This is a genomic window from Treponema saccharophilum DSM 2985 (assembly GCF_000255555.1).
Taxonomy (GTDB): Bacteria; Spirochaetota; Spirochaetia; order Treponematales; family Treponemataceae; genus Treponema_D; species Treponema_D saccharophilum.
Genome location: NZ_AGRW01000044.1, coordinates 1 through 57671 on the forward strand (window position 1 = coordinate 1; position 57671 = coordinate 57671).

Here is a 57671-nt window from a genome sequence, read left to right on the forward strand (position 1 = left end):
CAGAATTGCTTTATCCAAATAAATATACTGACATTGAAGTTTTCAAAAAGGATTTAATCGATTACATTGATTATTATAACAACAGACGGATTAAGTTAAAATTAAAAGGACTCAGCCCTGTTGATTACAGAACTAAGTCCTTTAAGTCCGTTAGTTAAAGTGTCCAATAAATGGGGTACACTTCATTCCTTTTATGGGGCCGCGCGGGGATTTTCTTTTTCGTTCCCGTTATTTCTGAAGGAAATTCTGCATCAGGTTCACGAAAAGGTATATTTTCTTGTAGATGTCGACGGCAAGCTCGTTCAGCGGCGTCTCGGCGAATCGGTCGATTTCCTTCCAGTTCGAGACAAGCTCGCCCCGCGGCTTTTTGTAGTCCTCGATAAGGGCTTTCGTGCTTTTCGCGAAGACAATCATCGCCTTCGTCGTGTTCACAAGATACGTCTTCGCCATCGAGTTGCTGTCCTTTATCGTCGTCTTGATGATTCCCTTCGCCTCCTTGTCGCGGTCAATCCTCGGCAAAAGCGTCTTGAGCTTCGCACCGAAGTCCCCGCCCTCCTCGTTGTGCTTCTGGTCGAACGCGGATATTTTGTCCGCCAAATCCATCATCGCGTGGAACGCGTCGCTCATCGTCTGCGAAAGCTGCGGGTTCGTCCATTTTCCGCGGATGAGGACGAGGTCGGCGTACGTGCGGACGTCCCTCTTCACGAATTCGATGAGGAAGAAGCGCATGTAGTTGAGCGGCTTTGCGTACTCGAATCCGGGAAGCCCCCGCTTGAGGAACGTCTCGCTCGCCTGTTCTGTGTAGTATTTGAGGGAAAAAATGGAGGTCGTGTTGAAAATCTGCGTCAGGAGGCTGTCTATTTTTGAATTCATCTGCTCGGATTCGAGCTTGCGTATCGTTAGCTGCGCCTGCGTCCTGATTTTGTCGATGTAGCTTTCGACAATCTGCTCGTGCTTCTCCTCGATTACGACAGAATAGGTCGGGTCTTTCGTCGTCAGCTGGATTATCATCTCGATTACCTGCTCCGACCTGATTTGGTTGAGCCTCGTGACGATTTTGTTCCACTGGTTCGGCTTCATCGGCTCGACGCCCTTCATCACCTTGAACATCTGCATCATGTCGCTCCAGTCGGAATCGAGCGGGAGCGCCCATGCCACCGTAAGGAAGTCCTTCAGGTCCTCGGAGACGTAGCTGGCGTCAATCGGGTTGAATTTCGGCGTCTTGCTGAAGTCGCCCTCCCTCATCGTGGAGTCGAATTTCTTCAGCATGAAGTAGAAATCGAACGTGCAGAACTGCTTGAATTTCATCAGCTTCGTGTAAAGCGTGTCGATTTTCTGGATTTTTTCCTTGTCGAAGTCTGCGGAAAGCTTGTCGATGTCGGTCTTTATCTGCTTTTTGAGCTGGTTGAAGTCCATGTTCCGCGACATCGTCGTTATGGATTCCTCCGTCAGCTCCTCAAGTATCCGCTTCTGCTCCTCTGTCAGGGCGTAGTCAACTACCATCATCTTGTACGAGTTCGGATTCTGCTGGTTGTTGAACGAGAGCTGGCAGCCGACCACCGCTTTGTATATCTCGTAGAATAATTTCGGGAACGCAGGCAGAAGCTGGTCAGCGCTATGCTTGTAGAATTTCCATTTCGTCTTTGAGAGTGACTTTGCTATTTGCTTGAGCAGTTTTTTCTTTTCCGCCTCGGGGTCCTTTTTGTTGAAAAGTGAGCCGAAGATTCGCTGGAGAAACGACTCTCCTGAAGATGAGTTTGACATTCTTTTACTATGCAAAAATATCATTCTTCTGTCAATGAATCCGCATATATTGTAGAATACGGCGTATGTCCGAATCATTTTCGCAGGATACCCCGGATTCCCGGAAGTCTGCCCGCCGTCCGTCCGTCGCGCTGATTGTGTGCGCGGGAATCGCGCTCGGCGTTTTCCTCAAGCTTTTCGTCGTCGATTTTCTTCACGTGTCCGGCCGCTCGATGGTTCCGTCGATACAGGACGGCGAGACCATCGTCGTGAGCAAACTGCGGTACGGAATCGTCATGCCGTACGGGGACAAGCTCCTTTTGCGCTGGTCGGAGCCGTGCCGCGGGGATGTCGTCATCTATCTGTACGAGAACAAGCAGGTCGTGAAAAGATGCGTCGCCGTGGGCGGGGATTCGCTTTCCGTGTCGCGCTCGGCCGACAATGACTTGTTCGGCGAATTCGGTTATACTCTCGAAGTCTGCGGCAGCAGAATCCCCCTGAACGAGACGCAGTTCAAGAACCTGTCTGGCGTATCGTCCGTTCCGGAGGGGTACGTGCTCGCCGTCGGTGACAATTACGGGGAATCCCTCGATTCCCGGAATTACGGGTTCGTTCCCGTTTACAATATCCTTGGAAAAGTTTTATGCAAGTAAACGGATACATCAAGAAATGGCCGATGGTCGCCATAATAGCGCTGACGACGCTTTTCTCGCTTGTCATTATCGTCAAATTCGGAGTCTATTCGTTCTCCGGCTCGTCATCCTCGCAGGGAAGCGTCATCGCCTCCTCCCCGCAGCAGAATCAGCAGGCGCCGCAGAAGGTTCCTTCCGGCGACAACATACACCGCGGCTCTATTTTCGACAGAAACGGGAAGGCGCTTGCTGTGGCGACGAACTACTACCATTTCGGCGTTACGCCGTCGGCAATCAGGAACCCGCAGATATTCGCCAAGATTGTGTCGCCGATTCTCGGCGAGACGGAAAAGTCGATTCTCAAAATACTGAGCGAGAACGCAAAGGCGAGCTTCGTCTACATAAAGAAAAAAATCGACCAGACGACATACGAGGATTTGCGCAGGATGTGCGAGAAGAACGGCTACACGACCGCCGTCGTCCGCTACGACAAAATTCCCGGGCGCGTCTATCCCGAGAACGATTTGGCGTCGCAGCTCATCGGCTTCATGGGCGCGGAGGGGCGCGGGCTTGCGGGAATCGAGTATTCGATGCAGGACACGCTCTCGCCGATGACGGGAATCCGCGGCGAGGAGATTCAGGGAAAGAACATCTACCTCACGATAGACGCGAACCTCCAGTCGCAGCTTGAGAAGATAGCGATGGACGCGATGGAGAGCACGCAGGCGGAGTCGATGATGCTCGTCGCCGCGGACGCGAAGAACGGCGAGATTCTTTCCTACATAAGCTATCCTTCCGTGAACCTCAACGAATATACGTCGGCGACGAAGGAGCAGATGATGGACCGCCCCGCCGCGGAAAGCTACGAGCCCGGTTCCGTGTTCAAGATATTCTCCGTCGCGTCGTTCCTCGATGAGGGCGTCATAAAGCCGGACGAGGTTTTCGTGTGCGACGGGACGTACGAGAAAAAGACGAATTCGGGGGAGAGAATCAGGATAACGTGCCTCGGCCAGCACGGTTCGGTGACGGCGCGCGAGGCGCTAAAGTATTCGTGCAACGACGCGCTCGCGCAGATGAGCGAGAAAATCGAGTCGGAGATTTTCCTGAAGAAGCTCCGGTCGTTCGGGTTCGGGGCGAAGACGGGCGTGGAGCTTCCGGGGGAGACGGCCGGCTCGCTGAAGAATACGAGCGACAGGTATTGGTCCGCGCGCTCGAAGCCGACGATTGCAATCGGGCAGGAAATAGGCGTCAGCGCGCTTCAGATGGTTCAGGCGGCGACGGTTCTCGCGAACGGGGGCGTTCCCGTGCAGCTTTCGTTCATCAGCAAAATCGTCAATTCCCGCGGCGAGGAGGAATTCGTCCACGAGCCAGTCCGGAAAAACCGCGTCATAAGGGAATCGACCGCTAAATACCTGCTCAACTGCATGGAGACGGTCGCGCAGAGCGGAACGGGAATCCGCTCGCAGATTGACGACGTGTCCATCGGCGTGAAGACGGGAACCGCACAGATGGCGGACATAAAGACGGGCGGCTACAGCGACACGGATTTCCTTTCCAACTGCATCGCCGTTTTTCCCGTCGAGAATCCCGAGATAATCCTCTATATCGTAATCGAGAAGGCGAAGGGCGAGACGTATGCCGGAAGAATCGTCGCGCCGGTCATAAAGAAGGCGGCGAACGTGATAATCGACCAGCTCGGGATGAGCAGGAAGGGCGCGTCGAGCCTCGCTCATTCGGGCGTCATATCGATTTCGCGGGATCCGCCCGTCGTGATAAAGGACAAGCTCCCGAATTTCAAGGGGATGTCGAAGAGGCAGATTCTTCCACTGTTCGAGCAGAAGAACCTGCACATAAAGATAACGGGGAACGGTGGATGGGTCGTCGACCAGAAGCCGCCCGCAGGAACAAAAGTCACCAATGATATGGAAATCGAGCTCGTGTTCGAGTAGGGAATGATGAACGAAATCTGGCAGAAGAACATAACGCTTTTTCTTTCGCGTTTTCCCGCGCTTGCCGGTTATCTCGGCGTAGGCGAGGGCAGCCTTACGGTCGGCGGCGGGCCGAACCCCGAATACCTCCTTTCCGCATCCGAGCTTGAGATTGTCCCGTCCCGCCGCGGGAACATGCCGACGGCGCGCGCGAAGGACGGCGACGGAAAGTCGCGGATGCTCCATTCCTTGTACGACCCCGTCCGGGAAGCCGAGCAGGCTGCCGATTCCGTGAAGAAGACGAACCCGGATTCCCGCGCGTGCGCTTTTTTTTCGTTCGGGCTGGGGTATCCTGTCGTCGCGTATGCCCGGAAATTCCCCGATGACGCGCTGATAGTCGTGGAGCCGAACCCGAAGGCGTTTTTCACGGCGCTTTCCGCGATAGACTGGTCGCCCGTCTTCAATATGCGCGACGTGACGTTCGCAATCGCGACGGGTGCGGATGTCGTCGTCTCGCTTCTTGAGCGTGCCGGCGGGCTTCTTTCCGTCGCGCTTTTTCAGAACCAGGCGCACACGATGCACGCGTCCGCCTATTATTGCGCGCTTTCATCGCAAATCGAGCGGAACCGCGACAAGGAGAGAATAAACGCCGCGACGTTCAGGCGGTTCTCCGCGCTGTGGAAGAAGAACATCGGGATGAATTCCTCCGTGATAAACGCGCGCGTCTCGTCGCTGTCGGATTTCGTCTCAAAAAATAAAGAATCGTTTTCGGGGCGGCCGTTCGTCGTCGTGGCCGCGGGACCGTCTCTTTCTGAAATACTGCCGCACCTTAAAGAAATGGGGCGGCGCGCATTCATCGTCGCGGTCGATACGGCGCTCCGCTCGTGCCTCGATTATGGGGTCGAGCCTGATTTCGTCGTGCTCTGCGACCCGCAGTTCTACGCGTACAGGCATATCGCGGGGCTTTCGTCCCCGTCCAGCGTCCTCGTCACCGAGGCTGCCGTCTATCCTCCAGCGCTCCGATTCCGCTGCCGGGAAATCGTGATGTGCGCCTCGAACTGCCCGCTTGAGATGATGGCGGAGAAGGGGCTCGTCGACGGCGAATTCGTCCGCGAGGACAGAAAGCGCGGAATCCTTAGCTCTGGCGGCTCCGTCTCGACTACCGCGTGGGAATTTGCCCGCGTCGCCGGCGCGTCCGAAATCTACATGGCGGGGCTTGACCTCGGCTATCCCGAAAACGAGACGCACGTGCGCGGCTCGACGTTCGAGGAGCTGGCGCATTCCGTCTCGTCGCGGCTTTTTCCTGCGGAGACGTTCGGCGCGGGCGCTCTTTTCGGCGCGAACATGATGTGGGCGGAAGATTACGGCGGACGGAAAATCCTCACGGACAACAGGATGAAGATGTTCGCGTGGTGGTTCGAGAGCCGCTGCACGTCGTATCCAAAGCTGCGCACCTATTCGATGTCGTCGCGCTCGCTCAAAATTCCGGGAATAACCGTGCGCACTCGCGAAGAATTTTTTGAAAATACTAAAGATTTCAGAGCCGTCTCCGAAAATTAAAATGTACCGGGTGGAGCAGAGCGTTCTCCGACATCCAGACGCTTTGTTCTGCGACGATGTGCGCAGGAATCGTAGCTGTGAATGCGGTTCCTGCAAGCAACGACGGTTCTCCATGATTGAAGGCGAAGAGTGTGTAAGGCTTTTCGCCTTTTTTTTTCGCCGCCCTGCTTTTTCGCGGATGCGCCGGGCTGTTTTATTGAGATTGATGGCGAAATCTGTTATTTTTATTGGAACTGCCCGGAAAAACGTTTTTCCGGTGGATTTATTGTTCAGGTTTGGGTATGAGTCAGAATATCGCTGAGAAAATGAATGACGAGGAGGAACCTTTTGAGAAGCCGACGTTCCTCGACAAGAACGGCCGGCTTGCAAAACGTATTTTCGCGGGAATCTTCGTCGTTTTTTTTGTCGCGCTCGGCAGTTTCCTTGCCTACCAGTATTCAATCGGGTCTTTCAAAAATCCGGATTCGTTCAGGGAATACATAAAATCTTTCGGATATTTCGGCCCCGTCGCGCTGACCGTGTTCCAGTGCTTCAAGGTTTTCTACGCAGTAATCCCCGGCGCGCTCGGATGCGTCGCAGGCGCCGCCATGTTCGGCTCTGTCGGCGGCTTCGTGTGCAACTACATCGGCATCTGCACCGGCTCGATTCTGGCGTTCCTCCTTTCTCGCAAGATGGGGTTCTCTCTCATGCGCCTTATTTTCTCGGAAAAGAAAATCCGCTCGTACAAGCGCTGGATGAACCGCTACACGAAGCATTACCACATTTTTTTGTGGATTGCCATCTGCCTTCCGATTTCTCCTGACGATTTCCTGTGCTATTTCACGGGACTGACTCAGATGAAAATAAAAAAGTTCGTCATTATAATTCTGACGGCGAAACCGTGGGCGATTCTCGCCTACAGCCTTATCTTTGGGAATCTTTTTGAATAGAAACAGCAGGTTTTTCCTGTGACGTTCTTTCACTAGAAAAGGAGAGTCAAATAAATGTTGCTTGGGGTTTACAATTACACAGTCATATTGACGTACATCGGGATGATTTTCTCGTTCGCGGGAATCCATTTCGTGTTCTCGAACTCTGACAGAAGTTTCATACTCGCGCTTCTGTGCCTGATGGTCGCGGGTGTGATGGACATGTTCGACGGGAAGGTCGCTTCCACGAAGAAGAACCGCACCGACGACGAGAAGCTTTTCGGAATCCAGATAGATTCGATGGCCGACATCATAAGCTACGGCGTTTTCCCGTCGCTTATCGTCTACAAGCTTGCAATCGGGGACGCGCAGTATCCGGTGGAGCATCCGTGGCAGGCGCGCGGCGTCATCTGCATCTGCGCAATCTACCTTCTGTGCGCGCTCATCCGCCTGTCGTATTTCAACGTCGACGAGATGAACAGGCAGAAGAAGACGAGCGAGTCCCGCCATGAGTACCGGGGGCTTCCCGTCACGAGCGTGGCGATTGTCCTTCCCGCTGTTTTCATCATCTCGTATTTCGCGGGAAGCGCGCGCCCGCCGATTCAGCCCGCGGCAATTCTCCTTATGGTGATGGCGTTGGCGTTCATCTCCCCGTTCAGGCTTCCGAAGCCGGCGCTCGCGGGAAAAATCGTGATGATTATCATCGGGCTTGCCGAGCTTGCGCTCCTCATGCTCGGAAAATCTTACTGCGTCCCGACGACGGACAAAGACCCCTCCGTCGTGTTCGAGAATACTGCCGTAATCGAGGACGACGCGTCTTCCGCCGAAAACTGAGGGGGACAGCCGATGGAAAAAGAGAAAAACGCTGGCGGGAACGACGGCTCCGTCGAATTCCTGTGCAGGAACCCGTTCGGGCGCTGCATCCTTGAGACGATGCTCGCTCTCCGTGTCCCGAAACTCCTCGGGGCGTTTCTGCGCTCTCCGCTGTCGCATTCGTACATAAAGCCGTTCATCGCGAAGAACGGAATCGACATGTCGGATTTTTCCGATTATGCCGAGGTGAATCCCGCGGGAACGAAACGGTTCCGCTCGTTCAACGATTTCTTCACGAGGAAAAAGCCCGAGTCCGCGCTCTCGTTCGATGCGGAACCGTCGCACCTCATCTCTCCGTGCGACTCTCTCCTTTCCGCGTGCAAAATCGGAAGCGATTCCGTGTTCCGCGTGAAGGGCTTCGACTACGCGCTTTCCGATTTTTTCGGGACGCACGACTTTGACGGGAAATTTCTCGGCGGCGACTGCCTTATATTCCGCCTGTGCGCCACGGATTACCACCGTTTCTGCTATATCGACGGCGGCGTCCACAACGCCGGGGCGGGCGCGAACCACTTCATTCCCGGAAAGCTGTATTCCGTCCAGCCCGTCGCGTGCGAGAATTTCAGGGTTTATGCGAGGAACCGCCGCTCGTGGACGGTTTTCTCGACCGACCATTTCGGGGACGTCGCGCAGATTGAGGTCGGCGCGTTCAGCGTCGGCGGAATCGTGAACCACAAGGGAAAAAATCTTCCGGAACGGTTCGGGCGCGGTGAGGAGAAGGGCTATTTCGACCTTCACGGCTCGACGATTGTGATGCTCTTCGAGAAGGGGAAAATCGAGCTTCTCCCCGAAATCGCGTCGGCCGTCAGCGGCGGCTCCGAATTCCGCGTGAAATACGGCCAGCAGATTGGGACGAAACCGACCGCCGGCTGATGCCGAAAAAGCAGGGATTTTCCCTGCTTTTTTTTGCCGTGGAAACAAACCGATGTCTCTGATACAATTCCCGCATCATTTTTTTCAGCTTCCGCCGCAATCCAGCGACGGGCAAGGAGTTTTTCAAATGGCAAACGAAAAGAAGGCGGCGGACGAGCACGCGTGCACGCTCGACAAAATCATCTCTCTGTGCAAGAGGCGCGGCTTCGTCTATCAGGCTTCCGAGATTTACGGCGGTCAGGCGGGCGCGTGGGATTACGGTCCGCTCGGCGTCGATTTCAAGCGCAACATCCAGAACGCGTGGTGGCATTACATGACGCAGCTCCACGACGATGTTGTCGGTCTCGATTCCGCAATCTTCCAGCACCACACGACATGGAAGGCTTCCGGCCATGTTGACCACTTCTCAGACCCGATGGTTGACTGCCTCGAATGCCAGGCGCGCCACCGCGCCGACAAGCTCATCGAGGATTTCGTCGCCGCGAATCCCGACAAGGCTCCGGGAAAACCCGTCGATACGATGAGCCACGAGGAGATGAAATCGTACATCGACGCGAACATCGACTGCCCGACATGCAAGAGCAAGAACAGGAAATACACGGCTGTCCGCGAGTTCAACCTGATGTTCAAGACGTATCAGGGACCGATTGCCGACGAGAGCCACCTCATCTATCTCCGCCCGGAAACATGCCAGGGCATCTTCACCGACTTCAAGAGCATCGTCCAGTCGAACCGCATGAAGGTTCCGTTCGGTGTCGCGCAGGTCGGAAAATCGTTCCGCAACGAGATAATTTTCAAGAACTTCATCTTCCGCACGTGCGAATTCGAGCAGATGGAGATGGAATATTTCTGCAAGCCTGGAACGGAGGACGAGACGTTCGAGAGATGGCGCAACGAGCGGTGGGGATTCTACCTCAAGTACGGTATCGCCGAGAAGAATCTCAAGTGGCACCACCACGACAAGCTCGCGCACTACGCGAAGGACGCGTACGACATCACGTACAACTTCCCCATCGGATTCGAGGAAATCGAGGGAATCCACTCGCGCACCGACTTCGACCTCTCGCAGCATCAGGAATACTCGAAGAAGGATATGTGCTACATCGACCAGGACGACGGAAACAAAAAATACATTCCGTATGTCGTCGAGACGTCTGCCGGCCTGAACCGCAACTTCCTTATGTTCCTCTGCGAGGCATACGAGGAGGAGAACGTCGGCACTGACGGAAAGGACGATTACCGCACCGTCCTCCACCTCGACCCGCGCCTCGCTCCGATAACGGTCGCCGTTCTCCCGCTCATGAAGAAGGACGGAATCGCCGAGAAGGCGAAGGAAATCCAGCACCTGCTCAAAGAGGATTTCGTCACCGATTTCGATGCGTCTGGCTCCGTCGGAAAGCGCTACAGAAGGCAGGATGAGGTCGGAACACCGTTCTGCGTGACGGTCGACTACGACACAATCCACGAGAAGAAGGACGACGGCTCCGACAATCCCGATTTCGGCTCCGTCACCGTCCGCTTCCGCGACTCGATGCAGCAGGAGCGCGTGAAAATCGACGACCTCGTTCCGTTCATCCAGAAGAAAATCCGCGAGTACAAACCCGTGGAAAAGAAATAACGCCCACTGAACGCGGCTCCCGCGCGCTTTCTCCGTACCGGAAAATCCATGCGGAGAAAGCGCCCCGCAGGAGTTCGCGTCATGTGGTTCAGACGGCACGTTTCCAACGGAAACGAGCATTTTCTGAATCACACGGAGGTTCCGCAGACTCCGTGAAAAACCATGCGGAGGAAAACACGCGGCAGGACGCCGCGTCAGAAAAAATGTGGTTTAAACCGCATGTTTTCGCAGAAAACATGCATTGTTTGAATCACATGGAGGTGATTCAAACAATGGATTACGTCGTTCTCGGCAAGTCGAATCTTCTCGTTTCCCGCACGGCTTTTGGTGCGATGTCCCTCAAGGAGCTTCCGTCGCAGGATGACGCGACGGCGCTCGTGAAGGAGGCTTTCGACGACGGCGTGAACTTTTTCGACACCTCGAAGGCAACTCCCGAAAGCGAGCGCAGGCTCGGGATTGCGATAGAGTCGCTGAAAATCCGCAAGGATGTGATAATCGCGACGAAAACCGCCGCCCATTCCGCCGAGGAAATCGCCGAGGATTTGGACGAGAGCCTCAGGAACCTGCGCGTCGATTACATCGATTTGTATCAGATTGAGAAGCCGGGGCTTCTTCCCAAGCGCGGCGGGGACGACGGCGTCGTCGAGAAGCTTGAGAACCTCAAGAAAGCGGGCGTAATCCGCCATTTCGGCGTCACGACGGAATCGATGGACGTGGCGCATTCCGTTCTTTTTTCCGATGTGGGCTGGGAGACGCTCCAGTATCCGTTCAACATGATTTGCACGGAGGATGTCGTCGAGCTTGTCGAGGAATACGCGAAGGCTGATATCGGCTTTATCGCGATGCGTCCCCTGTGCGGCGGAATCATTGACAACATCCCGCTCGCGCTCGGGTTTCTCCGCCGGTTCGAGAACGTCGTTCCCGTGTGGGGGGCGCGCAATTCCGAGGAGCTCGGGCAAATCCTCTACTTCACGAAAAATCCTCCCCTCGTCGACGAGAAATTCCGCAAGGATGTCGACGAGCGGCGCGAATTCTTCAACTGAAAAACGCGATTCCCGCGATTGTCGTGCAGAAGCGCGAATGCGAAAATTTTTTCTTTGCAAAATTCAAAAAATACCTATAATCGTTTTATGACCTGTTCGTTCTGTTCGGGTCGAAAACAAAACAGTATTTCTATGAAAAAAGTCGCATAGAATACAGGAGCCTGCAATGCTTACAAAAGCGATGATTGAGCAGATGGCGGTGAACGACTCGGCTCTCGCAAACGGGAAGAAACTTGCCGACAAGGGGTGTTTCGCCAATCTGAAGAAAACGGAGGACTCGACGGTTTATTGGGGAGAATGCGCCGGAAGCGGGAAAAATCCGTACCGCACGTCTGTCGACATGTCCGACGAGAAGAAGCTTCCCGTGTGCCGCTGTTCCTGCCCGAGCAGGCAGTTTCCATGCAAGCACGGATTGGCTTTGATGCTCCTCATCGAGCGCGGGGAGACGTTCGAAGTTGACGCGCTTCCGGAGGAGATTGCCGAGAAGAGGGCGAAGGCGGAGGAGCGGGAGACGAAGAAGGCGGAGAAGGCGGCAAAACCGAAGAAGCAGACGGCGTCCTCCATAAAAGCAGCCGAGAAAAAGACGGCGAAGCAGCTCGAGGGGCTTGAGATGGCGCGGAAGATGACTGACGAGCTTATGACGTCGGGACTTGCGACGCTTTCCGGAACGTCCATTCAGAAATTCCGCGACCTCGCGACGGAGCTTTACAACTACGGGCTTCCGGGGCCGCAGCTCATCATGAACCGCATCGCCGAGTCGATGTCGGAGATACAGTTTCGCGGCGAACGGGGGGAAAGCGCCGACGCGAAGATGCTGTACTCGCAGACGCTCAGGTACCTGATAAAACTCAACACCATAATAAAGAAGGGGTGCGCGTTCCTCTCGAAAAAAATAGAGGAGCGGACGTTCGACGACAACAACGACATCCTGTTCGAGGAGCTCGGCGGCATCTGGAAACTTGAGGAGCTTGAGAAGATACAGTCGTTCCGCGACAACGCGCGGTTGGTCGAGCTTTCGTTCGAGGTTGTCGAGGACAGGGTGAAGGACGAATTCCAGTACAAGTCGCACTGCATCGACATGGACACGAAGGAAATCTGCGCGAACATAAGCATGGTTCCCAGCAAGGTTTGGTCGAAAATCAAGATTCCGGACAGCTGCTTCGAGATGCTCCTCATCCCGCGCGTGTACAAATATCCGGGCACGAGCCGCGTGCGCTGGGACAGCTTCACGACGAGGAAGCTGACGGACGAGGACAGGCTTGCCCTGATTTCGTGCGCGGAGGAAAGCTTCGAGTCCGCCGTGAAGAAATTCAAGAACTACATAAAGAACACGCTCCACGAGAAGTCGATGATGATGCTCCTTCCCGTCGCGTCGATAGGAATGGCGGGCGTGAATTTGCTCATCGAGGACGCTGCAGGAACGAGAATCCGCGTTGCCGATGCGCCGCTCGAGAGCGGGACGACCACGAACGCGTACTGCACGACATCGTTCATCGAAAACGCGAAAATAATTCCGGTCGACATGAAAAACGTGGGGGCTGTTTTCGGGAAGATGTTCTACGACGAGCAGCTCGGGGAAATCCGCTTCCATATCCATTCGCTCATCACGAAGGAATACGTCCTCCGCCTGATGTGACGCGAAAAAACACGACTATCGCAAAAAAGAGGAATAAAAATGAATTTGACACCGCTGAACGACCTGAAGGAAAGGCTTGAGAACGCGATATTTGCGGGAACGTCCCTCATAAAGGACGATTTCAGGCTCAAGAAGGCTTACGAGAATTTTCTTCCGCTTTCCGAAGTGAATCCCGTTTTCGCGAAGATAAAGGTGGGGATGGATGCCGTGATGGCGTCGGAAAAGGACAGCCTGAACGCAGCCATCCTCGACGTGCTCAGCCTTATCGATGCCGTCGTCTACACGCAGGCTGAGACGGCGCATGACGAGGGAAAGCTGGAGGAATTCGGGCACGAGGGATTCGCGCAATACCGGGAAATATCGCATTCATCTCTGAAAAAATGGCTCTGCCGGAGTATGAGCGCCCCGCAGAATTTAGCCTGCTATGACGACTACATTCCCGATTTCCGATTCCTGCCGAAATTCCTCAAGCGGCTTGCCGACGGGACGGGAATGTCGGCCGAGCGGCTCAATGCCGAGGGAATTTCTTATGCCAAAGAATTCGCCTGCGCGGGGAAGACGGTTTTCAACGATTTGCCCGTCCTCAAAAAATGGGATTCCGAGACGCTCCTTCAGTTCTATGTGCTCGTCCACATGCTCGACCGGGAAAACGAAAAGCTCCTCAAGAAAATCAAGGCGATGGTTCTGAAGGAAGTGTACAAGTGGGAGCGCCCGTACTACGACGAGACAATCGGGCTTATCGAAAAAAACGGCGGCAGAAGCTGCTGAGAACAAAATCAAAAAACGAATATTAATAAAAGGAGAGAAAAATGAGCGAGAATGTCCTAAGGAAATCGGCTGAGGAGCTGTACCAGGATGAACTCAACGCGCTGATTGCAAACGAGACGAACCCGATTCCCGAAGGCTGGAAGATGTCGCCGAAATCGGTTCTGACATACATCACCGGCGGAAAATGCGGGAATATGGAGATAACCCCGAAATACATCGGAAACAGGCGCCTCGTGGAGGTTGCGATTGCGACACTCGTCACGGACAGGGCGCTTCTTCTCATCGGCGAGCCGGGAACCGCGAAGTCGTGGCTCAGCGAGCATCTTGCCGCCGCGATAAACGGCGACTCGTCGAAGGTCGTTCAGGGAACTGCGGGAACGACGGAGGAGCAAATCCGCTATTCGTGGAACTACGCCATGCTCATCTCGAAAGGCCCGAGCATGGACGCGCTCGTGAAAAGCCCCGTCTACAACGCGATGGAGAGCGGAACGATAGCGCGGTTCGAGGAAATTTCGAGGTGCGCGAGCGAGGTTCAGGATTCGCTTATATCGATACTTTCCGAGAAGAGGATAAGCGTCGCGGAACTTGGCGTGGAGGTTCCCGCGAAGAAGGGATTCTCCGTGATTGCGACCGCGAACACGCGCGACAAGGGCGTCAACTCGATGTCGGCGGCGCTCAAGAGACGGTTCAACATCATCGTACTGCCCGTTCCGAACAACGCGAAGATGGAGATGGACATCATAAAAAGGCGCGTCGGGCAGCTTTCGTCGTCGCTCACGCTCGGCTCGAACATTCCGGACGACAAAATCGTGGAGAAGGTCGTAACCGTTTTCCGCGAGCTGCGGAACGGGAAGACTGAGGACGGAAAGCAGAAGCTCAAGACGACGAGCGGCGTCCTTTCCACGGCGGAGGCGATTTCCCTGCTGACGAATTCGATGGCGCTTGCGGGAAGTTTCGGGACGGGAGCGGTGACGGCGGAGGATTTGGCGGCATCCCTCCAGGGCGCAATCGTCAAGGACGAGGAGAACGACAAAATCGCGTGGACGGAATACCTCGAGAACGTGATGAAGAAGCGCGGAAGCGAATGGGGCGACCTGTACAAAGCGTGCAAGGAGCTGAACAAATAATGCAGGGACCTCTGTATTTCGGTGTGAGGCATCTCTCGCCGGCGGCAGGCGTTGAGGTACGGTCTTTTCTCGATGAAGTGAAGCCGGAGCTTGTCCTCGTCGAAGGACCGTCCGACTTGAGCTACATGATAGACTCGATATGCGACCCGAACGTGAAATTCCCGATTGCAATAATGGCGTACACGGATTGCGCTCCCGTACGCTCGATTCTCTATCCGTTCGCGGAATACTCGCCCGAAATACAGGCAATCCTTTGGGCGAGGCGGAACGGCGCTGGCGTCGCGTTCATGGACCTTCCGTCGTCGTCTTTCCTTGCCCTGCCAGAACCGGACGGGATTGATGAGGATGACGACGAAGATTCCGGGCGGCAGTCCGCGGGGACGACGGAAAGCGTCTACAGGAGGCTTGAGGTCGTCACCGGCGAGAGCCACGAAGGGTGGTGGGAGCGCACCTTCGAGCAGCTCGGGAACACCGGAACGTATCGGGATGCCGTCAACACGTTCGGCAAGGAGATGCGGAAGGCGGAAGGCGGGCGCGGAAAATTCGACGCGGCGGAGACCGTAATCCGCGAGGCGTTCATGAAGCGGAAAATCGCCGACGCGATAAAAAACGGCACGAAGCCCGAGAAAATTGTCTGCGTGTGCGGCGCGTTCCATGTCGGCGGGCTCGAGACGAACGAGCCGATGAGCGACGTGGAGATTGAGAACCTTCCGTCCGTCAACAGCTTCGCCACGCTGATGCCGTACTCGTTTTTCAGGCTTTCGAGCGCGTCAGGATACGGGGCGGGAAACGATTCCCCGTCGTATTACCAGATGATGTTCGAGTCGCTCTCGAAGAAAAAGGGCGGCTCGGGCGAAGACGCGATGAACGATTTTGCGACGAGGTACATCGTCGAGTGCGCCAAGGAGCACCGTGCGGCGGGGAACATCGTCTCGTCGGCTTCCCTCATAGAGGCGTCGAGGCTCGCTCGTGTTCTCGCATCGTTCAGGGGAAGCCGGTACCCGAACAAGGACGACCTCCACGACGCGATGACGGCGACAATCGGCCACGGCGAATTCTCTGAAATCGTCCATGCGACGACGAAGGTGGAAATCCGCCCCGTCATCGGATTCCTTCCGCAGGGCATGAGCAAGACGGCTGTTCAGGACGACTTCAACAGGCAGGTCGAGCGGTTCCGGCTCGGAAAATACAAGAGCGAGGTCTCCTCTATTTTGGAGCTTGACCTGCGCGAGAAACTGTCCGTTCAGTCCGAGGAGGCTGCGTTCCGCGACCTCTACGCGTCGTTCTTTTTGAACCGGCTTCTCGCAATCGGCGTTCATTTTGCGGAGATGCTCGACTCGGGGCAGAGCGGCATGAACTGGAAGGAAACGTGGTCCGTGCAGTGGACGCCTGAAGTCGAGATTCAGATTGTCGAATCTTCCCTGTTCGGCGACTCGGTTGCGAGCGCCTGCTCGCGGAAGCTGAAGGAAAGCGCCGACGAGGCATCGTCGATTGACGAGGCAACGAAGGTGTTCAGGCGTGCGTTCATGTGCGGGCTTCCCGATTTGTGCAGGTACGCGCTCCGGAAAGTCCAGGCGCTTTCCGCGGGGGACAACGCGTTCGGGCAGATTGCCTCGACTGCCGAGCAGCTTTCTCTTGTCGTGCGCTACGGCGACTTGCGGAAATTCGACACGGAACAGCTCCGGCCGATGCTCGAGAAACTCTACCTCCGCTCCGTCCTCATCATGAGGGAAGCGTGCGGATGCGACGACGAGAACGCTCGGGACGTCTGCGACTCGATGAACGCCATCCACACGCTCCAGCTGAACCACGATTACCTTGACGAGCCGCTTCTTCTCGGCGCGCTTGAGGAGATTGCCTCGAAGGACGATTTGAACTGCCGCTGCTCCGGATTCGCGATGTCGATTCTTCTCGAACGGGGAAAATGCGATGCCGGTTTCCTTTCCGCGGAGATTTCGAGGCGGCTTTCGAAGGGAACCCCGCCGGATTTGGCGGCGCTGTGGTTCGAGGGGCTTTCCGCGAAGAATCATTTCACGCTCATCGCGCGCCTTCCGATTTGGGAGCAGCTCAACGATTACATAGACGCGCTCGACGACGAGGAATTCGCGCGGGCGCTCGTCGTCCTCAGGCGCACGTTCTCGGATTTCGGTCAGAACGAGAAATGCGGCATCGCGGAGAACCTCGGGCAGATTTGGGGCGTGGACGGCGGACAAGCCGCGGAAGTTCTCACGCAGACAATCACGGAATCGGACAAGGAGAAGCTCGGCGAGCTGTCCGGCTTCGATTTTGATGATATTTAGGAAGTGAAAATGACACAGGACGAAAAAATAGCGCGCTGGCGGCTGATTCTCGGGAAGGAGTCGGATGAGGCGCTCGGCGGATTTTGCGGCGGCTCTGCAGTCCCGCTCGACAAAAAGCAGTCGCTCATAGACGACACGCTGAGCGCCATATACGGAAAAAACGACGACACCTTGTCGAAGGGGCGTGGAAGGGGGAACGGCCCGTCATCCCCCGTCATATCGAAATGGCTTGGAAACTTGCGGACGCTTTTCGACAACGATACCGTCGTCGTCGTGCAGAACGACGCAATCGAGCGGAAAGGTCTGAAGCAGCTTCTGATGGAGCCGGAGCTGCTCGAGAACCTGGCACCCGACATGAGCATGGCGTCCGTTTTCCTCGAGCTGAAGAACCAGATTCCTGAGAAGTCGAAGGAAAGCGCGCGGCTGTACATAAAGAAAATCGTCGATAAGATAAACGAGCTTCTCTCAACGCAAATTCAGTCGGCGGTCGTTTCCGCGCTCAACAAGAAAAGCCATTCGCCGCTTCCGAGCGCGTCTGCGATAGACTTCAAGTACACGATTGCGAGGAACCTGAAGAATTTCAGCACGGATTTGGGGACGATAATCCCGGAGCATGTCTGGTTCTACGACAGATCGGCGAAAACGAGCAAATGGAACATAATCCTCGACGTCGACCAGAGCGGCTCCATGGGCGACTCCATAATCTTCTCGTCGATAATGGCGTGCATTCTCGCCACGATGAGCAGCGTGAAGACGAACATCGTCGCGTTCGACACCGAGATAATGGACCTGACCGATTTGACTTCCGACCCCGTCGATTTGCTGTTCGGCTTCCAGATGGGCGGCGGGACTGACATTCGCAAATCCCTCGAATACTGCCAGACTCTCGTGACCGACCCGCTCCACACGCTTTTCTTCCTCATCTCCGACCTCGACGAGTACGGAAGCCGCGCGGGGCTTGTCGAAAAGATACGGGAGCTGAAGGAGTCCGGCGTCACGGTCATCGTCCTCCTCGCAATCGAGGACGGAGGGCGCGCCTATTACGACAAGGCGACGGCGGCCGCTGTTGCGGGGCTGTCCGTTCCGTGCTTCGCGTGCCCGCCCGAGCGACTTCCCGAACTTCTCGCCGCCGCGCTGCGGAAAGACGACCTTACGGGATTCGCAAAGACGGGGCAGGAGAAATAAGAATCCTGACCCCAAAAAAACGCCCGGAACTTCATCATATGTTCCGGGCGTTTCGTAATCCTATTTTTTGAGCGCCTTGAGAAGGTCGAGCGTCTCGCTTTTGTTCAGGACGCGTACGATTTTGAGCTTGTCGTTGTCCGTCTGAATCGTCAGCGGGAATCCTGACGCGTTTTTCTCGCCGATAAGCTGGACGATCGGCGTCCGCGGGTCTCCGTTTGCGTCCATGACCTGCGCGACTTTTCCGTTCGCGAGGAACACGTATGCGCCGATGGGGAAGAGTGACACGCTCTGGACGAGCGCCTTTATCACGATGTCGTCGTACTGCTTGTCGTTGTTCCGCAGAAGCTCGATTATCGCCTCGTGCGTGCTTTTCGCGTCTTTGTAATGCCTCGGTGCCGAAATCGCCTCGTACGAGCAGACGACGGAAAGGATTTTCCCGTACAGCGAGATTTTGTCGCCGACGAGCTTTCTCGGATAGCCCATCCCGTTTTCGCGCTCGTGGTGCTCGAAAACGCCGATTGATATCGAAATCGGGAAATCGTTGTCCTGGAGGATGCTGTATCCGATTGTCGTGTGCGTCGAAAGAAGCGCCCGTTCCATCGGGAGAAGCTTCCTGTCGGTGAGGTAGAGCTGCGGCGGGAGCCTAATCTGCCCGATTTCGTGGAGCAGGGCGGCGACGCCAAGCTCTATCAGCTTCGTTTTCTGCATTTTGAGCGTCTGCCCGATGCTGAGCGCGAAAATCGCCGAGCGGAGCGAATGGTTCACGATGAAATTCTTGTCGAACTTCGCGTCCTCCTTCGGCTGGATGCCGAGGATGTACTTCTTGTTTTCCTTGATGAAAGTGTTGAGCGCGTCGACAGCCTCGGAAATCAGCCCGATTTTCAGCTCGCGGTGCGTGACGAATCTCGTGTACACGAACGTGATGTAGTCCATTCCCGCTTCGTAAGCCTTCTCCGCGAATTTTGTCCGCGCCTCTATGTCCGATTCCTGCTGCTCCTTGATTTTCTTGTCGCATTCCTCAACCGTGGTGATGAATTTCCTGTTCGCTTCTACCGCAACTTTGTTCTTCTCGTTCTGCTCGCCGTTCGGCTCTCCGCTCATGACCTCGTCGATGCTTACCGACTCGAACGATTCCGTCTTGACAATCTGCCGCACCTTTTCGAGCGATTCCTCGTCGCGCGTCGATTCCTTGCCGTCGGAGAAGACTTCCTTGAACCCCCATTCGACGAGGGCACTTTTCATCTTGCTGGTGAACGGCATTCCGCTGTCGAGGAGGATGAACTGCTTGTCTATGAAAACCGGCTCGGTGAATGAATGGCCGTCTTTTATATCAGTTATTTTGAATGAACCCATGAAAGTCTCCGCTTACGTTATCGGCATTTGAAGTAAAATGGTTAAGGCGGTACAATCCTACGGAAAAATCAATACCGTCATCTGGAGAGCGTATGTATTTCGATTACACCTACATCATTTTCGTCCTTCCCGCCGTCTTGCTGAGCCTTTGGGCATCGGGCGCGGTGAAATCCCGCTTCGCAAAATACGACCGGGTGAGGAGCCGCAAGGGGCTGACCGGGGCGCAGGCCGCGGAACTTCTCCTCCGCGCCAACGGAATAACGGATGTGCGCATCCGCCGCATATCGGGGGCGCTGACCGACAATTACAACCCGTCGACAAAAATACTGAGCCTGAGCGACTCGACGTTCGCAAGCACCTCCATCGCGGCAATCGGCGTCGCCGCGCACGAGACCGGGCACGCAATACAGCATCACGTCGGCTACGGCCCGCTTGTCCTCCGCGGAACGATGGTTCCCGTCGCGAATATCGGCTCGCGCTTCGGGCCAATTCTCGTCATGGCGGGGCTTGCGATGGGATTCGCCTCCGTTGCCTCGTATTCTCTCGCCCAGCTCATCATGAACGCGGGCATAATCCTTTTCTCCGCCTCAGTCGCGTTCTACATCGTGACGCTCCCCGTCGAATTCGACGCATCCCGCCGCGCGCTCAAAATACTCGGCTCGTCAGGCACGTTCGATTCCGATGAGCTTTCCGGAGCGAGGGCAGTCCTGTGGGCGGCTGCCATGACATACGTCGCGTCCGCGCTCACCGCCGTCGGCTCGCTCGTCCGACTTCTTCTCATCGCGAACAGAAGACGGCGCTGAGATTTTTCCTACCGTTTTTTTTCTTCGTCGACGCCGAGCCCGAACAGCGCGAAATCCCCGCGCACGGGGTCGTCCGGGAACGCTTCCCTGAGCGTTTCCGTGAGCTCCTCCGCCGTTGCGAGTGTCGCCGCGCGCACTTTTCCGCTCCGCGCGGGTTTTATGAGGGAAAGGCGCGTCGATTCCTGCATCACGTGCGTGTCGAGCGGCATGAGCAGGTTTTTCCTGTCGAACCATTTCCATGTTCCGATGTCGACGGGGGAATCCGTCCTGACGAACCACCTGAGCATCATGTTGAGCTTTTTTGCCGCCGATTCCTTTGTGTGCGGGACGAGCGTGCATTCCTCGGGGAATTCACGCGCTATGATTTCGTGGAGATGCCCGTTTTTTCCGGACGATTCCCACTTTTTCCTGAAGAATTCGCCCGGCGTCTCTTCCTCCGAGAGAATTTTTTCTAGCGTCCCGAAGAACAGCACCATCGCGCCGTTCGTGTACGTCCGGTAAAACGATTTTCCGCTTTCCCCGAAGAATTCTTTGTATCCTCCGCCCGTTATCCATCCCGACGGCGAGCTTCCCGTTTCCGCGAGTATTTTCTCCACGTGCGAGAGAATCTGCTCGCGCCGCCCGAACGCGAGGTTTGCCGCGATGAACGCGGCTGTTTCCTTTTCCCGCGCGTCGCCGTATCTGTGCATGAACGACGACGGGTCTCCGACGATGAATTCCTTCGTCTCGTATTTGTCCGCAAGCGCGCGGAGCTTTTCAATCATCTCTTCTGTCATGGCTCAATAGTATCACAACGCGTATCCGTATCCTCGAAAAAAAACGCGCCCCGGTTTTTCTGTTCGGGACGCGCCTTGCGTTTTTCCGCTTTTGTGACGGAACGGCAGAAAAATCCGTGCCGTTCCGTTTCTCATCACTTTTTCTTGTCGAGGATGAATTCGACGCGCCTGTTCTTCCAGTTGTTCTCCGAATCCGTCCTGTTGACAATCGGCTCCGTTCCGCCCTTTCCTGCGGTGTTGAGCCTGTCGCCCTTGACTCCGTAAGACTTGAGCTGCGACTTGACGAATTCCGCGCGCTGCTTCGAGAGCTTGAGAAGTCCCGGACCGTACTGCGTCGTGTCCTGCTCCTCCTCGATTCTCGTCCCTGACTGGCTGTTCGCGTGGCCTTCGATTGTGACCTCGTAGCTCTTGAACTTGTTGAGAATTTCGGCAATGCGCTTGAGGACGCGCTCGTTCGTCGCTGCCTGCGCCGGGGTGATTCCAGACTTGACGACCTTTCCGCTCGCATCGACAACGCGCACGCCGAAGTCCGCGGCATCCGAACGGAAGATAATCGAAGGAACTGCCATCTTGAGGCGGTTTCCGACTTTCACGACGAGGATGTCGATTTCGATTTTGCCCTCGACGGTGCTCGTCATGCCGAGCGTGTCCGTGACTGTGAACGCGTACGGATAATCCATCGCCGACTGCACGAGCTCGCCTGAGTTGGAGCGTCCGTCCCAGATAATCTGTTCCGCGAGGCTTGATTTTCCGCCTGTCGTCCAGAAGAGCGGTCCTTTTTTCTCCGGGTCTTTCGGGTCGGGGGCGTAAATCTTGAGCGACCAGTCCTTAATCGGCACGATTTCGTTCTCGCGCTTGAGGCTGATGAACAAGTCGTCGTCCTCGCCGTCGTTGTCCGGTGAGAAATACTTCGGCTTCGTCTTGACCGAAAGCTTCGGCGGCGTCACGCAGCTGATGAAGACGCCCGTCGCCGTGTCGATGACGTTTCCTTTCTCGTAGACGATGCTGAGCTTTCCGATATACGCGTTGTCCGCAACGGTATTTCCGTCGTCGCCCTTTCCGTCCCAGACGATTGACTGCGGAATTTTTCCGTCCGTCTTGTCCGACCACGTTTTCGCGACCGTTCCTTCCGTCGTCTCGACCGTGAATTTCCAGCTTTCGATTCCCTCGTTGAGCGAATTCCGTATCGTGAATTTCTGCGTGTCGAGAGAGCCGTTTCCGTTCGGGCTGAACGCGTCCGATTCCGCCGTGACGTACGATTTCGTCTCGCGGTTGTCGATTACGATGTTCGGGATTGTCTCCGTCGCCTTGTTGCCCGCGGCATCCTCGGAAGAGAACGCGATTGAGTACGTTCCGTCCGCGAGGAGGTTTCCTGACGCGTCGCGTCCGTCAAAGCTGAACGACTCGACGCTGCCCTTCCACGTATACGTCCGCACAGACTCGTTCTTGTCGTTGTAGACGCGCGCCGTCCACGATTCCTCCGCGCTCGACTTCGCGCTGACGGGAACGGCGGTCTTCTTGCTGTCCGTCGCCGGCGAGAACACGGAGTAGGGCACGTTGAGCTCGATTGCAGGCGGAACGGTGTCGATGACGAATTTCTGCGACTTCGCGTGAGCCTCGTTTCCGCTTGCAGAAACGGTGTCGAGGAGCGCGATGTATGTTCCGTCCTTGCACTGCATTCCGTTCTCGTCGCCCGTGTTCGCCTTTCCGTCCCAGTTGACGACGGGAAGCTGGATGCGGCTGTCGCCCTTGCGCGAGTCCGCCCAGACTTCCTTTCCGGTGTCCGCGTCGCAGATAGAGAGCGAGTACGAGACGATGTCTGTCGATGCCTTCGGCAGAATCCTGATTTCAGCAGGCCTGTTCGGGTTGAAAGCCGTCTTGTTGAGCGCGATTGAAAGCTCCGTCGGAACCGTGTCGAGCTTGAACGCGATTTTCTGCTGCGCGCTGTTTCCTGCCTTGTCCGTCGCGCTGATTGTGTACGAGTAGTCGCCGTTCTCGGCGAGCTGGTTCTGCGCGTCGTATCCGTCCCAGACAAATTTTTCCGGCGGGAACGCGCCGAAGTCGAACTCGCGGATTGTTTCCCCGCGCGCGTTCGCGATTGTTCCCTTCCAGTTCTCGACAGGCGCGCCCGTCTCGCTCTTCTCGACTTTCTGCGCGATTTCCATATTGTCGAGGTTTCCGTCGCCGTCGGGCGAGAAGACCTTGCTGGAAGCCTGAAGCTCGATTTTCGGCGGCGTGTTGTCGAGCGTGAAAAGCGGCGAGTTGACGGGTGCCGTCTCGTAGCCGTTGAGGTACTTCGCGTTGACCGTCGCCTGATATGCGTTTCCTTCCGTGACCTCGTTTCCGGAATCGTCCTTTCCGTCCCACGTTATCGTGCTCGGCGGGTTGTCAGTCCCGTCGAATCTGCGGTAGACGGTTCCCTTGTCGTCGAAAATCTCGACGGACCATTTCACGAGCTTGTTCCCAGATTTCGGGTCGGGAACGGGAATCTTCACGTCGAACGAAATCGTCTTGATGTCGCCGTTTCCTTTCGGCGAGAAGTATTTTCCGCCGGAGAGGACGATGTTCGTCGCGGGTTTCTCCGCCGAATAGATGATGTTCGCTATCGTCGCCGGAGCCGATTTGTTTCCTGCCTTGTCCGTTGCGCTGACTTCGTACTTGTACACGCCGTCCGCGACAGGAAGCCCGTCGTTGTCCGTTCCGTTCCAGTCGAATGTGAGCGGCTCGCTGTCCGTCCAGCTTTTCTTGAAGACGACCTCGCCCTTCGCGTTTGTGAACGTTCCCGTCCAGCTGTCTTCCTTTGAGCCTGACTGGTTCACGGAGAACACCGTCTTCGCGCCTTCCCCGAAAATCTTGTCGCCCTGGGACGGCTGCGCGAGGGCAATCTCCGGCGGCGTGTTGTCGACGACGACTCTGTTTTTTGACGATGTCTTCTTGTTGTCGTTGTTGTCCGTCGCGGTGAGGTAGTACTGGTATGTGCCGTCGGGTGCGAATTCGCCGTTGTCCATCACGCCGTTCCAGACAATCTCCTTCGGGATGTCGACGGATTTCTTCGGCGTTATGAGCGACTTGAAGAATTCCTTGAGCGTGAGCTTCCCGTCGCGCTTCTCCTTGTATCCTATCGTCCTTATCGTCTCGCCTTTCTCGTTCTCGATGATGAACGTCCAGGAGACGACGTACCGCTTGTCCTTTATCTGAATCGGAACCCTGAGGGAATCCTGCACGCCGTCCGTGTTTTTCGGGGAGATGTAGTTCGTCCTGACGTTCTTTCCGGACTCAAGCACCTCCGCGACCGTTTTCGATTCGGCAAACGCCGCGCCAGAAAGAATGAGCGCGGCCGCCGATGATAGCAAAACCTTTTTCATTACTCGTCACCCCACATGATAATTTCCGGAGCTTCCTCGTCGTTGAGACCGAGGTCCACGACGACGCCCGCGCTGACCGCGTCGACATCCTCGTACAGGCGTTTCCACGCCGCGCCCGCCGTCATCTCGCTCTGCTCCCAGCCGTTCTTCGAAAGGTACGCGCCTTTCGCCTTTATCATGAAGTGGAAGCTCAGCCCGACCGACGGAAGGATGTTCTTGCAGTCGTTGCTGAATTCGCGGAGGTCGTATTCCCATGACGAGCTGAGGCGCACGAAATTGAGCGCGTCAATCTGAAGCCCGACGTCGCCCACGAAATCCTGGAATCCGGGTGCGGACAAGTCGAGCGACAGCCCGAGCTTGAATTTCTCGTGGTCGAGGAGCTTCGCCGCCACCCCGAACCTGGGCGTCGCGATTCCCGGCCACATCCCGTTCTTTGATTTCTCCGCGTCCGACAGCTTCTCGCCGCTGAAATCCCCGATGTCCGCTATGCCGAGGACTTCCGTCTCGGTGTACATTTTTCCGAGGTTCGCAAGCGCGAAGCCGAAGCGCACGTCGCGCAGGAACGAGACGTCGCCGAGCCGGTAGAGCGCGCCGAGTGATGCGCTCGCGGTCCAGTCGGTCCCGTACCCGTAGAAGAGTCCGATGTTCGCGCTCGCCCCGATTGCAAGCTCGTCCGTTATGTCGCGCGCGTAGCCTGCGGTGAAGTTGATGCTGTTTCCGAGCTGCATGCGCTCGTACGGCACGAAAATTCCCTGCACGAGGAATGTCGGGACGCACCATCTCGTCGCCATCGACAGCCCGATGCTGAACGCGCCCCCAAGCGAATGCTCATCGTCCTCGCTGTCGAACAGGAGCGTTCCCGCAAGGTCGAGCGTATTGCGCTGGTTGAATCCCGTAATTGCCGGGTTGTTTACGACGGAATCCGGCGTCGTGATGAAAAGCGGGCCGCCAGCCGTCGAATTCGCGCCGGTCAGTAGCTCCGGGCTGGTTATCTTGAGGATGTTCTGTCCGCCGGCGGGCGGATTGTATGCGAACGCCCCCGCACCGAAAAGAAGCGCAGCCGCCGCTGCTGCCAATTTTTTCATTGAAAAACCTCCCAGTTTTTGTCTTGATGCCATATGATAGTAGAATTTTCGGATTTTGAGTTCATTTCTTTACATTCCCGTGCCGATATATCCAACATGGAAGTCTTCACTTATGTCGGAAGAAGGGCGTCGGCTCTGAGTTTCAGAACCGACGGCGATATAAAATACTCAAAAAGTTCAGCTTTACGTTCCGCATCAAGGGAATCGGTCAGGCCGTTCTCGGAGGTGAAGAAAGACTTGTCGCAGGCGTGCCAGGTTCCGCTGGGCTTCTCGTCGGGATGGAGCCCGCGTTCGGCCTACGTGCCGCCGCGGTCGCGCGAGCCTGTCCGGAATAGTCCGTCAGCCGCCCGTCTTTCCGTCCAGTCGATTGCGTTCGCGTTCTGCTCCCTCGCGATTTTTTCGGTTGTTCCGTTCCTCGTTTTTAATTTTCTCGACAGAAAAGTCGATTCGCTTGATTTCTCGCGCTTTTTCAGTTTTTCGGAGTCGGGGAGCGGCGACGCCATCGTTTCCTTTGCCGACACGAGCCTTGATTCCGTCATTCCCGTCGCGATGGAGCGTTTTGCGCTCGTCAAGCCGCAGACCGAGGCTGTTTTCGACAGCAACGGCAACATACTCCTTTCCGACGGGACTGTCCTCTCTTCGGCAAGCGTCGTTTTCAGCGAGCCGGTGACTTTCTCGACGTACACCGTGAAAAGCGGCGACACAATCGGCTCGATAACGTACGGGAGCGGATTGCGGAACATTTCGACGCTCATCGCGGTGAACGGGATAAAGAACGTGCGGACGATACGCGCTGGGCAGAAGCTCCGCATACCGTCGCAGGACGGGCTCGTGCATATCGTCGCCGCGGGGGATTCGCTCAACGCGCTTTCCGTGAAGTACCACGTCAGCGTGGAGGAGCTGCTCGACACGAACGACCTTTCGGGCGACGTCCTGACGAAGGGGATGGAGCTGTTCATCCCCGGCGCGAAGATGGACTACACGGCGCTCAAAAGCGCGATGGGCGAGCTGTTCAGCTATCCGCTCCAGTCTGGATGCTGGCGGCTCACCTCGCTGTTCGGAAAGCGGAAGGACCCGATAACGGGAGCGCCTTCGAGCCATACCGGAATCGACATGGCGGCGCCGAAGGGGACGACGATAAAAGCCGCGATGAGCGGGAAGGTCGTCAAGGCGATGTATTCTCCCGTTTACGGAAACTACATAATAATCGACCACGGAAACGGCTATCAGACGCTCTACGGCCACATGACGAAATACGTCGTTTCCAGGGGGCAGTACGTGGAGCAGGGGCAGCGCGTCGGGTACGTCGGCTCGACCGGATACTCGACGGGGCCGCACCTGCATTTCACCGTTTACAAGGACGGGCGCCTTGTGGACCCGCTCTCCCTGCTGAAGTGATATGACGTTCGTTTGCAACTGCAAGAACTGCGGAAGGACAATCGAGCGCGATTTCAACTATTGTCCCTGGTGCGGCGCGAAAAAAACGCTCGGGATTCCGCATTCCACCTCGGAGGAGGTTTTCAACGAGCTTGAGCAGAAGCAGATTTCCGCGCTTGAGGAACGGATTGCCGAAATATACCGCAGGCTCGACGATTTGGAGAGCGATTTTGGTTCGATGTCGCGTTCTTCTGAATAAAGCAAAACTGTTTTTCGTTTTTCTCTCCCTCCTGCTGCCGTTTTCCGCGCCGGCGGAATTGTTCTCGAATCCGCGTCTCGGCGGAAACGGGCGCGTCTCGTTCGAGGTCGTGACTGCGGGGCTTACGGGCGCGCGCACCTTGGTCTGTGCCGATGTCGCCGGCGGAGAATTCGATTTGCTGACGTGCTATCCCGAGCGGATGGAGCTTCTTTCCGGCGGCTCCGTCCTGCAAATACGGAACCAGTTCGGCACGGCGCGCTATTCGTCCGTCTCCGGCGACCTGATTTGGGTTTCGCGGACCAATTCGTTTGCGGGAAGAAAATCCGGGCCGGAGGCCGTGAGCTTCGACGGGCGGTGGGTGTGCTTCGTGCGCAGGAAAAACGCCGTCCGCGGGGAGCTTGTTCTTCGGAGCGCGTCCACCTCCGAGGAGAAAGTGCTTGCCGCGGACGTTCCCTTCTCGTTTTCGGCGGTTCCCGTAAAATGGTCGCCCGACAGCCGCATATTCGTCTACGAAGCGTGTGGGCGGCTTTTTTTCTGCGATCCCGACGCCGAGATGAAGAACCTCCAGCCCGACGAATCTTTTCGGGAGATTGGCGGCGGCGGCATAAATTCGATTGAATGGTCGTCTTCTCCTTTCGGGAGAAGCTCCCTCGTCTACATAGACGGCGACATCGTGTACCGGATAAGCGCGAACGAGATTCACACGCGCGGGCTTTACCGGAAACTCGTCGGGATAGGCTCGGTGTCGGCTCGCCTTCCGTTTTCGTTCGACCCGGGAAGCGACCTGTTCTGGGCGGACGGTGAGAGCGTCGCCGTCCTGAAATCGGGGAACGTTTTGAGCGTGTTCGGGCGCGGAGTCGATTTTTCCGCGGCTCTTTCCCCTCCGTCACTTCCCGTTTCAGACTGCGCGGTCTTCTGGTTCGGCGGGAAGCCCCTCGTCTGGTTCTGCGACGCGCGCTCTTCCTCCGTGATGCTCCTTTCCGAAGGCTCACTCGCCACGCTTTCCCGCTCGTCGTCCCGCGTCCGCCCGTCGCTTTCCCCGGACGGGAGCCTCATCGCCCTCGCGACGGACGACGCGCTTGAGGTGCGGGACGGCTCGTTCTCGGTCGTGGCGAAGTTCTCCGGCGAGAAAATCGTCTCGTGCGTTTGGGGCGGAAATTCGTCGATTTTTGTGGGAAGCGAGAAATGCGTCTCGTTGTGGGATTTCTCGCGCGGAAAAAATGTGCGGAAGACGCTTTTTCTTTCGTCCGTCGCCTCGTCCGCGTGGGTGAGCGGGCGGAACGTCGCGCGCGCGTGCGACGGCACCCTTTTCGAATACGTTCCCGCCTCGTCGTTGTGGCGCGAGATTGATTCCACGTCCGGATTTGCCCGCCTCGTCGACGGCTCGATTTCTTCCAGGCAGGTTCAGGACGGAAAATACCGCGTCTACGTCGGGAAAAGCGCATCCGGGCGCGACGGCGTTTTTGTCAGGACGCTTTCGGGCGACATCGAGACGCGCGACATCGTTTCGGGTGCGGGGGGCGGCTCGTACAAAGGCAGGGTGGAGCTCGTCTTTGACGCGCTCGACAGCGACGAGGGGCTCGATTTCGTCCTTTCTGTCCTCGATTTCTACAATATAAAAGCGACTTTTTTCATCAACGGCGAATTCATACGGCGGTTTCCCGAGAAGGTGCGGATGATTGCCGGGCGGAACCACGTCTGCGCGTCGATGTTTTTCTCCGGCGCGAACCTGCTGGAACTTGCGCGTGACGGATACGTCGTTGACGGGGATTTCATCGCGCGGGGGCTTGCCCGGAACGAGGACGAATTCCTCGCCGCCACGGGGAAGGAGCTTTCGCTTTTGTGGCACGCCCCGTTCTACAAGGCGACGCAGGCGATGAAGGAGGCGGGAGCGCGCGCCGGATACGAATACTTCGAGGCGGGGCGGTTCAGCCTCGATGCCGCCGATTATGCTGACGGGAACGGCGGGCGGTGGCACATGAAATCGTCGGAAATCGTCCTCTTCTATGTCGAAAACTCATTCCCCGGCTGCAGGATTCCTGTCACCATCGGGAAATCGTCGTCGGGAAGGGCGGATTACCTCTACCAGAAGCTCGACCTTCTCGTCGACGCGCTCATTTCCGAGGGGTTTTCTTTCTGAATCCCGCCTTTTCTCTGCTTATCTGTTTTTTTCGAGGGAGCCTTTTGCGAGCGTCCCGAAAAAACGCCCCGCGATTCCGGCGCTCTCAAGCGACCTGTCCGCGACGAGCGGAACCGTCTCGAGCGTGATTTCCCCGAGCTTGTATTTTACCGAGCCGTACTGCGCGCCGAGCTTGACGCCCCCGTACAGGTACGGCGGCACGTCGACGACGACCTTCACCGCGTCGGCGCTGTCCTTCGCTGTGCTTCCGAAAAGATGCGGGACGGTAATCTTGTTTTTCCAGGCGGGAACGAGGTTGACGAATTTCCCGTCGTTCCCCTTCGACGCCAAAGACGGAACGGGAAAAACGAGAGACGTGTCCTTCCCCGGCTCGTAGTCCGCGAACGTCGAGAACGCCCATTCCATCAGCTCCGTCCCGTCGTGGATGCGCCCCTCGTTTCCCTGCTTCGTTCCCTTTCCTTGTCCCTGAAGCGTTATCGAGAGGAACCGCTGGCCGTTCCGCGATGCCGTGAGCGCGAGGTTGTAGCCGCTTTCGTATATGAACCCCGTTTTCAGCCCGTCGACGCCGTCGAGTTTCCCCAGCAGCGGGTTCGTGTTCGAGTGGTGGATTGCGAGCGTGTCGCCGTAGTTTTTCTGCCAGCTCGGAAGGTTTTTCTGAAGCGGATAATCGAGCGACTTGAGCGAGTGGAATTCCTCTATCGACTGCGGGAAGTGCGTGACGTAAATCCGCGCGAATTCGGCAAGCTCGCGCGCTGTCGTTATGTTGTTCTCGTCGTAACCGCTCGGCTCGACGAAATACGTTTTCTTGAGCCCGAGCGCCCTGCATTCCGCATTCATCCGCGCGACGAAATCCTCCTGCGTGCCGCTTATGTAATATGCGACCGCCCGTGCCGCATCGTTTCCGCTCGCGACGGCAAGGCCCGCCATAAGCTCCCTCAGCGTGACGGTCTGCCCCTGCCCGAGGTGCATGAGCGACGCGTCCCTCGGAAGGTTCACCGCCCACGAAAGCTCGGGAAGCGGCACGATGTCGTCCATGGTGATTTTTCCCGCCTCGACTTCCTTGAAGACGATGTACATGACGAAAAGCTTCGTGAGGGAAGCCGGGGGAATCAGTCTGTCCGCGTTCTTCTCGTAAAGGACGCATCCGTTCGCCGTGTCCACGAGAACAGCCGCGCCTGCCCTGACGTCGAGCTTCGCGGGCGTCGTCCTGTACGGAAGCGGGCGCAGTTTTTCGGAGCGCTCGTCGGCGAACGCCTCGTCGAGAATCGATTCGAGCGCGGCCTTTTCCGCGTCGCTCGCCTCGCGCGCCTTCCATGTTTCCCTGAATCCCGAAGCCCAGATGTTTAACGCGCAGACCGACACGAGCGCGACGAATAGGGCAGACAGCGCGATGACAATCCTCCGCATCGCTTTTGACAATGACATGAATTTCCTCCTGATGGCGGACAGTTTCCGAATCGGCGCCGCGTCCCGTATTCCGCCCCGTTTTTCTTCGCCCGCCTTTCCAGCCGACGGTGATTTTCCGCCGATTATCCCGGCAAAATCGCCCGCCGTGTTCTTTATGCTTCGTATTATGTCGCCGGGAAAATCGTAGGGAACGGCTTCGTTGTATTCGCTTTCGGCTTTGCGCTTCGGCTTCTTCCTCATTTCGGTTTTCTGTTTCTTGTTTCCGGCTTTTGTTCCTGGCGGAATGAGCTTTTCGAACAGCGCCGCGAGAAATTGTCCCCCGCGTTTTTCATCCCCGTGTTCCGTGCCGTCGACGCGCCGTATGATGTTCCCGTGCCTGTCGAGGACGACCGACGGGTTCGCGTTCTTTATCCGCTTGAGCTTCTTGGGGCGTTTCTTCTTTTCCTCTCCGCGCTCCGTGTTCTTTTTGATGAGCTTCATGACCAGATTGTACCATTTTTCCGGGGCGTTGAAAAACACGGCGCGCTGGGGCGCAAAAAAATCCCGGATTCATCTGGTGAACCCGGGGATTGTCTCCTATTTCGTGATGCGGAAATCGTCAACGTAGCTGAACGTTATCCGCTTCCGCCCGATGCGCATGTCCGCGTATGTGTCGTTCTTGTAGAGAAGCACCTCGCTCGCCGTGCTGAACAGCGGGTCGAGCACCGTCGCCGTTATCGTCATGCTGTCCGAATTCGCGTCGTGCTGGATGTCGTAATCGAGAATCGAATAGCGGTTGTCCCTGCTCGGCGTGTAGTAGACCATCGTCTGCTCGTGCTCGTTTATCGTGATGACGACTTTTCCTGTTTTTGCGACTCCCGTGAAGTCAAGTTTCTGTACTTGTTCCGCGCCTGCGCTGAAGCCGGCGAAAATGGAGATGGCAAGAGCAGGCAGAATTCTCTTGATGCAGTTTCTTTTCATGGTGTACCCCCTTCGTCGGCCAGGACGGCAACAGTGCCGGACAGGCCGATTGCGTTTGCTCTTTTTCTGGACAGATTCCAGGCTTTTCACTTTCCGAACATTTTCTTTGGCTTTTTTTTATTTATGCGAGAGGAAAAAATCGGGAGCGGCCCCGTTCAGGAAGCCGGACATGTCCATTATACCCCATAATTCGCGTTCTGATGAAAAAATCGTCGCGCAGCGCGCCGTTTGCTTTTCGCCGTCCGCTTCATTCCCCGAGCGGCGTCGCGGCGACCTTCCCGTTCGTCCTGTCGAAAACGGAGGAGGCAAGACGCGGGAATTCGGAAAGCGGGACCGACGCGCCCACGCGGACGTTCTCCCCGAATTCCTCGCTCATCGCGCTGACGGTGAATTCCTCGAGCGCTTTTTTTACGACGTTGTACTGCTGGTAGTCGCATGAAATTTCGAACGCCTGCTTCTCGACAAGCTCTTCCGTTTCTGTCGCGTTCAGGACGCCGCGCGCGCCGTCGCCGTACGCATGGACGAGCCCGCCCGTTCCCAGAAGCGTCCCGCCGAACCATCTCGTCACCGTTATGAGAATGTTCGTGCAGCCGCTTCCTTTCAGTATGTCGAGCATCGGCCTGCCCGCAGTTCCGCCCGGTTCCCCATCGTCGCTCATCCCCATGATTTCCGCCTTCTTGCCGCAGATGAACGCGTGGCAGACGTGCGTCGCGTCGGCGTATTTCTGCTTCTGGCTTTTTAGGATTTCCCTGACTTCCTGCTGCGACGAGACGGGAAAACTTTCCGACAGGAAGCGGGAACCTTTTATAATCTGCTCGAATGACGATTGCCCGAGGGGAACTCTCATTTTTTTTCTCCTTATGCCTCGATTGCGATGAGCTGCCCCGTCTTCGTCTCGGTAAGCGAGTCGTACATCACCGCGACGGAGAGGAGAATCCGTATCGCCGCGGTGTATGCGTTGAGGAAATAGACGAAATCGAGAATCATGACGAGGATTCCGAGCGATTTGACATGGCTCAAAAAAGAGATGATGACGGAAAGAATTATCGCAACCGCAAGCCTCGTCCCCGCCGCCTTCACCGCGAACACGATGAGCCGGATGAAATTCGCGCGGGAGACGGACAGGCGGAGGCTTTTCCACATCGCCCAAATCCCCGTTTTTTGTGGGTTGTCAATCCGGAAGAAAAACGCGAACGCGAACGGCAGCGCGGCGAAAACGAATGCGAGGAGCGCGAACGCCAGCACCCTTACCGAAACTGCCCGGAACAGCGCGTCCATCGCGCTTTCGCCGCTCCGTTCCGCAAGAAAATCCCGAGCGGCGTTTGACACAATCGCGTCCGACGCGAAGAAGACCGCCGCAAGGACGATGAGGAACGGGACGACGACGGGAAGCGAGAGCCGCGGCTTCCGGAACCCGTGGAAGAGGAATCCGAGCGTGACGAATTCGTCGCGCACCATCCGGAGCAGGACTGTCGCGAACCCGAAATGCAGCGAGAGCGTGACGACTGCCGCCACGATTTCCAGCGCGTAGAATGCGCCCGTCCTGATTTCGAATCCGAGAACCGCGAAGAGAAGCGCGCTCGCCGCGACCGACTGGAGTATTATCATAAGGAAAAGCGTGTATACCATTTTTCCCATATTGCGTTTTGCGACCGATTCGAGCGTTGCCATCATCTGCGCCGTAGTTTTCATGTGTACCTCCGTTGAAGAAAATCCGCGCGTTTCCTATTCGCTTTTCTCGTCCCCGAGCGGGATGGCGATTGTCTCTGGTATTCCGTTTGCCGGCGCGCCGTCGACGACGATTCCCTCGCACTCTCGCGATGAGAGGCGGATTCCGAGCGTCTTGAGCCCCTTCTCCTCGAAGTCGCCCGCGCGGAACGTCTCCTCAAGAACCGAGGCGCGCGCTTTTTTCTGGTATTTGAGCGTGAACGAGAAATCCGCGCGCGTGTCCACGTGGAGGATTTCCGCGCCGTCCGGGGCGATGAAGTAGTCGCGGTTCATAATCCACGTCGTTATGCGCGTCCTTTTTATCGATGCGAAGCCTGTTTTCGCGTCCTTGAATATGACGGTGATGAGAACCTTCGCGATTTCTTCCTTGTCCGCGAACGAGACGAACCACGCGCTTTTGTCGATGAACACTTTTGCGGGAACGTCCATCGCCGTGTACATGCCGTTCCGCCTCATGCAGATGATTTTGTCGAATTCGCTCACCTTCATGATTTCGCTTCCGCCCGAGACGCCCGTTCCGAGGTAGCCTTTGTCGTCGTACCTGAGCGGGATGCTTCTCTTCGCGATTTCCCGCGCGTCAACGGCGCTGAACCGCTTCACCGTCGTCTTCCGTTTCGTGTCGATTTTCGCCGCCTTGATTTTTTCCTCGAGCGACTCCAGGTAGGAGACGGCGTAACCGGTGAGGTTCTTGAGGAGCTTGGCGATTTCGCGCAGGCGCTTGTTTATCGCGGTGACCTCCGCCTTGTTCTTGCTCATGTCGTAGAGGGAGATGCGCCGTATCGGAATCGAAAGCAGCTTCTCGATGTCGTCTCCGGAAATTTCCCTGACAAGCTCGTCCTTGTGCGGCACGAAACCGTCCAGCACTGCTTTCTCCACAGCCGCCTGCGTTTTCTGCGTCTCGATGAGCTTGTAAATCCGCTCCTCCACGAAAATGCGCTCGAGCGTGCGCTGGTGGAGCTTGTCCGTCAGCGCGTTCCGCTCGAATTCAAGCTCGTCCTTGAGGATTCCCTTGAGCTGCTCCGCGTGGAACTGGATGACCTCCGTAGCCGTCACCTGGACGGGCATGTTGTCCTTTATGACGAGCATGTTCGCCGAGACCGACTGCTCGCAGTCCGTATACGCGTAGAGCGAGTCCACCACGTCCTTCGCGTACACGCCGCGCGGAAGCTTTATCTCGATGTTCACTTCCTTCGCGGTAAGGTCGTGTATCGATGAAATCTTTATCTTGCCGTTTTTCGCCGCGTTCTCGATCGACGAGATGAGCGATTCCGTCGTGCTCGGGTAGGGAAGCTCCGTGATGACGATTTTCTTCTCGTCCGAGATGTCGAATTTCGCGCGCGTGACGATTTTTCCCGTGCCGTCGTTGTAGTTCGACACGTCGAGGAGCCCGCCCGTCGGAAAGTCCGGGTTGAGTTTGAACGGCTCGCCGTTCAGGCATTTCTTCTCGGCGTCGATGACCTCGCGGATGTTGTACGGGAGGATGCGCGTGTTCATTCCGACCGCGATTCCCTCCGCCGCGGTGAGGAGGACGAGCGGGAGCTTCGCCCTGAAGACGACCGGCTCCTTCGACCTTCCGTCGTAGCTCGGAACGTACTGCGTCACGTTCGGGTTGTAGAGGAAATCCTTCGCAATCTGGTTGACGCGGCATTCTATGTACCTCGGCGCTGATGCCGAGTCGCCCGTGTAGATGTTCCCGAAATTTCCCTGCTTCTCGATGAAATATTCCCTGTTCGCGAGCACCACGAGCGCGCCCCCGATTGATGCGTCCCCGTGCGGATGGTATTTCATGCACCTGCCGACGACCGTCGCCACTTTCTGGAACCTTCCGTCGTCCATCTCGAAAAGCGTGTGCATTATCCTCCGCTGCACCGGCTTGAGCCCGTCCTCGATGTCCGGGATTGCCCTGTCCCGTATGACGTAGCTCGCGTATTCGATGAAATTCTTGTCAAACAAATTCTTTACAAAAGCCATTTTCTTTCCCTAAATTACGTTTTCGCGTCCGATTGTACCAATGAAAGATGAAAGTTGAAAGATGAGGGAGAAACAGCGCTTTTTTTTGTTGCGCTTTCCCATCTAATTGATAGAATTCGCTTATGAAGAAATCCAGCCAAACGAGAACGGGCAGGCTTGCCCATTTCATTATCGCCGTGACGGTCGTAGTCGTAGCGGTGCTGAGCGCATTTCAGGTTTTTGTCGTCAAGGAGCGCGCGAAGAAATCCGTCGCGTCCTCGTACGAGGAGGATTGCCGCAAGATAACGGACGCATACGCGAACGTCGTCTCCATCCGTCTCAGCGAGTACATAAAGCAGATGCGCATGTATACCGAGGCGGACATAACGAGGACCGCCGACCCTGCGCTCATCCAGCCGTGGCTTATAGCGCACGAGAAGTCGCGCACGCCCGATTTCGACAGGATCGGGTACATCGACGGCAACGGTGATTTCTACAACGACCAGAACAACGTCACGAATGTCGCCGACCGCGATTACTTCGCCGCGATAATGAAGGACGGCGACGAGACGAACATCGACGACCCGGTTACGTCCAAGTCGACTGGGAAGACGATAATCCACGTGTCGAAGGCGGTCAAGGACGGCTCCCGCACCGTCGGGATGTTCAGCGCCGTTGTCGGCGTGGACAAGCTGAGCGAATTCATCAGCGGAATACGAATCGGGAAGACTGGATACGCCGTGCTTTTCAACAGCCGCGGGGAAATCATATCGACGTCCGCGCCGGCGTCGGGCGAGGAGCAAATCAGGGAGCTTTCGCTTTCGCTTCGTCCTGTCACGGACGCGCTTTCCAAAAAGCAGTCCGGGGCGATGTGGGTCGGAACGAAAAAATCCGGGCGCAAATTCGTCACGTACAAGCCCGTCGAGAATGCCAGCTGGGGGTTCGCGTTCATCATTTCGGAGCGCCAGGTGTACGCAACCGCGCATGAAATAACGCTCACGCTTGTCGTCGCGGGGCTGCTGCTCGGAATCTCGCTCGTCGTCGCAATCGGGCTGGGAATATACCGCTCGCTCAATCCGCTCCGCATGGTCAAGTCTTCGATAGAGCAGATTGCGTCCGGAAAGGCCGACCTCACGAGGCGCATAACGGGTTCCGCCGCGAATATGAACAACGAAATCGGCGGCGTCGTGAAGGGGTTCAACGCGTTCGCGGAAAAGCTCCACGCGATTGTCTCCGACGTGAAGGACTCGAAGAACCTTCTTGAGAATGCGGGGGATGACCTCGACGCGAGCATGCAGGACACGAGCGCGTCGATTACGGAAATCATCGCGAACATCGAGAGCGTGCACCGGCAGGTGAGCAATCAGGGCGACTGCGTGTCGCAGACTGCCGGAGCCGTGAACGAGATTGCGTCGAACATCGAGTCGCTTGAGCGCATGATTGCGAACCAGTCGAACGGCGTCAGCGACGCTTCGTCCGCCGTGGAGGAGATGATTGGCAACATCGCGTCCGTGAACAAATCGGTCGACATGATGGCGTCATCGTTCGATTCGCTTTCCGAGCGTGCGAGAAGCGGTTCCGAGAAGCAGGAGCGCGTGAACGACTGCATCAGGAAAATCGAGCAGCAGTCGGAGATGCTTCAGGAGGCGAACAGCTCGATTGCCGCAATCGCGAGCCAGACGAACCTCCTCGCGATGAATGCCGCCATCGAGGCTGCTCACGCGGGCGAGGCGGGGAAGGGATTCGCCGTCGTCGCCGATGAAATCAGGAAGCTTTCCGAAACGTCCTCCGTCCAGTCGAAGACGATAGGCGACCAGCTTTCCGGCATAAAGGAGTCGATCGGCTCTGTCGTCGCCGCGTCACGGGAATCGAGCGATGCGTTCTCCGCCGTCGCCAACGGGATAAACGAGACCGACCAGCTCGTCCGCCAGATAAAAAGCGCGATGGAGGAGCAGCGCGAGGGCTCCAAGCAGATTACGTCGTCGCTCCAGTCGATGAACGACAGCACCGTCGAGGTGCGGAACGCGTCGCGGGAAATGGCAATCGGGAACAGGCAGATTCTCGACGAGGTGCGGATTCTGCAGAACACGACGATCGCGATAAAGTCGAGCATGGAGGAGATGTCCGTCGGCGCGCGGAAAATCAACGAGACGGGTTCGGCGCTATCGGAAATCGCGCGGAAGATGAAAAATTCGATAAGCCGCATCGGAAGCCAGATAGACCAGTTCAGCGTGTAGAACGGGAATAGGCGTCCGGGCAAAAAAAATCGGCGCGGATGGATAACGCGCCGATTTCCTTTTTATCGCGACAAAAAAATCATTTCATCACTTCGTCACCTCGGCCCATCGCGGTAAGGCCCGTCTTGACAAGCTCGAGGATTCCGAACGGCTCCAGGAAGCGGATTAGGCTCGAAAGCTTGTCCTCGCTTCCCGTCGTCTCGATTATCACGGAATTCGGGGAGACGTCGACGATGTGCGCGCGGAAGACGTTGCACGCCTGGATGATTTCCGCGCGCGCCGTTCCCGCCGCGCTGACTTTTATGAGCGCCATCTCGCGCTCGCACGTCTCCTCCTTCGCGCAATGCGTTATGGAAATGACTTCGACGAGTTTTGACAGCTGCTTTTTTATCTGCTCAAGGATGTACTCGTCGCCCTTCACGACGATTGTCATGCGGCTCTGTCCCGGATTGTACGTCTCGCAGACCGTAAGCGAGTCGATGTTGAATCCGCGGCGGCTGAACAATCCCGAAACGCGGCTGAGAACGCCCGCATGGTTTTCGACAAGCACCGACAAAACATATCTCTGTTCCATATTTTTCTTTTCTCCTCTTTTGATTCCGAAGGCAGTCCAACGGAGTTCCGATTATACCACGGAAACGCGGATTCCCGCTACTTGTTCTCCCGGTACACGCCGAGCAGCCTGACGTCTGCCGCCACAGTCTTGAGCTTTTCCATAACGTCGGAGACGTATTTCTCCGGCTCCTCGATTTCCTCGCTTATCGCAGCGTCGCCGTAGAACCAGTACTGCCACGGTTTTCCCGCAATAGGGCGGCTCTCAAGTCTGTTCAGGCTCAGCCCGTGTTTCTTGAAGATGCCGAGCGCGTCGTACAGGGCGCCCGCCTCGTTTTTCGTGCTGAACATGAACGTCGCCATGTTCGCTTTCCCGCTGATGATGTCGTCGCTCCTCGTGCCGCTTCCGACGTGGTTCGCCTCGATTACGACGAACCTCGTGTAGTTGTTCGGGTCGTTCTCGATTCCCTGGCTGATTATCTCAAGGTCGTAGATGTCGGCGTTCCGCGCGTTTGCGACCGCCGCGTTCTCGACGGAGCCTTTTTCCGCGACGAGCTTCGCGCCGCTTGCCGTCGAAACGGTGTCAATCTGGTTCCATTTGTGCGCCTTGAGGAAGTCGGAGCTTTGGGCGAGCGCCTGCGGGTGCGAGTAGACGGTGCGGATTGTTTCGAGCGTCGCGCCTTTCGGGGCGAGGAGGGAATGCTCGATTCTGAGCGTTATCGCGCCGACAATCGAGACGTCCTCGAACCGCGCTAGGTTGTCGTAGTTGTTGTAGACGGAACCTGCCGTCGAGTTCTCAATCGGAACCATGCCGAACCGCGCCTTTCCGTCAACGACGCTCTGGAAAATCTCGTCGAACGAATGGACGTGCTCCGCGTCCGCGCTTGAGCAAAAGAATTTCTCCACTGCTGATTCCGCGTACGCGCCTTTCTCGCCGCAGAAAACGCATTTCGGGCGCGAGGCCGGGCGTTCGACTTTGATGCGCCCCGATTCGATGCGGATTCCGCTCGTGAGCGGGCTTTGCGCGTTTTCCGTCATGATGTGCGCGACCTGCTTGCCGATTACGGGCGCGAGCGATTCTATGTCGCGCATTATTTTGTCGAACTGTTCCGGGTACAGCGCCTGCGCCGCGTCCGATTTCGCCTCCTCGGGATGACAATGGACCTCGACGATGATTCCGTCCGCTCCCGCAGCGACTGCCGCCAGCGCCATCGGGGGAATCTTGTCCCGGACGCCGAGCGCGTGGCTCGGGTCGACGATTATCGGAAGGTGCGTCATCTCTCGCAGGACGGGAATCGCGGACAAGTCGAGCGTGTTCCTCGTCGCCTTCTCGTACGTTCTGATTCCGCGCTCGCAGAGAATCACGTCGTTCGTCCCGCTCGAAAGAAGGTACTCGGCGCTCATGAGCCATTCCTCGATTGTGGCGGAAAGCCCCCGCTTGAGTATGACAGGCTTTCCGAGCGCGCCGAGCCTTTTCAGCAGCTCGAAATTCTGCATGTTGCGCGCGCCCACCTGATACACGTCGACGTAATCCTTCATCACCGGGATGAATTCGCTCGCGACGATTTCCGTGACGACGGGAAGCCCGAATTTCTCCCCAGCCTCCTTGAGGTATTTCAGCCCTTCCTCGCCGAGTCCCTGGAAAGAGTAGGGCGATGTCCTCGGCTTGTACGCCCCGCCCCTGAGCATCACCGCGCCCGATTTTGAGACGGCCTGCGCCGCGTCCATCATCTGCTGACGGCTTTCGACCGCGCAGGGGCCTGCGATTGAGACGAGCCGCCTTCCGCCGACGCGCACAATCTGCCCGCGCCCGTTGGGAACCTCCACAATCGTGTTGTCCGGCTTGAATTCTCGGCTCGCCATCTTGTACGGCTTGGAAATCGGTATGACTTTCGCGACGCCCTGCATGACCTCGACCTCGCGGATATCCATCGCGAGCTTCCCGACCGCCGCTATGATAGTCGATTCCTCCCCGCGGATTTCGTTCAGCTTGAAGCTGCGCGCCGCGAGCATACGCTTTATTCCCGCTTTCTCTTCGCTGGATATGTCCTTTTTGAGAACGATGACCATGGATATTCTCCTTCCGTTTTTCGTGGATTATATCGGAAATCGGCGGGGGGGACGATATGCCCGAAGTTCATCCGCCGCTTTTTGTTCTGAATTTCGCGGGACAAAAAAATCCTGATTTTTGGAGATGCATGACCTTGCGTGCCATTCCGAACGGATTTATTAGAAATTCTGTTTCGGAATCCACACGCACGGAAATCCGATTTCTTGCGAAGGCTTTTTTCTTCCCGCTACCGTACGCGGAAAGTGCGTTCCTGCTCGTCGAGGGGGAGGGTCGTTTTTTCGATTGTGTCGATGATGATGAACGTTCCGGAATCGATTTGCCCAATCATTTTGTCGATTGACGTTTTCTCGCCCTGAATTTCCATGAGGACCGAGCCGTCGTCCTCGTTGTGGACCCATCCCGTCAGCGCGTTCAGCCGTGCCGCGCATTGCGCCGTGTACCTGAACCCGACGCCCTGGACGCGTCCCGTGAACCGTATTCTCTGCCTGATTTTTCCTGACATGCGCCGATTATAGCAAAAACCGCGGAATCATGTCCTTAAAAAGAACGCCCGGAAAAATCCGGGCATTCTTTCGTTTTATTAACTTGAGAAGTGTCATATGCGAGAGATGCGGAAACAAACTTTCTTGCGAAAGCCGTTCGGCACGGGACGCCGCATCATTTCGTCGGGTTGAAGCTTACCGTTCGCATGATGTCGCCGAAAACGCCCGCCGCCGTGACGCCGGCTCCTGCCCCGTATCCGCGTACCGTAAGCGGAATCGGCGTGTAGCGCGCCGTCTCGAACACGAACGCGTTCTCGCCGCCCTTGACGCCGTAGAGCGGGTCGTCCGTCCCGACCTCAAGCATTCCGACGGAGACTTTTCCGTCGCGAATCGATGCGCCCATGCGGAGGACTTTTCCTTCCTTGCGCAGTTCCGCCATCTTCGCGTCGAAATACGCGTCGACTTCGGGGAGGCGCGCCATGAATTCGTCGACCGTTCCGCCGATGTCGAAATCCGCGGGGAAAATCGAATTCATCTTTATGTCGTCAAGCTCGATGCTCATGCCCGATTCCCTCGCGATGATGAGCGCCTTGCGTGCGACGTCCGTTCCCTTGAGGTCGTCGCGGGGGTCAGGCTCCGTGTAGCGCAGCTCCTTCGCCTCCTTGACCGCCTCGCTGAATTTCTTCCCCTCGTCGAGCTTTCCGAATATGTACGAGAGCGAGCCTGACATGATTCCGTTGAATCCCGTGAGCGTGTCGCCGCTCTTGAAAAGGTTCTGCAGCGTGTCGATTATCGGAAGCCCCGCGCCGACGTTCGTCTCGTAGAGGAACCGGCGGTGGCTTTCGTTCGCGACGGTCCTGAGTTTCTTGTAGAATTCCATCGACATCGAATTCGCGCGCTTGTTCGGCGTCGCGATGCTCATTCCCGCCCGCAGAATGTCGAGGTAGCGCTCGGGAAGGTCGTAGCTTGCCGTGCAGTCGACGAAGACCGGGTTCAGCGGCTTTGTCGACTTGACGAATTCGATTATCTCGTCGAGGTTCGTCGTTTTTCCCGATTTCCTGACCGCCTCGCGCCAGTCGCCCGACAAATCGATTCCGTTCGCGTCGATAATCATTCCCTCAAGCGTCGATATCGCGCAGACCTTGATGTCCACGTTCTGCGCGAGAAGTTTTTCATGCTGGTCGCGAATCTGCTCGATGAGCGCGCCGCCGATTGTTCCCGCGCCGAACGCGAACACTTCGATGGGCTGCGCGGTGTTGAAGAAGAAGAGGTGCGCCGACCGTACCGCCGTGTCCCCGAATTCCCCGCCGACGACGACGGAGATGGAGCGCTCGCTCGATCCCTGCGCGATTGCCCTGATGTTGATTCCGCGGCTTGAAAGCGAGTCGAGGAATTTGCCCGCGACGCCGCAGTTCATCTTCATGTTGTCGCCGATGATTGAGACGATCGCCGTGTCCTCCTCGACCGCAATCTTGTTGAGAAGGCCGTCGCGGATTTCGAGGGCGAATTCCTGGTTGAGCGCGTCGCGCGCCTTTGCCGACTGCGACTGCTTCACGCAGAACGAAATCGTGTACTCGCTCGAAGACTGCGTGATGAGGAGCATGGAGATTCCCGCGCGGGAAACCGCTGCGAAAATCCTGCTCGCGATTCCTGTCTTTCCTTTCATGCCGCTTCCGGACACGCTGATGAGCGATGTCTTTTTGAGGCAGCTTATCCCGCGGACGGGTCCGGCGTTTTTCTCAGACTCGAACGGGCCGCGGCCGATTCTCGTTCCGCGTGCGGCGGGGTTCTGCGAGTTGAGGCTCCACGCCTCGATTCCCTTCGCTGCGAGCGGGGCGAGCGTTTTCGGGTGGAGGACTTTCGAGCCGAAGAACGAAAGCTCCATCGCCTCCTCGTACGTCATGTCGTCAACGAGAATAGCGTCCTGGACGACTCTCGGGTCGGCGGTGTAGATTCCGTCGACGTCCGTCCAGAATTCGCATTTCTTTGAGCCGAGCGCCGCCGCGACAATCGATGCCGAGAAATCCGAGCCGTTCCGCCCGAGAAGCCCCATCGCAGTCTCCCCGCCGGAATTCTTCGACCACGCGCTGACGAATCCCGGGAAAAGGAGGACGCGCGCCTGGTTCGGCTCCGCCCCGTCTCGGTACGGAGAAAGCGCGGCTGCAGTTCTTGCGTAGTCGGGGTCGCCTTCTTTCTGGTCGCCCGTCGTGAATATGAATTTGCGCGAGTCGAGCACAACGACCGACTGTTTCTTTGCGATGAGGACGGCGTTCACAATCGGAACGCAGCACAGCTCTCCCATGCCCATAATCCTGCAGTGGATTGACTTCGGGCATTCCCCGAACGTCGTCACACCGTCAAGAAGCCTTCCCAGCTCTTTGAAATTCGGCTCGATTTCGTTCATTACGCGCTCGGAGTCGAATCCGCCGAGCGTCGAGCGGAGCTCCTCGCAGATTTCTCTGTGCGTCCTTCTGATTCCGTCGATTGCCGCCGCCGATGAATTCCCCGCGACAGCGTTGTCGATAGCCGCCTGGAGCGCGTTCGACACGCCGGCCACAGCCGATACTATGACGCTGATTCTGTCGGACGAGGCACGTCCGACCATGATTTCCGTTGAATCGAGTATCCTTCTGGCATTCCCCATCGAAGTGCCGCCGAATTTGAGAGTAAGCATGGTTTTCTCCTGGATTTTTTTGAGCTTTTCTTCCTCATTTTTTGATTAAATAGAAAAACTTGTATCGAATTGTAATGGAATCGAGAAGGTTGTAGCAAGGGCGCGCGCGCTTGCATACCGTTTTGGGTTCTAAGTTCGGCTTTGCTGTAGCAAGCGTGCGCCGGTGCGCGTTGGGCGCACCTTCCGTGCCCGGGGGGCAGTTGCATACCGTTTCGGGTTCTAAGTTCGGCTTGGTTGGAGCAAGCGTGCGCCGGTGCGCGTTGGGCGCACCTTCCGTGCCCGGGGGGCAGTTGCATACCGTTTTGCGTTCTAAGATTGGCTTGGTTGGAGCAAGCGTGCGCCGGTGCGCGTGGGGCGCACCTTCCGTGCCCGGGGGGCAGTTGCATACCGTTTTGCGTTCTGAGTTTGGCTTTGTTTGTGGAATGAGGTTTTAAAATAACGATGTGGAAAAATAATTTTGAACTTGTCATTCCGAACTTGTTTCGGAATCTGAATAGAGAAGCAATGCTTTGAGATTCTGGAATGCTCGTGAAACAAAGCGTGCTTCAGTTCCCCCGAAAGGGGTGCGGAACATGAGTATATGTTCTGCGGGAGCACGCTCCGATGTGCAAAGACAAACGCTAGAAAAATAAAGCGTGTCCCAAGTTCCCCGAACAGGGTGCGGAACATGAGTCATGTTCCGCGGGAGCACGCTCCGATGTGCAAAGACAAACGCTCGAAAAACAAAGCGTGCTCCAGTTTCCCCGAAATGGGTGCGGAACATGAGTACATGTTCCGCGGGAGCACGCTCCGACGAGCAAAGACAAACGCTCGTGAAACAAAGCGTGTCCCAAGTTCCCCGAACAGGGTGCGGAACATGAGTACATGTTCCGCGGGAGCACGCTCCGATGAGCAGTGGCAAACGCTAGAAAAACAAAGCGTGCTTCAGTTTCCCCGAAATGGGTGCGGAACATGAGTACATGTTCCGCGAGAGCACGCTCCGACGAGCAAAGACAAACGCTAGAAAAACAAAGCGTGCTCCAGTTTCCCAGAAATGGGTGCAGAACATGCGTGCGTGTTCTGCGGGAGCACGCTCCGATATGCAAAGATAAACGCTAGAAAAACAAAGCGTGCTTCAGTTGGCCAGCCAGATTCTTCCTGCGTTGAGGTTCCAGCGCTCGTTGACGTATGCGTCGAGGGCTTTTGATGCTTTGAGGAATCCTGCGGCGCCTGTGGCGAGAACGTAATCGGCTTCGGGTTTCGCCAAATCCTGGGAGTGGCGGCGCGACGCCATGTCGATGAAATACTTCGGGATGTCCTCTACGGGCTTCTGGAGCATGTACGCCATGAATTCGTTCCGGAGCAGATATTCGTCGCTCGTGTCGTAGTTCAGGCTGGGCGTGACCTGAAAATACCGCGTAAGGTATTCCCGGCAGCCGTCGTCGAGCAAATCGTACTGGCGGTAGACGAAGTCGCGGAAATCCTTGTCGCTGAAGAAGATTCCGTGCCAGCCTTCGTGCGCGAGAAGCTGCTTCCTCAGGTACGGCTGCGATTCCTGCGAAATCGAGATTATCGCGCCGCGCCCTTCAGAGACGCTCCCGTCCTTTTCGATGACGATGACGCCGTTGTCGCAAAGTATTTTCTTCAGGAGAAGCTCCCGTTCGTTCAGCGGGAATTTTTCCACGCGCGCCTTCTCGAAGAATTCCGCGAGGTTTTTCGCCTTGTAGTCGTGCGCGTTGTATCCGTGCTTGTCGGCAAGGAACGTGTCCGGGTAGAGCGTTCCCCGGTATCCCGCCTTCTCCACGAAATAGGCGAGCCGCCTGAAAAAATCGTCCTGAATCGAATACGTCGCGATGTCCATAAGGAGCACGCCGGGAAATCTGTCCCACTCGAACAGCTCGTAATCCGTCCCGCGCCAGTTCTTCCTCGGCCACCAGACGACAAGCCCCGGGTCCGTCTTTATCGGCTCCGTCTTTCCTTCCGCGATGTTCCTCCGCGTGAGCATGAGCGACGAAATCTGCCCGGCATTCTGCGTCAGGGAAATGTTCCCGAACGGGTTTTTCGCCGCGCTGAGGGGAATCAGCGACGTGGACGAGGATTTCGGTTTCCTGACGTAGAATTTCTCGCCGTTGAACGCAATTTCCGTCGCGGTTTTTCCGTCCGCCGCCGCCTTGTCCGAGAAGATGAACTCAAGCGCGGAAGAACTGACGGGGAACGTTTTTTCCGCGCCCGTCGTGTCGATTCCCCTGCCGGACGCTTTTTTTATGTCCGCCGTCCCGCCGTCTTGCCCGAACGCAAGATGCGGGATGCTTCCGCTCAAGTCGTATCCGAGCGACTGCACGCCGACGGAACATTCCTCCGCCCTGACGCCGCCGTCGCTCATCACGAAAAATCCGCGGGCGTCGCCTCTTCTCGCGCAAATCGAGACCTTCAGCTTTTCCTCGCCCGCTTCCCCGAGCGTTCCCTTCACGGTCGCGCGCGCGGGAATCTCCTTTATCGTCTTGAATTCGCCGTCGCCGAGAATGCCGAACGCGAACTTCCCGCCGGATTTTTTCTCCGATTTGCCGATGACGACCCCGAGCGAGATGAATCCGCCGTCGTTTTTTGTGAGCGCGCTGATGTTCTCCTCGCTGAATCCGAACAGCTGTGTTTCCGCGCCGCCGCTTTTCACCGTGCGCGTCATCATCGTGCGCTTCGCGTTGGCGTCTGTTCCGTCTGCCGCCATCATGGGAATTTGTGCCCTTTCCGTGCACGAGGCGAGCGGAACTGAAATGAGAAAAGCCGCTGTTGCCGCGAGCTTTGCGAATGTTCGTCTTTTTTTGTTGGGTTTCATAATCGTCGTTTAAGAATATCGGAAAAAAAAGCGCCGTGTCGAATCCCGCGCCCGTCCGCGCCAACCTTTTATAGATTTTTCCGGTGTGTTAGAATCGATTCTTATGCTGTTGCGAAAAATTGCGTTTGCGCTTTCTTTGTTTCTGTCCGTCTTGTCGTCCGCATTTTCTGCCGAAGACAAAAAAAACGGTTTCGATTTCTATTATGTTTTTGAGGGCGCCTATGATTTCGCGTCGGAATTCAGGACGGGTGGCGACCATTTTTCCCTGATAAACGGGCTGTACGGGGGAATCGAGATGCGCTCGTCAATGCACGCCGACTACAAGCTTTCCCTTCCGTTGGGGCAGAACATGCTTGTCTCCGACTCGAACATCACGTTCGGCACCGTCCTAGAGTTGTCTCCCATAACGGTGAAGCCGGGCGTGAGCGTCTCGCTCAATCCGTTCCCGTTCCTGTCGTTCTCCGCGGGCGCCGAAATCGGCACGGGATGGAACATGCTCTCGTTCGAGGGAATGTGCGTCTTCAACAAGAATCCCGACGCGCCGAAATACGATAGGCTCAATCCGTTCGACCGCTTCTACTACAATTTCTGGGCGCGCGGGACGTTCATGTTCGACACCGGCGCGATAACGGGCGGCGACTGGAGCCATTTTCTTTTCGTCGCGACGTGCACAATGTTCAACAACGGGCTTTCCGGCTGCGGCGCAGGCGACCTCTACAAATGGCAGGCGACCGGAAACTACGCGAGCGGGCTTCAGTATCTGGCGTCGTTCGTAATCGGATATCAGATGCCGCTCAGGCTGTACCGCGTCGGCATAATGTCCGATGTCTCCGCGCATTTCAATTCGTCCGATTTCGGCGAATTCGACAAGACCTACGACGGTTCCTTCGTCTTCATCAGCGCGTCCCCGTTTGCCCAGCTGCGAATCACCCCGAAGGACAACCTGTATCTCCTCGCCGACATAAAAAGCCGCCGCTCCTTCTCCGAACCTCGCATCGACGCCCCTTCCGAGCCGTACCTCCACACCGTCGGCCGCGAATGGTTCCTCGAGCGCATCGGCATCCGCTACGAGCACATGTTTTGAGGAGAGTGGAAAGTGGAAAGTGGAAAGTGGAAAGTGGAGAGTGGAAAGTGGAGAGTGGAAAGTGGAGAGTGGAAAGTGGAAAGTGGAAAGTGGAAAGTGGAAAGAGGAGAGTTGAAAGAGGAGAGTTGAAAGAGGAAAGAGGAGAGTTGAAAGAGGAAAGAGGAAAGAGGAAAGAGGAAAGAGGAAAGTTGAAAGTTGAAAGTTGAGAGTGGAAAGTGGAGAGTGAGTCACGCGCAAAAAAAACTTGGAACGAGCCCCCACCAAAACACACGCGCCCACCCACCAAGGCGCAGCGAAGCCTGCGCAAACCCGCTCCATGAAAGCTGAACTTAGAACGAACTAGATAATGCGGGTTCCCCAAAACAGAAAACCAACCGCAAAAAAAAACTTGGAACGAGCCCCCGCAAAACACACGCGCCCACCCACCAAGGCGCAACGCCAGCCTGCGCAAACCCGCTCCATAGAAGCCTAACTTAGAACGAACTAAACAATGCGGGTTTCTCCCGCTCCATGAAAGACGAACTTAGAACGAACTAGATAATGCGGGTTCCCCAAAACAGAAAACCAACCGCACATACAAACTTAGAACGAGTCCCCACAAAAAAACGCGCGCCCACCCACCAAGGCGCAGCGAAGCCTGCGTAAACCCGCTCCATAGAAGCCAGACTTAGAACGAACTAAACAATGCGGGTTTCGTTGTACGCAAGAATGAACGGTCCGACGCCTTTTGCGTCGTCTTTTACGATTGGCTCGCTCATGTAGTATTCGAAGCTTCCGTCGCGGCGGGGAGAGGTTTCGGGGCCGAGGCCTGCGACAAGGCAGATTCCGCCGAGTCCGAGCTTTCCGTCCTCCGTCGTGAGGTAGCGGTCGCAGATTCCGTTGAACGCCTTGAGACCCGCGTCGCGGAATTTCGTGTCGTCGAGAATCTTCGTGCGGAATCCTTTCATCATCGAATACGCGAAAATCGCGCTTCCGCTCGTCTCAAGGTAATTTGCTCCCTCGTTCTGTCGGTTGGGAACCTGATACCACATCCCGCTTTCGTCCTGGAACGCGAGCATTGCCGTCTGAAGGTCGCGGAACATCGATTTGAGGTGGTTCCAGTTTTCGCTGCCGCGGTCGCTCGCTTTGTTGAGCGTGTCGAGCATCGCCATGCTGAACCATCCGAGAGAGCGCAGCCAGAAGTTGCGGCTCAGTCCCGTCTCCTTGTCCGCCCAGAACATTTTCCGCTCGCTGTCGTATCCGTGGAAGTATAGCCCTGTCTTCGGGTCTTTCATAATCCGCTCGACGTTGAAGAACTGGTTGTAAATGTCTTCCCTGTTTTTCGAATCGTTGAACGTCGTCTCGTACTCCATGTAGAACGGCAGCCCCATGTAAAGCCCGTCGAGCCACACCTGGTTCGGGTAGATTTTCTTGTGCCAGAAATTCCCCTCCTTCGTGCGCGGCTGGTTCTTCACCTGGTCGTAGAGGTTTTCGAGCGCCTTCCTGTATTTTTCCTTTTTGGTTATTGAATAGAGGACGAAAAGGTTCTTTCCGCCGTTGATGTTGTCGATGTTCCATTCGTCTTTTTTGTATCCGTCGATGGAACCGTCGTCCGATATCCTGAAATCTTCGTAGTAGTCGGCAAAATCAAGGAATTTCTTATCCCCGCTCGTGTCGTACATCTCGAGGAGCGCGAGAATCATGCATCCGTCGATGTAGTCCCATCCGGATTTCTTTCCTGCTTTCGCCTTCTCGATGTTCCATACGGGAATTTCCGCCGTCGATTTCGTCATCAGCTCGTCGATGTATGTGTCGATTACCTTGGTGTCCATTATGAACCTCTTCGTCTAGTAAAATGAAGTGTGATTTTTTATAATAGTCGAAAACCAGCCTAAAGTATAGAACGATTGTTTGCGGAAAGGATACGCGAGCCGCGTTCTGGAAAAAATTACTCTCAAATTAAGGAAGATAAAATGTCTGACTCGAAAATCGAATTCAAAAACCTCGTGTTGTCCGCCATCGATTCCCTCAAAAAAGAGAAGGGCGTCGATTTTGATGCGGCACTTTTGGAGAAAGCCGCCGTCGTGAATCCGCCGAAGCCCGAGATGGGCGACCTCGGGGTGCCGATGTTCGTCTTCGCGAAACCGTTCGGCAGCAATCCCGCCGCGATTGCCGGAGAAATCGTCGGAATCATCTCGTCGAACCAGGAGCTTTCGGCAAAAGCGTCGGCGATAGGCGAAATCCTCGCAGTCGGCCCTTATGTGAACGTGAAGCTCGACAAATCCGCTTCCGCCGCCTCAATCCTCTCAAAAATCGAATCCGAGGGCGACAAATTCGGAACTCTCGGCTCCGACGGAAAGCCTTTCCTGGACGGCAGGAAAGTGATGATTGAATTCTCCTCCCCGAACACGAACAAGCCGCTCCACCTCGGGCACTTGCGGAACGACGCCCTCGGCGAATCAGTGTCGAGAATCCTCAAGAAGGCAGGCGCGGAAGTCTTCAAGGTGGACCTCATCAACAACCGCGGAATCCACATCTGCAAGTCTATGCTCGCCTACAAGCTCTTCCACGAGAAGAACGGCGACACCCCGGAAAGCCTTGGCATGAAGGGCGACCACTTTGTCGGTCAGTGCTACGTCGAATTCGACAAATATTTGAAGGGCGAGAAGGGGAAGCCCGAGACCGCCCACCCGGAAGCCCAGGAGATGGCGGAGGAGATGCTCAGAAAGTGGGAGGCCGGCGACGAGGAGACGAGAAAGCTCTGGGAGATGATGAACAAGTGGACGTTCGACGGCGTGAAGGTCACATACGACAGGACTGGCGTTTCGTTCGACAAGTTCTATTTCGAGAGCGAGACCTACCTCAAGGGCAAGGACGAGATTCTGAAGGGGCTTGAGAAGGGCGTTTTCTTCAAGGCCGAGGACGGCTCTGTGCGCGTGGACGTTACGGAGGCCGTGGGCAAGGGCAAGGACGGAGAGGACCACGAGAAGGTTCTTTTGAGGAAGGACGGAACGAGCGTCTACATCACGCAGGATATCGGAACGGCGATTTCAAGGCACAAGGACTGGGCTTTCAACCAGTTGGTCTATGTTGTCGCTTCTGAGCAGATTTTCCACTTCAAGGTCCTCTTCTACATTTTGAAGAAGCTCGGATTCGACTGGGCCGAGAAGCTCTACCACTTGAGCTACGGTCTCGTGAACCTTCCGAACGGCCGCATGAAGAGCCGCGAGGGAACTGTCGTTGACGCAGACGATTTGATTGATTCACTCCGCGATGACGCTCTCAAGGCGATAAAAGAGAGGGGGCGCGAGGAGGATGTTGGCGACGCGAACGAGGTTGCGGAAAAAGTTGCGCTTGCCGCCTTGCACTACTATCTCCTCCAGGTCTCCCCTGTGAAGGACATGATTTTCAACCCGGAAGAATCTTTGAGCTTCAACGGAAACACGGGACCGTATTTGCAGTACATGGGCGCGCGCATCGCATCGATTTTGCGCAAGGCTGACGAGGCCGGCGTGAAGGCGATGGTTCCGTCCGACGCCGCGAAGCTTTTGAGCGCGGCCGAGGAATGGGATTTGCTCAAGAAGCTCGGAGATTACCCTGAGACAATCCGCCGCTCCGCCGAGAATTTCGACGCTTCGGTCGTGACAGGCTACATCTACGACGTGGCGAAGCTCTTCTCCAAGTTCTACCAGGAGTGCCCGATTCTCGGTTCAACCGACGAGAACTTGAAGAGGGCTAGGCTCACATTGGCGTCCGCAACCCTCCGCGTCCTCAAGGAAGCTATGGGGCTTGTTCTGGTGCCGTATTTGGACAGGATGTAAATTCAAATTCAGAGAAAAAAAATCCTCCAGCCGTTCCGTGCTTTTCATTGCGCGGTACGCTGGAGGATTTTGTGCATTTTTCGCTTTATTTTGCGTTGCGCGCGATGCGGAAGCCGATTCCTGTCAATTTCTTTGAAGGTGGTTCGTCGTTGTAAGCCGTTATCTTGCACGCTGCGGCGGAAGTCGTGTAGGCTCCTCCGCGGATGATGCGCTCTCCGTCGTCGCCGACATCGTAGACCCATTCGTAGACGTTTCCGCTCATGTCGTAAGCGCCGATAGCGTTCGCGCCCTTCTTGCCGACTTCGTGGGAGCAGAAGCCCGGAACTCCTTTTTCGCCTTTCGCGCTCGAAGTCTTTCCGCTAGGGTTGTATGCGTACCAGCCGACTTTGTCCAAGTCCGCGCTAGTTGCGGCCTTGCCGTCGTATGACGGAGAGGCCGCGCCGCTGAACGAATAAGCGAAATCTTTTTTTGCGGGGTCGCCGCCGCGGCAGGCAAGTTCCCATTCCTCCTCGGAAGGAAGGCGGAAGCCGTTCGCTTTCTTGTTCCATGAAACATCAGCGTCCATTATGTGGCCGCTTTCTTCTTTCTTTACCTTGATTGTGTAGGCTTCCTGCAGTCCCTCTGCCTTGCTCAAAATGTTGCAGAAGTTAATCGCGTCGTACCAGGTGACGCCATCCACAGGTCGTCTCTCCTGCGTCTCGCCTTTTACGAGCGTGTCCTTGCGGTTGCCGGAAGGGGCTTTGTCGAATGTGTTCTTCTGGCTTCCGATGACCGCCTCGTAGAATTCCTGCGTGACCTCGTATTTTCCGATGTAGTACGGAGCGATGTTCGCGCCCTCGTCGATGAGGCCCATCTCTCCGAACTCGGCTCCTTTTCCCTTTATGTTTCCGCCCTGAACTACCGCCATCGCAGAATTCCTGATGAACTTGCCGTTCACGGAAATTGCGGAAGAGGCTTTGGCTGCGTTGTCCGCCTGACCTGCCGCAAAACCCGCATAGAATTCTTCTGACTTTTTGGAGCGTGACGCACGGGAGCCTGGCTCGGTGGCATATCCTGTCTTGTAGCCTTCTTCGTAAGTGCCTGATGGAGCTGCAAAGGTTGCCCCTGCCATGCAGAATGTGACCGCGATAAATGCGGCTGTTTTAAAAATCTTTTTCATGTGTTTCTCCTTGGCATTTTCTCTTCTTGCCGGAAGTTTGGTTTGCGACCTCATTGAAAGTCAGAGGTCTGTCATTTTTTCACTTTCATTATGTCAATGCTCTTCAGTTTTGACTTGGAAGAAGCGATTGTTACTTTGATTTCGCTCGATGTGGCGAGCTTCTTTTTGTTCGCGTCGGACACGGTGTACGAGAACGAGCCGGCTTTTGCGAACGAAACGGTGAGCGTGTAGGTCGTCGCGCCGTTCGAGCTCGTGCCTTTTGTGACGCTCTGGATTTTCGCGCCGCAGGTGTTGGTCGCGAGCGCGATGTTCGATGTGGAAACTGAAAGATTCCCTTTCACGGTGAACGTCGTCTCTGCTGTGGTGCTGGACATTTTCGCGGAACTGTCGCAAGTCACCGTCACTGCGCTCTTCGTCGCCTAGAACATGAAGTCGCTGTTCGACTGGGAAAACGCGCTTTCCGCCGCCATAAAAAATGCCGACGCGACAAGAACCGCCCTGGCAGATTTAAAAATCCTCTTCATAAAATATCCTTGTGTGCTTTTGAAAACTGCCATTGCAGAACTCGATTCTGAATCAAGTACTGCAAATGACAGGTGTGTCTTATTTGTACGGGTTCGAGAACTTCGGAACCACTGCTGATTTTCCGTCCTGCGCAGCCTTCACGCCTTTCTCTCCGCCTTTCTTGAAGCGTTCGATTTCCGCGCTGTCGGTGTAGCCGCTGTTCTGCGCCAATTTTGTGTAGTTGATTTTTGGGGTCACCTTCTTCTTTGCCGCGGCCGCTTCCTTCTTCAGCTTCGTGTACTCGTCGTAGCAGATTTTGTAGCCGTTCGCTTCAGCCTTGTTGAGCCTTCCCGTCTTGACACCTTCCATGTAGTCGCCCACAAGCGCGCTTGTGTATCCGAGTTCGCTCGATTTTGCCGAGGCACGACTTCTGTAGTTCGACTCTTTTTCGCCCACCGCTGATTTGAAGCCGTCCTCGTAGCCTGCGTTTTTTGCCTGCGTTTTTTGCTGTGTGCTAGGTCCACCGAACGAACTGTCCTGCGTCTCGCTTGCTGTGATAGTTACATAACGTTGCGGTATTCCATCGCTCATTGGCTCGCAGACTTCCATTGTCGCAACCTTGCCGGTTGTTCCGTTGAAAGTGATAGGCACGTAATTTGCGTCATTGTCTACAAGCCAGAATTTCAAATTGCCGCGAGCGGAAGTCAAAGTGAATTTTGCGTTGTATGTGTTTGCAGAGGCGGTATCCCTTGTAACGCTTGTGATTTTCACGCCAGCAGGATTCTCCTCAAAACGGAAACTGTTGACTGTCGGAACAAAGTCTCCCTTTGTAGTACGGATAGGAATTTCTCGGTCGTAAAGAGTCCTAAACTCTACAGTAACTGCGTTTTTCGTGCTTGCAGATTCACCCTCTGTGCCTCTGTTCCTTGTCGCCTGGTCGCCGCGCTGTGCCACCGCCGTTCCTGCGCACGAAAGCAATGCAAGAGCCGCGATTGCCTTGAAAATCTTTTTCATGTGTTTCTCCTTGGCAGTTTTGCTTCTTGCCGGAAGTTTTGTTTTTTAGTTCAGTTCAGTTCAAATTCGATGATTGGTTCGGGCGGGCAGATGTCGTAGCGGTTCTTCGCATTTTTTTTGGGAAACAAGAGGATTTGTGAGCGCAAAATCGTCTTCATGTTTTCTCCTTTCGTTTTTGTGTTTTCTTCAAAAAAAATCCGGTTGTTCAATTTTTCTGCACAGGGCGTTTTGAATTTTTTGGTAAATGAATCTGATTATATCATGGGCTATCTATATTCCAACAAAAATATAAGTAAATGTTAAGAAAATGCTCAGATATGCTCAAGAAAAACGGAAAAATCAAAAATTCTGTTTTTTGCCGATTTGGCGGTTCCGTCGTGATACAATAGACGGGACGGGGGCGTAATGAAAAAGAAAAAGACGAGCAGGCGGAAGTACTTCAAACGGCATATTCTCCGCGTGCTGCGCTCTCCGCTGACGTACTGCTATATCGCGCTTCCGTTGTTCTTCCTCGCGCTTATACAGATAACGTATGCGGCCGAGCGCGGAAAATCGATGTCGAGCCCGATTGACGGCTACTGGCATTTCGTGGTGGCGTTCACCGCGGGGTATTTCGATTTCGTCGTGAAAACCGGAATCGGGCGTCTGTGCAGCTTGATAATGCTCATTTCTGGAATACTGCTTTTCAGCACGTTTACGGCGAAGATTGCGTCGGTTTTTATGGACATTCAGCTGAAGAAGGACAGGGGGCTTGGAAAAGTGAAGAATCTCAGCGGACATTTTCTGCTTTGCGGATGGAGGAACGGTTTTGAGGGAATCCTCGACGCGGTTTTGAATTCGAATCCGGAGATAACGCCAGACCAGATTGTCCTTGTGAACGAGGCGCCCTACGAGGCGATTGAGCATGTGCGCGCGCAAATCCGCTTCAAGGGAATCCACTACATATCGGGCGACTGCTCCGACGCGGACGTGATGAGGCGCGCGCTCGTGAAAAGCGCCGAGCGGGCGCTCGTCATCGCCGACAGGTCGCGGAGCGGCGGCTCGCTTGTCGATGTCGATTCGCGCACAGTTCTTTCCGTCCTCACGCTCAAGAACATGAACCCGTCGCTGTACGTCGTCGCCGAGCTTTCCGACGCGAAATTCGAGAGCCATCTCCAGCTCGCGCACTGCGACGAGGTCATCCTCACGACCGATTACGAGGACGCGCTTCTCGCCACGGCTTCGAGCGGCATGGGGTACTCGAACGTCATCCGCGAGCTTATCGGGGACGACGCCGATTCGGGAATCTTGATAGAGAACATCCCGGCGAATTTCATCGGGCGCACGTACGGCGATTTCGCGCGTTCCGTCTACGCTTCTGGGCGCGACCGCTCGATTCTGGTGGGGCTTCTCCTCAACACGGGGAATTTCTACCAGCGGAGGAAGGAAGCCGTCCGCGAGGCGCAGAAAAACCCGGACGTGAAGACCGTCGTCGGCAATCTCATGAAGGTGAAGACGCTGAAAAGCAACGAGCCGGTGCTCGCGCCAGACGATTCATTCGTCATCCAGCCGAACACGAAGGCGATTTTCGTCAAGGGAAAGGAAGAGCTGTAGGAAAGTCAGGAGGAAGCGATGGCAAAACGGCAGAAATTTGAGGACGTGCTTCCCTGGCTCGTCGGGATTGAGCTTTTCGACACGTTCAGCATCGAAAGCGAGGATGACAGGCGGATTCTCCGCGTCGTCTACGACAACCTTTCCCCGCGCTCGTTCAAGGCGGGCGACGTCATAATCCGCGAGGGCGAGGTCGGCGACGATTTCCATATTCTTATAGAAGGAAGCGTGCAGGTTTTCAGGGATACGCCGTCCGGGGACACAATCGCGCTTGCGGAGATGGGGGCGGGCGAGCACGTTTTCTTCGGGGAAGGCGCGCTTCTCGGCTCGGACAGGAGAACGGCGACCGTAAAGGCGAAGACGGCGTGCCGGACGCTCGCGCTGAAAGGCTCCACGTTCTCCGCGCTGTCGAACATCGAGCCGCGGCTGGGGTTCCGGGTCTGCTACTGCCTCGCGCGCCGGCTGAAATTGTCGCTCCTTCAGGCAAACCTCGACATAACGACGCTGTACGAGACTCTTTTCCGCGAAATCGAGGGGAACTGCTTCTGATTCTTCCTTTTTTGCTCTTGCCCCGATGACGCGCGTTTTCCGTGAACAGAAACCGATATGTGTGCTATCATTGTGCGCATGAAAAAACAACTCCGCTTATTTCCGAATAACTGTCCATGCCGAACCCTTTTCAGGAGCGCGCTGTGAGCGACTCTCTTTTCGTTCGGAAATGCGTGAAAAGCCTCGGCGACTATTTCGTGCCGATGGCATCGCGCGGCGGGAATTTCGTCCATTTCTCGCGGATTTGCGGCTGGAGCGGGGACACCGCGCTGTTCGTCTCCGAATTCTGCCGCGATGCCAGAACGTGCGGGTGCGTAATCGACGGTCGCATACCGAATCCTGACGGCGGCAACATCGCTTTTTTCGAGGAGCATTTCGGAAAGAATTTCCGGATAACGGAGGATTCCGTCTCGTCAAATCTTCCGCGTTGGCTTCCTTCTCTCAGGAAAACCGTTGTCCCGCTTCTTTCACGCTCGATAATCCGCTCGCTTTCCGTTCTGTCATCGCATGGGAAACCCGAGGGGGCGGTGAGGAGCGCGTTCGTCAAATTCATGTGCTGGCTTTACTACAGATTCCCGCTCGTCGTCAGTTCCCTCGGCTCATCGCGCGTCCCGAAGATAATCGCGTTCGGGGACATTTCCGCGCACGAGCTTCTGTTCGTCCATGCGCTTGTGGGCGCGGGCTGCGACGCTGTCCTCGTGTGCGCTGACGGCGGCGCGTCGTATTCCCGGCTCGACCCGTCGTCAACTTTTTCCGACTCGATTTCCGGCGGGACGGAGCCGCTTCCGGATGGTTTTCCGGATTCCGTCTTGCGCGGCGCCGGGCCGTCCGTTTCCTGTGCGCCCGATTCCTGCGCCTTTCGCGTCGTGACGAACGCCTATGACATCGGCGACGGTTTTTGCGCCGTGGAGACGGATGTTTCCGCGCGCGGTTCGGGCGAAAACGAAATCAGAAACGTGTTCTGCAGGATTGACGGCGCCGAGGACAGGAACCTTTACGAAGGAAAGCTTTTGTCGTTCAGGCGCGGAATCGAATCTCGCGGCCGCAATATCGTTGTCGTTGACGGGGGAATCCCGCGCGCGACGACCGAGGAAATCGCAAGGATAAGGCGCGGCCGCGAGGATTCACCGGCTGCGATTGCGTCGGCGCTGTCGTCGTCCATCCAGTGGGGCGCGAGCAGGGAAATCGAGTCGATGATGAGGCGGGCGTTTTCCGAGACGGTCTTCGCGGAATCGAAAAAAGGATGCGCCGGAAGCCGTCTCGTGAGCCGCGCGGTTACGCTGTGCTGCTACGTCGCGCGGTATGCCCCGGCTCTTTTCAGGAACATGAAGCTCCCGTCCGTTTCCCTTTTCATACAGTTCGGGGCGGAGGGCGGCGCGACCGAGGCGGCGTTCCTGTCGCTTCTTTCCCGCCTTCCCGTCGACGTCCTCGTCCTGCGCCCCGATTTGAATTCGCCGTGCGATTTTTCCGGCGTGGAGATTGCCGCCGTCAAGAACGCGGAGAGCGTTCCTCTTTCGCGCTTTCCCGCCGGCGGGGATTTTTCGCGCGTGGGGACCGTGGCGTTCCGTGCCGAGCGCGACCTTGACGGGATTCTCTACACGGGGACAGGATTGTTCCGCGAGAAGCAGCATTCTCGGGCGGAAGCCGTGATTTTGCGGACGACAGCGGACGAGATTCCGATTCTGTGGGGAGAGGAGGCGCGGTTCCGCCCGAATTTCCGCGTCGACGGAGATGTCGTCGGCATTC

Annotated in this window: 44 protein-coding genes (1 of these 44 running past the window's edge); 25 read left to right on the top strand and 19 right to left on the bottom strand. The window is 56.2% G+C overall.

All coding sequences use genetic code 11. From position 1 onward, the window contains the following. The first annotated feature begins 5 nt into the window (after window positions 1–5). Window positions 6–158: an IS3 family transposase gene (locus TRESADRAFT_RS06135; protein ID WP_425358243.1), complete on the top strand. Its 153-nt coding sequence runs from the start codon at window positions 6–8 to the stop codon at window positions 156–158. A 70-nt stretch (window positions 159–228) separates the two neighbouring features. Here TRESADRAFT_RS06135 and TRESADRAFT_RS06140 read toward each other — a convergent pair whose 3' ends face one another. After that, the gene (locus TRESADRAFT_RS06140) at window positions 229–1764 is read right to left on the bottom strand and encodes a hypothetical protein (RefSeq protein WP_002703882.1); all 1536 of its coding nucleotides are present in this window, start codon (window positions 1762–1764) and stop codon (window positions 229–231) included. A 65-nt stretch (window positions 1765–1829) separates the two neighbouring features. Between TRESADRAFT_RS06140 and lepB the strand changes: the two genes are divergently transcribed. The 13 genes from lepB (at window position 1830) to TRESADRAFT_RS06205 (ending at window position 18194) form a co-directional block, all read left to right on the top strand. Then, the gene (gene lepB, locus TRESADRAFT_RS06145; protein ID WP_002703883.1) at window positions 1830–2396 is read left to right on the top strand and encodes a signal peptidase I; all 567 of its coding nucleotides are present in this window, start codon (window positions 1830–1832) and stop codon (window positions 2394–2396) included. Continuing rightward, the gene (locus tag TRESADRAFT_RS06150; protein ID WP_002703884.1) at window positions 2387–4324 is read left to right on the top strand and encodes a penicillin-binding protein; all 1938 of its coding nucleotides are present in this window, start codon (window positions 2387–2389) and stop codon (window positions 4322–4324) included. Before lepB ends, TRESADRAFT_RS06150 begins: the two co-directional genes overlap by 10 nt. Window positions 4325–4327: 3 nt before the next feature. Beyond that, the gene (locus TRESADRAFT_RS06155) at window positions 4328–5863 is read left to right on the top strand and encodes a motility associated factor glycosyltransferase family protein (RefSeq protein ID WP_040842407.1); all 1536 of its coding nucleotides are present in this window, start codon (window positions 4328–4330) and stop codon (window positions 5861–5863) included. Window positions 5864–6144: 281 nt separating this feature from the next. Next, entirely contained in the window at window positions 6145–6792 is a 648-nt protein-coding gene (locus TRESADRAFT_RS06160) for a TVP38/TMEM64 family protein (protein WP_002703886.1), read from the top strand. Window positions 6793–6846: 54 nt separating this feature from the next. Beyond that, entirely contained in the window at window positions 6847–7605 is a 759-nt protein-coding gene (locus tag TRESADRAFT_RS06165) for a CDP-alcohol phosphatidyltransferase family protein (RefSeq protein WP_002703887.1), read from the top strand. A gap of 12 nt (window positions 7606–7617) precedes the next feature. After that, window positions 7618–8517, top strand: coding sequence for a phosphatidylserine decarboxylase (locus tag TRESADRAFT_RS06170; RefSeq protein ID WP_002703888.1), 900 nt, complete (start codon window positions 7618–7620; stop codon window positions 8515–8517). Window positions 8518–8644: 127 nt separating this feature from the next. Next, on the top strand, window positions 8645–10135 hold the full coding sequence (locus TRESADRAFT_RS06175; protein ID WP_002703890.1) for a glycine--tRNA ligase: 1491 nt from the start codon (window positions 8645–8647) through the stop codon (window positions 10133–10135). 272 nt (window positions 10136–10407) lie between these two features. Further along, on the top strand, window positions 10408–11178 hold the full coding sequence (locus tag TRESADRAFT_RS06180; RefSeq protein WP_002703891.1) for an aldo/keto reductase: 771 nt from the start codon (window positions 10408–10410) through the stop codon (window positions 11176–11178). Between the two features lie 166 nt (window positions 11179–11344). Next, on the top strand, window positions 11345–12814 hold the full coding sequence (locus TRESADRAFT_RS06185) for an SWIM zinc finger family protein (RefSeq protein WP_002703892.1): 1470 nt from the start codon (window positions 11345–11347) through the stop codon (window positions 12812–12814). Window positions 12815–12853: 39 nt separating this feature from the next. Beyond that, window positions 12854–13582: a hypothetical protein gene (locus TRESADRAFT_RS15040; RefSeq protein WP_002703893.1), complete on the top strand. Its 729-nt coding sequence runs from the start codon at window positions 12854–12856 to the stop codon at window positions 13580–13582. Window positions 13583–13623: 41 nt separating this feature from the next. Next, on the top strand, window positions 13624–14709 hold the full coding sequence (locus TRESADRAFT_RS06195; RefSeq protein WP_002703894.1) for an AAA family ATPase: 1086 nt from the start codon (window positions 13624–13626) through the stop codon (window positions 14707–14709). Then, the gene (locus TRESADRAFT_RS06200; RefSeq protein WP_002703895.1) at window positions 14709–17009 is read left to right on the top strand and encodes a DUF5682 family protein; all 2301 of its coding nucleotides are present in this window, start codon (window positions 14709–14711) and stop codon (window positions 17007–17009) included. The genes TRESADRAFT_RS06195 and TRESADRAFT_RS06200 overlap by 1 nt, the downstream gene beginning before the upstream one ends. Before the next feature lie 9 nt (window positions 17010–17018). Continuing rightward, entirely contained in the window at window positions 17019–18194 is a 1176-nt protein-coding gene (locus TRESADRAFT_RS06205) for a VWA domain-containing protein (RefSeq protein WP_002703896.1), read from the top strand. A gap of 60 nt (window positions 18195–18254) precedes the next feature. Here the strand turns inward: TRESADRAFT_RS06205 and TRESADRAFT_RS06210 are convergent, their stop codons facing one another. Continuing rightward, on the bottom strand, window positions 18255–19547 hold the full coding sequence (locus tag TRESADRAFT_RS06210; RefSeq protein ID WP_002703897.1) for an HD-GYP domain-containing protein: 1293 nt from the start codon (window positions 19545–19547) through the stop codon (window positions 18255–18257). A 92-nt stretch (window positions 19548–19639) separates the two neighbouring features. On the opposite strand from TRESADRAFT_RS06210, the gene TRESADRAFT_RS06215 reads away from it, so the two are divergent. Beyond that, a complete protein-coding gene (locus TRESADRAFT_RS06215; protein WP_002703898.1) occupies window positions 19640–20350 on the top strand; it encodes a zinc metallopeptidase in 711 nt (236 codons plus the stop codon). 8 nt (window positions 20351–20358) lie between these two features. Here the strand turns inward: TRESADRAFT_RS06215 and TRESADRAFT_RS06220 are convergent, their stop codons facing one another. The 3 genes from TRESADRAFT_RS06220 to TRESADRAFT_RS06230 all read right to left on the bottom strand — a co-directional run bounded on the left by TRESADRAFT_RS06220 (window position 20359) and on the right by TRESADRAFT_RS06230 (window position 25576). Then, window positions 20359–21126, bottom strand: a complete 768-nt coding sequence (locus TRESADRAFT_RS06220; protein WP_002703900.1) for a TIGR02757 family protein — start codon at window positions 21124–21126, stop codon at window positions 20359–20361. A gap of 134 nt (window positions 21127–21260) precedes the next feature. Beyond that, window positions 21261–24491 carry a FlgD immunoglobulin-like domain containing protein gene (locus tag TRESADRAFT_RS06225; RefSeq protein ID WP_002703901.1) on the bottom strand — a complete coding sequence of 1077 codons (3231 nt, stop codon included), beginning with the start codon at window positions 24489–24491 and terminating at the stop codon, window positions 21261–21263. Beyond that, window positions 24491–25576 (bottom strand): PorV/PorQ family protein, encoded by a 1086-nt coding sequence (locus tag TRESADRAFT_RS06230; protein ID WP_002703902.1) that lies wholly within the window; start codon window positions 25574–25576, stop codon window positions 24491–24493. Before TRESADRAFT_RS06230 ends, TRESADRAFT_RS06225 begins: the two co-directional genes overlap by 1 nt. Before the next feature lie 96 nt (window positions 25577–25672). On the opposite strand from TRESADRAFT_RS06230, the gene TRESADRAFT_RS06235 reads away from it, so the two are divergent. Genes TRESADRAFT_RS06235 through TRESADRAFT_RS06245 form a run of 3 tightly spaced genes read left to right on the top strand, consistent with a single transcriptional unit; the run spans window position 25673 to window position 29352 of the window. Further along, window positions 25673–26974 (top strand): M23 family metallopeptidase, encoded by a 1302-nt coding sequence (locus TRESADRAFT_RS06235; RefSeq protein WP_141607216.1) that lies wholly within the window; start codon window positions 25673–25675, stop codon window positions 26972–26974. A 1-nt stretch (window position 26975) separates the two neighbouring features. After that, complete coding sequence (locus TRESADRAFT_RS06240; protein ID WP_002703905.1) at window positions 26976–27212, top strand: zinc ribbon domain-containing protein; 237 nt, start codon at window positions 26976–26978, stop codon at window positions 27210–27212. Then, window positions 27184–29352, top strand: coding sequence for a polysaccharide deacetylase family protein (locus TRESADRAFT_RS06245; RefSeq protein ID WP_002703907.1), 2169 nt, complete (start codon window positions 27184–27186; stop codon window positions 29350–29352). The genes TRESADRAFT_RS06240 and TRESADRAFT_RS06245 overlap by 29 nt, the downstream gene beginning before the upstream one ends. Before the next feature lie 18 nt (window positions 29353–29370). Here the strand turns inward: TRESADRAFT_RS06245 and TRESADRAFT_RS15045 are convergent, their stop codons facing one another. The 5 genes from TRESADRAFT_RS15045 to TRESADRAFT_RS06270 form a co-directional block, all read right to left on the bottom strand. Continuing rightward, window positions 29371–31239 (bottom strand): D-alanyl-D-alanine carboxypeptidase family protein, encoded by a 1869-nt coding sequence (locus TRESADRAFT_RS15045; protein WP_002703909.1) that lies wholly within the window; start codon window positions 31237–31239, stop codon window positions 29371–29373. 96 nt (window positions 31240–31335) lie between these two features. Further along, complete coding sequence (locus tag TRESADRAFT_RS06255; protein WP_002703911.1) at window positions 31336–31719, bottom strand: hypothetical protein; 384 nt, start codon at window positions 31717–31719, stop codon at window positions 31336–31338. Window positions 31720–31966: 247 nt separating this feature from the next. Beyond that, the gene (locus TRESADRAFT_RS06260) at window positions 31967–32566 is read right to left on the bottom strand and encodes a YigZ family protein (RefSeq protein ID WP_002703913.1); all 600 of its coding nucleotides are present in this window, start codon (window positions 32564–32566) and stop codon (window positions 31967–31969) included. Window positions 32567–32577: 11 nt separating this feature from the next. Beyond that, the gene (locus TRESADRAFT_RS06265; RefSeq protein WP_002703915.1) at window positions 32578–33411 is read right to left on the bottom strand and encodes a hypothetical protein; all 834 of its coding nucleotides are present in this window, start codon (window positions 33409–33411) and stop codon (window positions 32578–32580) included. A 33-nt stretch (window positions 33412–33444) separates the two neighbouring features. Continuing rightward, a complete protein-coding gene (locus TRESADRAFT_RS06270) occupies window positions 33445–35418 on the bottom strand; it encodes a DNA topoisomerase IV subunit A (protein ID WP_002703917.1) in 1974 nt (657 codons plus the stop codon). Between the two features lie 122 nt (window positions 35419–35540). Here TRESADRAFT_RS06270 and TRESADRAFT_RS06275 point away from each other — a divergent pair, with 122 nt between their 5' ends. Then, window positions 35541–37634 carry a methyl-accepting chemotaxis protein gene (locus TRESADRAFT_RS06275; protein ID WP_002703919.1) on the top strand — a complete coding sequence of 698 codons (2094 nt, stop codon included), beginning with the start codon at window positions 35541–35543 and terminating at the stop codon, window positions 37632–37634. Window positions 37635–37713: 79 nt separating this feature from the next. On the opposite strand, the gene ilvN is transcribed toward TRESADRAFT_RS06275, so the two are convergent. The 5 genes from ilvN to TRESADRAFT_RS15050 form a co-directional block, all read right to left on the bottom strand. Further along, a complete protein-coding gene (gene ilvN / locus TRESADRAFT_RS06280) occupies window positions 37714–38208 on the bottom strand; it encodes an acetolactate synthase small subunit (RefSeq protein ID WP_002703921.1) in 495 nt (164 codons plus the stop codon). A gap of 77 nt (window positions 38209–38285) precedes the next feature. Continuing rightward, on the bottom strand, window positions 38286–40256 hold the full coding sequence (aroF, locus tag TRESADRAFT_RS06285; RefSeq protein ID WP_002703923.1) for a 3-deoxy-7-phosphoheptulonate synthase: 1971 nt from the start codon (window positions 40254–40256) through the stop codon (window positions 38286–38288). Window positions 40257–40483: 227 nt separating this feature from the next. Further along, window positions 40484–40759 (bottom strand): acylphosphatase, encoded by a 276-nt coding sequence (locus tag TRESADRAFT_RS06290; RefSeq protein WP_002703925.1) that lies wholly within the window; start codon window positions 40757–40759, stop codon window positions 40484–40486. A gap of 155 nt (window positions 40760–40914) precedes the next feature. After that, window positions 40915–43413, bottom strand: a complete 2499-nt coding sequence (thrA, locus tag TRESADRAFT_RS06295; protein WP_002703927.1) for a bifunctional aspartate kinase/homoserine dehydrogenase I — start codon at window positions 43411–43413, stop codon at window positions 40915–40917. A gap of 1114 nt (window positions 43414–44527) precedes the next feature. Then, on the bottom strand, window positions 44528–46225 hold the full coding sequence (locus TRESADRAFT_RS15050; RefSeq protein WP_002703930.1) for a hypothetical protein: 1698 nt from the start codon (window positions 46223–46225) through the stop codon (window positions 44528–44530). Between the two features lie 103 nt (window positions 46226–46328). Between TRESADRAFT_RS15050 and TRESADRAFT_RS06305 the strand changes: the two genes are divergently transcribed. Together TRESADRAFT_RS06305 and TRESADRAFT_RS15055 are read left to right on the top strand one after the other, a co-directional pair. Beyond that, on the top strand, window positions 46329–47309 hold the full coding sequence (locus TRESADRAFT_RS06305; protein WP_002703932.1) for a hypothetical protein: 981 nt from the start codon (window positions 46329–46331) through the stop codon (window positions 47307–47309). 5 nt (window positions 47310–47314) lie between these two features. Then, complete coding sequence (locus tag TRESADRAFT_RS15055; protein WP_141607218.1) at window positions 47315–47515, top strand: hypothetical protein; 201 nt, start codon at window positions 47315–47317, stop codon at window positions 47513–47515. Between the two features lie 471 nt (window positions 47516–47986). Here the strand turns inward: TRESADRAFT_RS15055 and TRESADRAFT_RS06310 are convergent, their stop codons facing one another. After that, window positions 47987–49120, bottom strand: coding sequence for a glycoside hydrolase family 88/105 protein (locus TRESADRAFT_RS06310; protein ID WP_002703939.1), 1134 nt, complete (start codon window positions 49118–49120; stop codon window positions 47987–47989). A gap of 141 nt (window positions 49121–49261) precedes the next feature. On the opposite strand from TRESADRAFT_RS06310, the gene argS reads away from it, so the two are divergent. After that, window positions 49262–51109: an arginine--tRNA ligase gene (gene argS, locus TRESADRAFT_RS06315; RefSeq protein ID WP_002703941.1), complete on the top strand. Its 1848-nt coding sequence runs from the start codon at window positions 49262–49264 to the stop codon at window positions 51107–51109. A gap of 85 nt (window positions 51110–51194) precedes the next feature. Here the strand turns inward: argS and TRESADRAFT_RS06320 are convergent, their stop codons facing one another. From TRESADRAFT_RS06320 to TRESADRAFT_RS06330, 3 genes are all read right to left on the bottom strand, one after another. After that, a complete protein-coding gene (locus TRESADRAFT_RS06320; RefSeq protein ID WP_002703943.1) occupies window positions 51195–52268 on the bottom strand; it encodes a formylglycine-generating enzyme family protein in 1074 nt (357 codons plus the stop codon). A 71-nt stretch (window positions 52269–52339) separates the two neighbouring features. Further along, on the bottom strand, window positions 52340–52672 hold the full coding sequence (locus TRESADRAFT_RS06325; RefSeq protein ID WP_040842414.1) for a hypothetical protein: 333 nt from the start codon (window positions 52670–52672) through the stop codon (window positions 52340–52342). Between the two features lie 199 nt (window positions 52673–52871). Then, window positions 52872–53786 (bottom strand): hypothetical protein, encoded by a 915-nt coding sequence (locus tag TRESADRAFT_RS06330; RefSeq protein ID WP_002703950.1) that lies wholly within the window; start codon window positions 53784–53786, stop codon window positions 52872–52874. 405 nt (window positions 53787–54191) lie between these two features. Here TRESADRAFT_RS06330 and TRESADRAFT_RS06335 point away from each other — a divergent pair, with 405 nt between their 5' ends. The 3 genes from TRESADRAFT_RS06335 to TRESADRAFT_RS06345 all read left to right on the top strand — a co-directional run. Further along, complete coding sequence (locus TRESADRAFT_RS06335) at window positions 54192–55379, top strand: TrkA-related ion transporter (protein ID WP_002703954.1); 1188 nt, start codon at window positions 54192–54194, stop codon at window positions 55377–55379. An 18-nt stretch (window positions 55380–55397) separates the two neighbouring features. Continuing rightward, entirely contained in the window at window positions 55398–55925 is a 528-nt protein-coding gene (locus TRESADRAFT_RS15060) for a cyclic nucleotide-binding domain-containing protein (RefSeq protein WP_002703955.1), read from the top strand. Window positions 55926–56068: 143 nt separating this feature from the next. Then, window positions 56069–57671, top strand: the 5' portion of a protein-coding gene (locus tag TRESADRAFT_RS06345) for a YceG family protein (protein ID WP_002703957.1). The gene runs 665 nt beyond the window's last position; the window shows 1603 of its 2268 coding nt (coding positions 1–1603); its start codon is at window positions 56069–56071; its stop codon lies off the right edge, out of view.

Excerpts from the sequence above, each read along its gene's own strand:
- TRESADRAFT_RS06265 (WP_002703915.1), bottom strand. The coding sequence starts at position 33,411 with ATGAAAACTACGGCGCAGATGATGGCAACGCTCGAATCGGTCGCAAAA.
- TRESADRAFT_RS06230 (WP_002703902.1), bottom strand. The coding sequence starts at position 25,576 with ATGAAAAAATTGGCAGCAGCGGCGGCTGCGCTTCTTTTCGGTGCGGGG.
- TRESADRAFT_RS06240 (WP_002703905.1), top strand. The coding sequence starts at position 26,976 with ATGACGTTCGTTTGCAACTGCAAGAACTGCGGAAGGACAATCGAGCGC.
- TRESADRAFT_RS06225 (WP_002703901.1), bottom strand. The coding sequence starts at position 24,491 with ATGAAAAAGGTTTTGCTATCATCGGCGGCCGCGCTCATTCTTTCTGGC.
- TRESADRAFT_RS06175 (WP_002703890.1), top strand. The coding sequence starts at position 8,645 with ATGGCAAACGAAAAGAAGGCGGCGGACGAGCACGCGTGCACGCTCGAC.
- TRESADRAFT_RS06205 (WP_002703896.1), top strand. The coding sequence starts at position 17,019 with ATGACACAGGACGAAAAAATAGCGCGCTGGCGGCTGATTCTCGGGAAG.
- TRESADRAFT_RS06170 (WP_002703888.1), top strand. The coding sequence starts at position 7,618 with ATGGAAAAAGAGAAAAACGCTGGCGGGAACGACGGCTCCGTCGAATTC.
- thrA (WP_002703927.1), bottom strand. The coding sequence starts at position 43,413 with ATGCTTACTCTCAAATTCGGCGGCACTTCGATGGGGAATGCCAGAAGG.
- TRESADRAFT_RS06290 (WP_002703925.1), bottom strand. The coding sequence starts at position 40,759 with ATGTCAGGAAAAATCAGGCAGAGAATACGGTTCACGGGACGCGTCCAG.
- TRESADRAFT_RS06255 (WP_002703911.1), bottom strand. The coding sequence starts at position 31,719 with ATGAAAAGAAACTGCATCAAGAGAATTCTGCCTGCTCTTGCCATCTCC.
- TRESADRAFT_RS06275 (WP_002703919.1), top strand. The coding sequence starts at position 35,541 with ATGAAGAAATCCAGCCAAACGAGAACGGGCAGGCTTGCCCATTTCATT.
- TRESADRAFT_RS06305 (WP_002703932.1), top strand. The coding sequence starts at position 46,329 with ATGCTGTTGCGAAAAATTGCGTTTGCGCTTTCTTTGTTTCTGTCCGTC.
- TRESADRAFT_RS06160 (WP_002703886.1), top strand. The coding sequence starts at position 6,145 with ATGAGTCAGAATATCGCTGAGAAAATGAATGACGAGGAGGAACCTTTT.
- TRESADRAFT_RS06320 (WP_002703943.1), bottom strand. The coding sequence starts at position 52,268 with ATGAAAAAGATTTTTAAAACAGCCGCATTTATCGCGGTCACATTCTGC.
- TRESADRAFT_RS06150 (WP_002703884.1), top strand. The coding sequence starts at position 2,387 with ATGCAAGTAAACGGATACATCAAGAAATGGCCGATGGTCGCCATAATA.
- TRESADRAFT_RS06260 (WP_002703913.1), bottom strand. The coding sequence starts at position 32,566 with ATGAGAGTTCCCCTCGGGCAATCGTCATTCGAGCAGATTATAAAAGGT.
- TRESADRAFT_RS15040 (WP_002703893.1), top strand. The coding sequence starts at position 12,854 with ATGAATTTGACACCGCTGAACGACCTGAAGGAAAGGCTTGAGAACGCG.
- ilvN (WP_002703921.1), bottom strand. The coding sequence starts at position 38,208 with ATGGAACAGAGATATGTTTTGTCGGTGCTTGTCGAAAACCATGCGGGC.
- TRESADRAFT_RS06155 (WP_040842407.1), top strand. The coding sequence starts at position 4,328 with ATGATGAACGAAATCTGGCAGAAGAACATAACGCTTTTTCTTTCGCGT.
- aroF (WP_002703923.1), bottom strand. The coding sequence starts at position 40,256 with ATGGTCATCGTTCTCAAAAAGGACATATCCAGCGAAGAGAAAGCGGGA.
- TRESADRAFT_RS06330 (WP_002703950.1), bottom strand. The coding sequence starts at position 53,786 with ATGAAAAAGATTTTCAAGGCAATCGCGGCTCTTGCATTGCTTTCGTGC.
- lepB (WP_002703883.1), top strand. The coding sequence starts at position 1,830 with ATGTCCGAATCATTTTCGCAGGATACCCCGGATTCCCGGAAGTCTGCC.
- TRESADRAFT_RS06215 (WP_002703898.1), top strand. The coding sequence starts at position 19,640 with ATGTATTTCGATTACACCTACATCATTTTCGTCCTTCCCGCCGTCTTG.
- TRESADRAFT_RS06140 (WP_002703882.1), bottom strand. The coding sequence starts at position 1,764 with ATGTCAAACTCATCTTCAGGAGAGTCGTTTCTCCAGCGAATCTTCGGC.
- TRESADRAFT_RS06180 (WP_002703891.1), top strand. The coding sequence starts at position 10,408 with ATGGATTACGTCGTTCTCGGCAAGTCGAATCTTCTCGTTTCCCGCACG.
- TRESADRAFT_RS06235 (WP_141607216.1), top strand. The coding sequence starts at position 25,673 with ATGGAAGTCTTCACTTATGTCGGAAGAAGGGCGTCGGCTCTGAGTTTC.
- TRESADRAFT_RS06195 (WP_002703894.1), top strand. The coding sequence starts at position 13,624 with ATGAGCGAGAATGTCCTAAGGAAATCGGCTGAGGAGCTGTACCAGGAT.
- argS (WP_002703941.1), top strand. The coding sequence starts at position 49,262 with ATGTCTGACTCGAAAATCGAATTCAAAAACCTCGTGTTGTCCGCCATC.
- TRESADRAFT_RS06185 (WP_002703892.1), top strand. The coding sequence starts at position 11,345 with ATGCTTACAAAAGCGATGATTGAGCAGATGGCGGTGAACGACTCGGCT.
- TRESADRAFT_RS15045 (WP_002703909.1), bottom strand. The coding sequence starts at position 31,239 with ATGAAGCTCATCAAAAAGAACACGGAGCGCGGAGAGGAAAAGAAGAAA.
- TRESADRAFT_RS06335 (WP_002703954.1), top strand. The coding sequence starts at position 54,192 with ATGAAAAAGAAAAAGACGAGCAGGCGGAAGTACTTCAAACGGCATATT.
- TRESADRAFT_RS06270 (WP_002703917.1), bottom strand. The coding sequence starts at position 35,418 with ATGGCTTTTGTAAAGAATTTGTTTGACAAGAATTTCATCGAATACGCG.
- TRESADRAFT_RS06220 (WP_002703900.1), bottom strand. The coding sequence starts at position 21,126 with ATGACAGAAGAGATGATTGAAAAGCTCCGCGCGCTTGCGGACAAATAC.
- TRESADRAFT_RS15050 (WP_002703930.1), bottom strand. The coding sequence starts at position 46,225 with ATGAAACCCAACAAAAAAAGACGAACATTCGCAAAGCTCGCGGCAACA.
- TRESADRAFT_RS15060 (WP_002703955.1), top strand. The coding sequence starts at position 55,398 with ATGGCAAAACGGCAGAAATTTGAGGACGTGCTTCCCTGGCTCGTCGGG.
- TRESADRAFT_RS06210 (WP_002703897.1), bottom strand. The coding sequence starts at position 19,547 with ATGGGTTCATTCAAAATAACTGATATAAAAGACGGCCATTCATTCACC.
- TRESADRAFT_RS06200 (WP_002703895.1), top strand. The coding sequence starts at position 14,709 with ATGCAGGGACCTCTGTATTTCGGTGTGAGGCATCTCTCGCCGGCGGCA.
- TRESADRAFT_RS06310 (WP_002703939.1), bottom strand. The coding sequence starts at position 49,120 with ATGGACACCAAGGTAATCGACACATACATCGACGAGCTGATGACGAAA.
- TRESADRAFT_RS06165 (WP_002703887.1), top strand. The coding sequence starts at position 6,847 with ATGTTGCTTGGGGTTTACAATTACACAGTCATATTGACGTACATCGGG.